Source organism: Methyloversatilis discipulorum (assembly GCF_000385375.1).
Lineage (GTDB): Bacteria > Pseudomonadota > Gammaproteobacteria > Burkholderiales > Rhodocyclaceae > Methyloversatilis > Methyloversatilis discipulorum_A.
Genome location: NZ_ARVV01000001.1, coordinates 2693278 through 2749869 on the forward strand (window position 1 = coordinate 2693278; position 56592 = coordinate 2749869).

52 protein-coding genes (2 of these 52 cut by a window edge) are annotated in these 56592 nt (G+C 64.8%); 19 read left to right on the forward strand and 33 right to left on the reverse strand.

What is annotated here, in order from left to right; all coding sequences use genetic code 11:
• Positions 1 to 445, reverse strand: the start of a protein-coding gene (locus tag METRZ18153_RS0112690) for an RluA family pseudouridine synthase (protein WP_043363889.1). It extends 554 nt beyond the left edge of the window; only the first 445 of its 999 coding nucleotides appear in the window; its start codon is at positions 443 to 445; its stop codon lies beyond the left edge, outside the window.
• 378 nt (positions 446 to 823) lie between these two features.
• Here METRZ18153_RS0112690 and METRZ18153_RS0112695 point away from each other — a divergent pair, with 378 nt between their 5' ends.
• Positions 824 to 3745 carry an Rne/Rng family ribonuclease gene (locus METRZ18153_RS0112695; protein WP_029143745.1) on the forward strand — a complete coding sequence of 974 codons (2922 nt, stop codon included), beginning with the start codon at positions 824 to 826 and terminating at the stop codon, positions 3743 to 3745.
• Positions 3746 to 3906: 161 nt separating this feature from the next.
• A complete protein-coding gene (locus tag METRZ18153_RS0112700) occupies positions 3907 to 4422 on the forward strand; it encodes an SRPBCC family protein (protein WP_020165079.1) in 516 nt (171 codons plus the stop codon).
• 43 nt (positions 4423 to 4465) lie between these two features.
• Here the strand turns inward: METRZ18153_RS0112700 and METRZ18153_RS0112705 are convergent, their stop codons facing one another.
• Both METRZ18153_RS0112705 and ttcA read right to left on the reverse strand, forming a co-directional pair.
• Positions 4466 to 4972 carry a low molecular weight protein-tyrosine-phosphatase gene (locus METRZ18153_RS0112705; protein WP_051091719.1) on the reverse strand — a complete coding sequence of 169 codons (507 nt, stop codon included), beginning with the start codon at positions 4970 to 4972 and terminating at the stop codon, positions 4466 to 4468.
• Positions 4973 to 4979: 7 nt separating this feature from the next.
• Positions 4980 to 5921 carry a tRNA 2-thiocytidine(32) synthetase TtcA gene (gene ttcA / locus METRZ18153_RS0112710; RefSeq protein WP_020165081.1) on the reverse strand — a complete coding sequence of 314 codons (942 nt, stop codon included), beginning with the start codon at positions 5919 to 5921 and terminating at the stop codon, positions 4980 to 4982.
• A 159-nt stretch (positions 5922 to 6080) separates the two neighbouring features.
• On the opposite strand from ttcA, the gene METRZ18153_RS0112715 reads away from it, so the two are divergent.
• From METRZ18153_RS0112715 to METRZ18153_RS20685, 4 genes are all read left to right on the forward strand, one after another.
• The gene (locus METRZ18153_RS0112715; RefSeq protein WP_020165082.1) at positions 6081 to 6761 is read left to right on the forward strand and encodes a hypothetical protein; all 681 of its coding nucleotides are present in this window, start codon (positions 6081 to 6083) and stop codon (positions 6759 to 6761) included.
• Between the two features lie 143 nt (positions 6762 to 6904).
• A complete protein-coding gene (locus METRZ18153_RS0112720; protein WP_020165083.1) occupies positions 6905 to 7924 on the forward strand; it encodes a M48 family metallopeptidase in 1020 nt (339 codons plus the stop codon).
• On the forward strand, positions 7921 to 8508 hold the full coding sequence (locus METRZ18153_RS0112725; protein WP_020165084.1) for a hypothetical protein: 588 nt from the start codon (positions 7921 to 7923) through the stop codon (positions 8506 to 8508). The genes METRZ18153_RS0112720 and METRZ18153_RS0112725 overlap by 4 nt, the downstream gene beginning before the upstream one ends.
• Before the next feature lie 864 nt (positions 8509 to 9372).
• Entirely contained in the window at positions 9373 to 14193 is a 4821-nt protein-coding gene (locus METRZ18153_RS20685; RefSeq protein WP_081629103.1) for an RCC1 domain-containing protein, read from the forward strand.
• Between the two features lie 184 nt (positions 14194 to 14377).
• Here the strand turns inward: METRZ18153_RS20685 and METRZ18153_RS0112745 are convergent, their stop codons facing one another.
• The 12 genes from METRZ18153_RS0112745 to METRZ18153_RS0112800 form a co-directional block, all read right to left on the reverse strand.
• Positions 14378 to 15262 (reverse strand): urease accessory protein UreD, encoded by an 885-nt coding sequence (locus METRZ18153_RS0112745; RefSeq protein ID WP_020165088.1) that lies wholly within the window; start codon positions 15260 to 15262, stop codon positions 14378 to 14380.
• Positions 15252 to 15893 (reverse strand): urease accessory protein UreG, encoded by a 642-nt coding sequence (ureG, locus tag METRZ18153_RS0112750; RefSeq protein WP_020165089.1) that lies wholly within the window; start codon positions 15891 to 15893, stop codon positions 15252 to 15254. Before ureG ends, METRZ18153_RS0112745 begins: the two co-directional genes overlap by 11 nt.
• Before the next feature lie 4 nt (positions 15894 to 15897).
• Positions 15898 to 17610, reverse strand: coding sequence for an urease subunit alpha (ureC, locus tag METRZ18153_RS0112755; protein WP_020165090.1), 1713 nt, complete (start codon positions 17608 to 17610; stop codon positions 15898 to 15900).
• 31 nt (positions 17611 to 17641) lie between these two features.
• Positions 17642 to 18346, reverse strand: coding sequence for an urease subunit beta (locus METRZ18153_RS0112760; protein ID WP_020165091.1), 705 nt, complete (start codon positions 18344 to 18346; stop codon positions 17642 to 17644).
• 35 nt (positions 18347 to 18381) lie between these two features.
• A complete protein-coding gene (locus METRZ18153_RS0112765) occupies positions 18382 to 19125 on the reverse strand; it encodes an urease accessory protein UreF (RefSeq protein ID WP_232416044.1) in 744 nt (247 codons plus the stop codon).
• 1 nt (position 19126) lies between these two features.
• On the reverse strand, positions 19127 to 19618 hold the full coding sequence (ureE, locus tag METRZ18153_RS0112770) for an urease accessory protein UreE (protein ID WP_020165093.1): 492 nt from the start codon (positions 19616 to 19618) through the stop codon (positions 19127 to 19129).
• A gap of 94 nt (positions 19619 to 19712) precedes the next feature.
• A complete protein-coding gene (gene urtA / locus METRZ18153_RS0112775; protein WP_019917770.1) occupies positions 19713 to 20888 on the reverse strand; it encodes an urea ABC transporter substrate-binding protein in 1176 nt (391 codons plus the stop codon).
• Positions 20889 to 21426: 538 nt separating this feature from the next.
• Positions 21427 to 21747 (reverse strand): hypothetical protein, encoded by a 321-nt coding sequence (locus METRZ18153_RS0112780; protein WP_043363895.1) that lies wholly within the window; start codon positions 21745 to 21747, stop codon positions 21427 to 21429.
• 4 nt (positions 21748 to 21751) lie between these two features.
• Positions 21752 to 22441: a tetratricopeptide repeat protein gene (locus tag METRZ18153_RS0112785; RefSeq protein ID WP_020165095.1), complete on the reverse strand. Its 690-nt coding sequence runs from the start codon at positions 22439 to 22441 to the stop codon at positions 21752 to 21754.
• Between the two features lie 31 nt (positions 22442 to 22472).
• Positions 22473 to 23453, reverse strand: a complete 981-nt coding sequence (locus tag METRZ18153_RS0112790; protein ID WP_020165096.1) for a Rieske (2Fe-2S) protein — start codon at positions 23451 to 23453, stop codon at positions 22473 to 22475.
• A gap of 75 nt (positions 23454 to 23528) precedes the next feature.
• Positions 23529 to 25925, reverse strand: a complete 2397-nt coding sequence (locus METRZ18153_RS0112795) for a N,N-dimethylformamidase large subunit (protein WP_029143749.1) — start codon at positions 25923 to 25925, stop codon at positions 23529 to 23531.
• A 107-nt stretch (positions 25926 to 26032) separates the two neighbouring features.
• Entirely contained in the window at positions 26033 to 26473 is a 441-nt protein-coding gene (locus METRZ18153_RS0112800) for a hypothetical protein (protein WP_019917764.1), read from the reverse strand.
• A gap of 276 nt (positions 26474 to 26749) precedes the next feature.
• Between METRZ18153_RS0112800 and METRZ18153_RS0112805 the strand changes: the two genes are divergently transcribed.
• The 4 genes from METRZ18153_RS0112805 to METRZ18153_RS20230 all read left to right on the forward strand — a co-directional run bounded on the left by METRZ18153_RS0112805 (position 26750) and on the right by METRZ18153_RS20230 (position 30420).
• Positions 26750 to 27919: a transporter substrate-binding domain-containing protein gene (locus tag METRZ18153_RS0112805; protein WP_020165098.1), complete on the forward strand. Its 1170-nt coding sequence runs from the start codon at positions 26750 to 26752 to the stop codon at positions 27917 to 27919.
• Positions 27916 to 28542, forward strand: coding sequence for an ANTAR domain-containing response regulator (locus METRZ18153_RS0112810; protein WP_020165099.1), 627 nt, complete (start codon positions 27916 to 27918; stop codon positions 28540 to 28542). The genes METRZ18153_RS0112805 and METRZ18153_RS0112810 overlap by 4 nt, the downstream gene beginning before the upstream one ends.
• Before the next feature lie 178 nt (positions 28543 to 28720).
• A complete protein-coding gene (locus METRZ18153_RS0112815) occupies positions 28721 to 29470 on the forward strand; it encodes a hypothetical protein (protein WP_232416045.1) in 750 nt (249 codons plus the stop codon).
• A complete protein-coding gene (locus METRZ18153_RS20230) occupies positions 29467 to 30420 on the forward strand; it encodes a hypothetical protein (protein WP_020165101.1) in 954 nt (317 codons plus the stop codon). The genes METRZ18153_RS0112815 and METRZ18153_RS20230 overlap by 4 nt, the downstream gene beginning before the upstream one ends.
• 83 nt (positions 30421 to 30503) lie before the next feature.
• Here METRZ18153_RS20230 and METRZ18153_RS0112825 read toward each other — a convergent pair whose 3' ends face one another.
• The 5 genes from METRZ18153_RS0112825 to METRZ18153_RS0112845 all read right to left on the reverse strand — a co-directional run bounded on the left by METRZ18153_RS0112825 (position 30504) and on the right by METRZ18153_RS0112845 (position 38362).
• Positions 30504 to 32177, reverse strand: a complete 1674-nt coding sequence (locus METRZ18153_RS0112825; RefSeq protein ID WP_020165102.1) for a formate--tetrahydrofolate ligase — start codon at positions 32175 to 32177, stop codon at positions 30504 to 30506.
• A 136-nt stretch (positions 32178 to 32313) separates the two neighbouring features.
• Positions 32314 to 33291: an HpcH/HpaI aldolase/citrate lyase family protein gene (locus METRZ18153_RS0112830; RefSeq protein ID WP_020165103.1), complete on the reverse strand. Its 978-nt coding sequence runs from the start codon at positions 33289 to 33291 to the stop codon at positions 32314 to 32316.
• 54 nt (positions 33292 to 33345) lie between these two features.
• Positions 33346 to 36090 carry a phosphoenolpyruvate carboxylase gene (locus tag METRZ18153_RS0112835; protein ID WP_020165104.1) on the reverse strand — a complete coding sequence of 915 codons (2745 nt, stop codon included), beginning with the start codon at positions 36088 to 36090 and terminating at the stop codon, positions 33346 to 33348.
• A 92-nt stretch (positions 36091 to 36182) separates the two neighbouring features.
• Complete coding sequence (gene sucD, locus METRZ18153_RS0112840) at positions 36183 to 37070, reverse strand: succinate--CoA ligase subunit alpha (RefSeq protein WP_020165105.1); 888 nt, start codon at positions 37068 to 37070, stop codon at positions 36183 to 36185.
• 116 nt (positions 37071 to 37186) lie between these two features.
• Positions 37187 to 38362 carry a malate--CoA ligase subunit beta gene (locus METRZ18153_RS0112845; RefSeq protein ID WP_019917756.1) on the reverse strand — a complete coding sequence of 392 codons (1176 nt, stop codon included), beginning with the start codon at positions 38360 to 38362 and terminating at the stop codon, positions 37187 to 37189.
• Between the two features lie 259 nt (positions 38363 to 38621).
• Here METRZ18153_RS0112845 and glyA point away from each other — a divergent pair, with 259 nt between their 5' ends.
• The 5 genes from glyA to fchA all read left to right on the forward strand — a co-directional run bounded on the left by glyA (position 38622) and on the right by fchA (position 43734).
• Positions 38622 to 39878 carry a serine hydroxymethyltransferase gene (glyA, locus tag METRZ18153_RS0112850; RefSeq protein ID WP_019917755.1) on the forward strand — a complete coding sequence of 419 codons (1257 nt, stop codon included), beginning with the start codon at positions 38622 to 38624 and terminating at the stop codon, positions 39876 to 39878.
• 53 nt (positions 39879 to 39931) lie between these two features.
• Positions 39932 to 41122, forward strand: a complete 1191-nt coding sequence (locus METRZ18153_RS0112855; RefSeq protein WP_043363897.1) for an aminotransferase class V-fold PLP-dependent enzyme — start codon at positions 39932 to 39934, stop codon at positions 41120 to 41122.
• Between the two features lie 91 nt (positions 41123 to 41213).
• Entirely contained in the window at positions 41214 to 42164 is a 951-nt protein-coding gene (locus tag METRZ18153_RS0112860; RefSeq protein ID WP_020165107.1) for a D-2-hydroxyacid dehydrogenase, read from the forward strand.
• 76 nt (positions 42165 to 42240) lie between these two features.
• Positions 42241 to 43101: an NADP-dependent methylenetetrahydromethanopterin/methylenetetrahydrofolate dehydrogenase gene (locus tag METRZ18153_RS0112865; protein WP_020165108.1), complete on the forward strand. Its 861-nt coding sequence runs from the start codon at positions 42241 to 42243 to the stop codon at positions 43099 to 43101.
• Between the two features lie 3 nt (positions 43102 to 43104).
• Positions 43105 to 43734 (forward strand): methenyltetrahydrofolate cyclohydrolase, encoded by a 630-nt coding sequence (gene fchA, locus METRZ18153_RS0112870; protein ID WP_019917751.1) that lies wholly within the window; start codon positions 43105 to 43107, stop codon positions 43732 to 43734.
• Positions 43735 to 43800: 66 nt separating this feature from the next.
• On the opposite strand, the gene METRZ18153_RS0112875 is transcribed toward fchA, so the two are convergent.
• Positions 43801 to 44067 carry a hypothetical protein gene (locus METRZ18153_RS0112875; RefSeq protein WP_020165109.1) on the reverse strand — a complete coding sequence of 89 codons (267 nt, stop codon included), beginning with the start codon at positions 44065 to 44067 and terminating at the stop codon, positions 43801 to 43803.
• Between the two features lie 141 nt (positions 44068 to 44208).
• Between METRZ18153_RS0112875 and METRZ18153_RS0112880 the strand changes: the two genes are divergently transcribed.
• From METRZ18153_RS0112880 to METRZ18153_RS0112895, 4 genes are all read left to right on the forward strand, one after another.
• Positions 44209 to 44739, forward strand: a complete 531-nt coding sequence (locus tag METRZ18153_RS0112880) for a gamma carbonic anhydrase family protein (protein ID WP_020165110.1) — start codon at positions 44209 to 44211, stop codon at positions 44737 to 44739.
• A gap of 66 nt (positions 44740 to 44805) precedes the next feature.
• Positions 44806 to 45015: a hypothetical protein gene (locus METRZ18153_RS0112885; RefSeq protein WP_020165111.1), complete on the forward strand. Its 210-nt coding sequence runs from the start codon at positions 44806 to 44808 to the stop codon at positions 45013 to 45015.
• A 49-nt stretch (positions 45016 to 45064) separates the two neighbouring features.
• The gene (locus tag METRZ18153_RS0112890) at positions 45065 to 45766 is read left to right on the forward strand and encodes an SIMPL domain-containing protein (protein WP_020165112.1); all 702 of its coding nucleotides are present in this window, start codon (positions 45065 to 45067) and stop codon (positions 45764 to 45766) included.
• On the forward strand, positions 45753 to 46301 hold the full coding sequence (locus METRZ18153_RS0112895) for a C40 family peptidase (RefSeq protein ID WP_020165113.1): 549 nt from the start codon (positions 45753 to 45755) through the stop codon (positions 46299 to 46301). Before METRZ18153_RS0112890 ends, METRZ18153_RS0112895 begins: the two co-directional genes overlap by 14 nt.
• Before the next feature lie 31 nt (positions 46302 to 46332).
• Here the strand turns inward: METRZ18153_RS0112895 and ftsB are convergent, their stop codons facing one another.
• From ftsB to METRZ18153_RS0112955, 12 genes are all read right to left on the reverse strand, one after another.
• Entirely contained in the window at positions 46333 to 46620 is a 288-nt protein-coding gene (ftsB, locus tag METRZ18153_RS0112900; RefSeq protein ID WP_020165114.1) for a cell division protein FtsB, read from the reverse strand.
• 18 nt (positions 46621 to 46638) lie between these two features.
• Positions 46639 to 47925, reverse strand: coding sequence for a phosphopyruvate hydratase (gene eno / locus METRZ18153_RS0112905; protein ID WP_019917735.1), 1287 nt, complete (start codon positions 47923 to 47925; stop codon positions 46639 to 46641).
• Between the two features lie 59 nt (positions 47926 to 47984).
• Entirely contained in the window at positions 47985 to 48827 is an 843-nt protein-coding gene (gene kdsA, locus METRZ18153_RS0112910) for a 3-deoxy-8-phosphooctulonate synthase (protein ID WP_020165115.1), read from the reverse strand.
• 10 nt (positions 48828 to 48837) lie between these two features.
• Positions 48838 to 50517 carry a CTP synthase gene (locus tag METRZ18153_RS0112915; protein ID WP_020165116.1) on the reverse strand — a complete coding sequence of 560 codons (1680 nt, stop codon included), beginning with the start codon at positions 50515 to 50517 and terminating at the stop codon, positions 48838 to 48840.
• Between the two features lie 144 nt (positions 50518 to 50661).
• The gene (gene iscX, locus METRZ18153_RS0112920; protein WP_020165117.1) at positions 50662 to 50856 is read right to left on the reverse strand and encodes a Fe-S cluster assembly protein IscX; all 195 of its coding nucleotides are present in this window, start codon (positions 50854 to 50856) and stop codon (positions 50662 to 50664) included.
• 5 nt (positions 50857 to 50861) lie between these two features.
• On the reverse strand, positions 50862 to 51203 hold the full coding sequence (fdx, locus tag METRZ18153_RS0112925) for an ISC system 2Fe-2S type ferredoxin (RefSeq protein WP_020165118.1): 342 nt from the start codon (positions 51201 to 51203) through the stop codon (positions 50862 to 50864).
• Positions 51204 to 51225: 22 nt separating this feature from the next.
• Positions 51226 to 53088: a Fe-S protein assembly chaperone HscA gene (gene hscA / locus METRZ18153_RS0112930; RefSeq protein ID WP_020165119.1), complete on the reverse strand. Its 1863-nt coding sequence runs from the start codon at positions 53086 to 53088 to the stop codon at positions 51226 to 51228.
• Positions 53088 to 53648, reverse strand: a complete 561-nt coding sequence (gene hscB, locus METRZ18153_RS0112935) for a Fe-S protein assembly co-chaperone HscB (RefSeq protein ID WP_020165120.1) — start codon at positions 53646 to 53648, stop codon at positions 53088 to 53090. Before hscB ends, hscA begins: the two co-directional genes overlap by 1 nt.
• The gene (gene iscA, locus METRZ18153_RS0112940) at positions 53641 to 53964 is read right to left on the reverse strand and encodes an iron-sulfur cluster assembly protein IscA (RefSeq protein ID WP_020165121.1); all 324 of its coding nucleotides are present in this window, start codon (positions 53962 to 53964) and stop codon (positions 53641 to 53643) included. The genes hscB and iscA overlap by 8 nt, the downstream gene beginning before the upstream one ends.
• 98 nt (positions 53965 to 54062) lie before the next feature.
• Entirely contained in the window at positions 54063 to 54470 is a 408-nt protein-coding gene (gene iscU / locus METRZ18153_RS0112945) for a Fe-S cluster assembly scaffold IscU (protein ID WP_019917723.1), read from the reverse strand.
• Between the two features lie 65 nt (positions 54471 to 54535).
• Complete coding sequence (locus tag METRZ18153_RS0112950; protein WP_020165122.1) at positions 54536 to 55747, reverse strand: IscS subfamily cysteine desulfurase; 1212 nt, start codon at positions 55745 to 55747, stop codon at positions 54536 to 54538.
• A 33-nt stretch (positions 55748 to 55780) separates the two neighbouring features.
• A protein-coding gene (locus METRZ18153_RS0112955) for a cysteine desulfurase family protein (protein WP_020165123.1) crosses the window boundary here: on the reverse strand, positions 55781 to 56592 show its 3' portion. It continues 328 nt past the right edge of the window; the window shows 812 of its 1140 coding nt (coding positions 329–1140); its start codon lies off the right edge, out of view; its stop codon occupies positions 55781 to 55783.

Here is a 56592-nt window from a genome sequence, read left to right on the forward strand (position 1 = left end):
CCAGCAGAATGCCCGAGGTTTCACGGTCCAGCCGGTGCGCCAGTTCGAGCAGTTTCGCCTGCGGACGCGCCCGGCGCAGGCTTTCGATGACGCCAAAGCTCACGCCGGAGCCGCCATGAACGGCAATACCGGCCGGCTTGTTGATGGCGAGAAAGGCGTCGTCCTCGTACAGGATGTCGAATTCCATTGCCGGAATGGCTGCCGGCGTACCCGGATCCGCCATGCGGATCGGCGGAATGCGCACCTCGTCGCGCTCGGCAAGCCGGTAGGTCTGATCGACCCGCTTGCTGTTAACACGCACTTCGCCGGAGCGCAGGATGCGATAGACGTGACTCTTCGGCACGCCCTTGCACACCCGCAGCAGGAAGTTGTCGATGCGCTGCCCGGCCTCTTCGACATCCACGACATGCCGCACAACTTTCGGAGCTTTACCCAACTCCTTCATTTCAAATATACTGCGACGGGTTTTCGGTCTGATTTCGAAGCAGACGCAGTGCGGAGCACATCCAGCTCGAAGTGGCGGACGCCGGGTGACAGATTGACGGTGAAGTGCTTCCTCATGCAGTCCTTCTTGGCAGACGAAAACCGGATCACGGGTTAATCCCGCTCACCCAAAGTAGCGAGTGTACTGAGTAGCGCGAGTACCGTACAGGCAGAATCCCCCAGGCAGTCGCGAAAGCGCGGCTGCATTGAGAGTTGGCAGACCCCTCCACGTCCCCCAGTCCGTTCCCATCGAAAAAACCCGATTGCAGCCGACACGATAGACGTTATTTACTGACGAGCGGTTTGTCCTGCCCGTGTGCGGTGCGCGCGGGAGAAGTTGATGAAACGAATGCTCTTCAACGCGACGCAGGCCGAAGAGCTGCGCGTCGCGATTGTCGATGGTCAGAAGCTTGTTGACCTCGACATTGAGTCATCCAGCAAGGAACAGCGCAAAAGCAACATCTACAAGGCAGTCATCACCCGCATCGAGCCCAGCCTCGAAGCATGCTTTGTCGATTACGGCGCAGATCGCCACGGCTTCCTGCCGTTCAAGGAAGTTTCCAAGTCCTATTTCAAGCCCGATCTCGAACCCGGCCGCGCCCGCATCCAGGATGCGCTGTCGGTGGGTCAGGAACTGATCGTCCAGATCGACAAGGACGAACGCGGCAACAAGGGCGCCGCACTCACCACCTTCATTTCGCTGGCCGGCCGCTACCTGGTGCTGATGCCGAACAACCCGCGCGGCGGCGGTGTTTCGCGCCGCGTCGAAGGTGACGACCGCGCCGAACTGCGCGAAACCATGGATCAGCTCGAAGTGCCGTCCGGCATGAGCCTGATCGCCCGCACTGCCGGCATCGGCCGCAACGCCGAAGAACTGCAGTGGGACCTGAACTACCTGCTGCAGCTGTGGACCGCCATCGAAGGCGCCGCCCAGTCGCAGTCCGGCGCCTTCCTGATCTACCAGGAAGGCAGTCTGGTGATCCGCGCGATCCGCGACTACTTCCAGCCCGACATCGGCGAAATCCTGATCGACACCGACGAGGTGTACGACCAGGCCTACACCTTCATGGAACACGTGATGCCCGGTAACGTGGCGCGCGTGAAGCGCTACCGCGACGACGTGCCGCTGTTCTCGCGCTTCCAGATCGAACACCAGATCGAGTCCGCCTACTCCCGTCAGGTGAACCTGCCCTCGGGCGGCGCCATCGTGATCGACCACACCGAAGCACTGGTAGCGGTGGACGTGAACTCCGGCCGCTCGACCAAGGGCAGCGACATCGAGGAAACCGCGCTGCGCACCAACTGCGAAGCGGCCGACGAAATTGCCCGCCAGTTGCGTCTGCGCGACCTCGGCGGCCTCATCGTCATCGACTTCATCGACATGGAAAACCCGCGCGCCCAGCGCGAGGTGGAAACCCGCCTGCGCGATGCGCTGCATCACGACCGCGCGCGCGTGCAGATGGGCAAGATCAGCCGCTTCGGCCTGCTCGAACTGTCGCGCCAGCGCCTGCGCCCGGCGCTGGCCGAAACCAGCTACATCCCCTGCCCGCGCTGCAGCGGCACCGGCCACATCCGCTCGACCGAATCGGCCGCGCTGCACATCCTGCGCATCCTCGAAGAGGAAGCGATGAAGGAAAACACGGGTGCCGTGCACACCCAGGTGCCGGTCGACGTCGCCACCTTCCTGCTGAACGAGAAGCGGGCCGACATCAACGCGATCGAACTGCGTCACAAGGTCAACATCGTCCTGATCCCGAACAAGTATCTGGAAACGCCGGCGCACGAAATCACCCGTCTGCGCCACGACCAGCTGAACCTCGAAGGCGTGGCCCAGCCGTCCTACCAGATGGCAGTGAATCCGTCGGCCGAGAGCTATCAGCCGCCGTCCGCCATTCCGGCCGACGAGCGTCCGAAGCGTCAGGAAGCGGCGATCAAGCACATCACGCCGGACCAGCCGGCACCGGTCGTGGCCGAGACCGCACCGGCCGCGCCGGTCGCTGCAGCGCCGGCGGCTGCACCCGCGGCCAAGGGTGGCTTCTTCGGCTGGATCGCCGGGCTGTTCGGCGGCGGCGCAGCCGCGCCAGCCCCGGCGCCCGCTCCGGCCCCGGAAGCGAAGCCCGCACAGACGCGCGAACGCGGTCCGCGTGGCGAGGGCGAACGCGGTCGCAACCGCAACCGTCGCGACAACCGCGAAGGTCGCGAGGGCCGCGAAGGTCGTGAACAACGCGAGCCGCGTGAACCGCGCGAAGCGCAGAACAAGAGCGAAGGCCGCGACGGTCAGCGCAAGCAGCGCGAACCCCGTGAGCCGCGCGAGCCGCGCGAGCCGCGCAACGAGCAGGAAGCCGCCGCGCCGCGCGAACCGCGTCCGCCGCGCGAGCCGCGCCCGCCGCGTGAGCCGCGCGAGCGTGCCGCCAATGACGCACGCGAACAGCAGCAGGCACAGACCGATCTGCCGCTGGCCGCCGCCACCGGCACTCAGCCGGAGAATGTCGCGCCGGCGGAGGGTGGCGAAGGTGCTGCACCGCGCAGCCGTCGCCGCCGTGGTGGCCGCCGCGAACGTGGCGAGCGCCGTCCGGACGGCGTGGAAGGCGCAGTTGCCGATGTCGCCGCAGTCGAGGGCGATCTGACGGTGACCGATTCCGCCGCCAATGAAGTGCCCGCTGCCGCCGTGGAAGCCCAGGCCGCGCTGCCGCTGGACGTCCCCGTCGCAGCACCGATCGCCGCCGAGCCGGCCCCGTTGGCCGACGCTGCACCGGTGACCGAAGTCGCCGCGGTGGTCGAAGCACCGGTGGCGCCTGTCGTGTCGGCACCGATGGTGTCTGCACCTGCTGCCCCGGAGCCGGCAGTGGTCGAACCTGTCGCGGTCGACGCACCGGTGACCGAGCCCGTCGTGGCTGAAGTGGCTGCACTGCCGGTGGTCGAAGTGGCTACCGAACCGGTGGCCGCGCCGGCACCCGTCGTCGATCAACCGGCACAGATCGCAGCCTCGTTGAACGATGCTGGCGAATCGACGCTGGTGCGCGCGATGGAAAGCTTCGGCTCGGCGGCGCAGCCGTCCGCGCCGGCGCCGACAGTCGCACCGGCAGCCGATCTGCAGAGCACGCTGGCCGAGAGCGGCCTGGTCATGGTGGAAACCTCGGCCGAGCGCGCTGCCGGCATCGAACCCGTCATCGTCGAGCAGCCGCAACTGGGCCGTCGCCGTCGTGCGGCACCGGTGATCGCCAACGAACCGATGCAGCAGGTGGAAACACGCAACGAGTGAGGCGCTGACACCGCCAGAGGGGCCCGGCATTGTCCGGGCCCTTTTTGCATGTCCGTCAGCAAGCCCGCCCGGCACCGGGTGATTTTCCCGTGCTGGCACCGCCCGTTTTCACCGACACTGCGCACGCTTTTTTCAATCACAACAAACGAGGAGAACACCCCATGCGTCTTTTTGCAGCCCTGCTCGCCATCGTCGCCAGCACCACGGTTTTTGCGCACGGCCCGTCGCGCCTGAAGGCGAACGAAACGATCACGCTGAAAGCCAGCCCGGACGCCGTGTGGGCCAAGGTGAAGGACTTCACGCAGCTGCAGTCCTGGCACCCGGCGGTCGAGAGCAGCACCGCCACCGCCGGCAGCGATGTCGGCTCGGTACGTACGCTGAAGATCAAGGGTGGCGGCGAAGTGGTCGAGAAGCTGGAAGCAATCTCGGACGCTGATCGCAGCTTGACCTACACCGCCCAGGACGGCGGCGCGCTGCCGGTCAGCAAGTACAAGTCGACGATTACCGTGAAGCCGGCCGACGGTGGCGGTTCGACGGTTGAGTGGAAAGGCGTGTTCTTCCGCGCCGACGCCAGCGAGCACCCGGCCGCGGGCAAGGATGACGAGGCGGCCACCGGCACCATCAAGGCGGTCTATACCGACGGCCTGAACAACCTGAAAGCGCTGCTGGACAAGTAATCGTCACAGCAACGACAAGACGGGCGGCCTTGGCCGCCCGTTTTCATTTGAGTCGTTGCTGCAGCTCGCGGACCAGACCGTCGGCTGCGTCCTCGATCAGGTCGAGCACCCGTTCGAAGCCAGCCGGGCCACCGTAGTAGGGATCCGGCACCTCGTCCTCGTCGAAGCGTTCGGCGTGCTGGAGGAAGAGCGCCAGCTTGTGGCGCAGCGGCTCCGGGCAGTTGCGTTCGAGATTGCGCAGGTTGTCGCGGTCCATCGCGTAGATCAGGTCGAACTGCGCGAAATCGGCGCCATCGACGCGACGCGCCCGGATGCGCGTCAGATCGACCCCACGCGACGCAGCCGCCGCAGCCGCACGCGGGTCAGGTTTGCTGCCGACGTGATGGGCGTGCGTGCCGGCCGATGCGACCTCGACGCGTTCGTGCAGCCCCGCGGCCTCCAGCCGCGCGCGCACCACGCCCTCGGCAGTCGGCGAACGACAGATGTTGCCCATGCAGCAGAACAGTATCTTCATGTCGGGATCCCGTGCAGCGCGCAGCGGCCGGCGCATCCAGCGCTCAAGCACAGCCACCGCCCGCAGCGACATCCAGGCGGACCGGGATGCCACCCATTGCGTCCTCGTCGCCCCATGAACGGACAGGCAGCTCGGGCGGATCGAAGGCGGTATCGCCCTCCTCCACTACGCTGCCCGGCTTCAGACCGGCGAAATCGAACAGCTTCTGATCGGCCAGGTGCGACGGCACGACATTGCGCATCGCCGTAGCCATCGATTCGATCCGCCCCGGATACAGCCGCGCCCACTCCTGCAGCATGGCCTTCACCTGCTTGCGCTGCGCGTTCTCCTGCGAGCCGCACAGATTGCACGGAATGATGGGGTAGTCCATTACCCGGGCGAAGCGCTCGATGTCGCGCTCGGTGCAGTAGGCCAGCGGCCGGATCACGATGTGGCGGCCGTCGTCGCTGACCAGCTTGGGCGGCATGGACTTGATCTTGCCGCCGAAGAACATGTTCAGGAACAGCGTTTCCAGCAGGTCGTCGCGGTGGTGGCCCAGCGCGATCTTGGTCGCACCCAGTTCGGACGCCACGCGGTAGATGATGCCGCGCCGCAGCCTTGAGCAAAGGCCACAGGTGGTCTTGCCCTCGGGAATCTTGTCCTTGACGATGGAGTAGGTGTCTTCGGTCTCGATCCGGTACTCGACGCCGATGCGCTTGAAGTAGTCCGGCAGGATGTGGTCGGGGAAACCGGGCTGCTTCTGGTCGAGGTTGAAAGCGATCAGCCGGAAGCGCACCGGTGCCCGCTCCTGCAGGCCGCGCAGCAGTTCCAGCATCGTGTACGAATCCTTGCCGCCGGACATGCACACCATGATCACATCGCCGTCCTCGATCATCGAGTAGTCGCCGATGGCCTGCCCGACCGCACGTTCGAGGCGCTTGCGGAACTTGAGGAAGGTGTTGGACAGCGTCACCGATTCCGGTGACACCGATGAAAGGTCGGACATGAACACTCCACGCGTCCGCACTGAAGTTTCGGACTTAAACGCCGATTATATCCACGAGCGTCACGGCCGGCGGGCATGCCACCCGGCGGCACACGGCCTCTCCTGCGCACCGTCTCACAGATGCCTACAATCGAATTGCCACATTCATGACGCCGCGTGATGAACCCGTTGTTCCGCATCGCCTGCACCGGCCTGTTTCTGATATCGCCCGCACTGGCTGCGCCCGTCAGCGCGCCCGCGTTCAGCGGGTTGCCGCAGGATGCCCGCGTTGCATTGATGCCGCTCAACGTCGAACTGTTCATGATCAGCGCGGGCGGTCTGCCTGAACCTGTGGCCGAGTGGAGTGCGCAGGCACGCGAGAACATGTCTGTCTCCATTCGCAACCGCGAGGCGGCGGTCGGTCGCACGCTCGTTACCGACATCGATGCCGACGATCCGCAGGTGGTCGACCTGATCCGCCTTCATGGCACCGTCGCCAGCGCAATTGCGCTGCATCACTACATGGACCGGTATGAGTTGCCGACCAAGGGCAAACAACTGGACTGGCGTCTGACCGGAGACACCGCCCGTCTGGCTGAGCGGACCGGCGCCGATTACGGTCTGTTCATCTTCCTGCGCGACAGCTATGCAACGATGGAGCGCAAGGCAACGATGGTCGTCGCGGCGCTGTTCAAGGTGAATCTCGGTGGCGGCGCCCAGGTCGGCTATGCCTCGCTGGTCGACCTGCGCAGCGGCCGTGTTGTGTGGTTCAACCGCCTGTCGCGGCAATGGGGCGACCTGCGAGACCGCGCGTCCGCTGAAGGGACGATGGACGTACTGCTGGAGGATTTCCCGCAATGAAAGCGGTGCGAAACGTATGGCGTAGCGCACTCTGTGCGCTGGCTCTGGGCGCCATCAGCAGCTGCGTCCGCGCCGACTTTGCCGTGCCTGCCCCGTTTGAACGTCCAGACGCCATCGCCGATGAGGGTAGTCTCTGGGCACTTATGGACAGGGAAGAAAGCCGCCTGCGCCACTCCCCGTTCGTACTGCAGGACCCTGCGCTCAATGAGTACCTGCGCGGCATCGTGTGCCGGCTGGCCGGCGACCGGTGCGGCGAAATCCGCGTCTATCTGGTCCGCACCCCATATTTCAATGCGAGCATGGCGCCCAACGGCACGCTGCAGATCTGGACCGGCCTGCTGCTGCGCGCGGCCAACGAGGCTCAGCTCGCGGCGGTGATCGGCCACGAGATCGGTCACTACATGCGGCATCACACGGTCGAACGTCTGGCCGATGCGCGCTCGAAATCGGCCATGGCGCAGTTCGTCGACATTGCGCTCGGTGCCATCGGCGTCGGCAAGCTCGGCCACATCACGCAGCTCGGCGTACTGGCCAGTCAGTTCGCCTTTTCCCGCGACAATGAGTCGGAAGCGGACGCCATCGGCCTGGAGTTGATGCATGCGGCCGGCTATGACCCCATGGAAGCGTCAAAAGTGTGGGAACAGCTGATCGAGGAAGGCGAGGACGACTATGGCGGCGGTCTCGCGCTGTTCGCTACCCATCCCACGCCGCGCACTCGCCATGACCGTCTCGCCGCCCAGGCACAGAAGCTGGGCGCCGGCGCGCAGGGCGGAGATGTCGATGCACAACGCTACCATGCAGCCATCGCCTCGATCCGGCCGCAGATAGTGCAGGATGAACTGCGCCGCCGCGTACCTGACAGCTCGTTGCGCCTGTTCGATCGCCTCATCCGCTACCAGGGCGAAGACGGCCTGCTGCTCTATGCGCGAGCCGCAGCGCTGTCGGCCCGCGACCGCGACGGCGATGCAGACCGTGCCCTGACCAACCTCGAAGCGTCGGCCGGCCGCGCCGACCAGCCCGCTGAAGCAGAACGTCTGCGGGCACATCTGCTGCGGCGCAAGGGCGACAACGCTCAGGCACGCGAAGCCTTCACCCGCTATCTCGAGCGTGCGCCGGACGCGCCGGAAGCTCCGATGATCAGGCACTACGTCGATACGCTGTGATCCGGCTGCTCGCCGTCCTTTTCCTGTCCGCACAGCTTGCCGCCTGCGGCACGGTATTCAAACGCACATCGGACACGGTCACTGTCGGTAACGTGCTGCAGGTAAACACGGCCGGCAGCGAGCCGTGGAACCGGTTCACCCCTGATGGCAGCAAGCACCGCGAAATCTGGACTCGACACGGCCTGCCGCTGGACACGCTTACCTTCTTCTACGCGGTGAAGGACGGCGAACCGCTCGACGATCTGGGCGAAGCCGGTCGCAAACCGCCGCGGTTCCGCGCACACATGGCTGCGGAGGATGTGGTGGCGCTGACCGAAACAATGTTGGTCGGACACGGCGGTCACTTTGAACTGGGCAGCCTCGAACCCGCGCGCTTCGCCGGGCACACCGGCTTCCGCTTTACCTTCGACTACGTCACGCGCGCGGAAGAGGTACCGCGTCGCGGTCTGGGCAGTGGCGCAGTCATTAACCGCAAGCTCTATCTCATCCTGTTTCTGGCGCCGTCCGGTTTCTTCTTCGACGAAGGGGTGCGCAACGCGCGCACGCTGATCGACGGTGTGCAGCTCGTCGCAATACAACGCTAGCAGTTGGTCAGAAAACGCTCCCTGCCCGGTGTTCGAGAACCGAGACGGGTTCCGGGCTCGGATCGTCTTTAAGCACTTTCGGATTTCCCATGCCCGGCCATGAGAAACCCCAAGCCGCGAAGTTCAGCGACATGAGCCCGGAACATCGATTGCCTTAAGGCCACCTGCGCACACCGCTCGTACCGCTCCAGTAACCATTCGCAGCGAGCGTCCGCTAGTCGATCAGCTCGACTAAAACCTGCTCTTCGCCAGCTCGTCGCCCGAGGCATGGCTGGCTCGGCAGGGGCTCGGATCGCGCTCAGCGCCAACAGCCGCCCGCTAGGTACGAATACTGCGTGCGGATACTCCAGCAGCGCACTGCCATGTGGCCAAACGGCTGAGCTTCGTGGCAAACGACCACTTCAGCATGGATGGCGTGATGATCAAAGCGTGGGCCAGTCGCGAGAGCCTTGCGCCAGGGACGGAGGCCGACCAGAGGAGCCTGCTGGCGTAATCCGGAAGGATTCATGGTTTCTCACCAGCGTGTTGACGCCCTCTTGAGGAAAGAACGCGCATTTCCGGATGACACGCTGATGACTCGCCAATTGAGGCAGTACATATCATTCATGCCTCTTGAATTATCTGCACAGCCGGGCTGTAAGGACTTCGTCGAGCGCCGACAACATTCAATCCAGTTAGCGCAGAGCACGAGTCGGACTGAAATTCTCCATATCGCTTTGCACCGATCTGTGTCGGGTACCACAGAACGCTCATTCGATGGGTGGTCTGCGTATCCAGAATCGTCACTGTCAAAAAATGACAAATGATCAATTTAGACGAGGATGAGCGTCGCCCAAGGCGTGTACATTACGCCGGACTGAATGAATGACCGTGCTTCGTAAAACCATGAAAATTCGACGAACCACCCTCCGATTGTTCACTTTCGCCTGCCTCTCTGTCGCAACAGCATTTGCTCACGCAGAGGACAGCATCGAAATAACCGCTCCGCTCCTGCTGACCGTCGGCCAGCCCCCGGTAACCATCGCCGCGCAATCAGCGTCCGGCCGCCCGGTTTCGCTCCGGACGCTCGATCCGGAAGTGTGTTTCATTGATGCCGATGGATTCCTGCACGCGCTTGTCAGCGCAGCGTGCCGGATCGAGGGCACCACAATCGACGATGAAGGCATACCCGCAGCGACGGCGGTTCGGCACGTCAGAGTTTCAGAGCGCATGGAGCTGGCACCTGTTTCGTACGGTCTGCCGCGCGGCTACGGTTTGCTTCCCGATGGATCACCCTATGTGCTGGTCCCGCGTAATTCAAGCAGCCAGCGTGAGCGCATGGAAGGCGATATCGCCTTCGTTCAGTTCTCTGCGTCCGGAGTCCATCAGCTCGCAATCGACAATGAAGGGCGTGTCCATGCATGGGGCAAGAATGTCTATGGCGCGGTAGGGGATGGCACAACGACTCTGAGAACAGAGCCAGTTCTGGTCACGCTACCCGATGACGAGCTGGCAATCCGGGTCGTTGCCGGTGCGATCAACGTCTCGCCGCAATACGAATTCAGCTTCGCGATCGGGCAAAGCGGGCAGCTTTATACATGGGGCTTGAGTTCAGCCACGCGAGAGGGTTCGGGCTGGACTGCGGTCACTCGTCCCCGGGCTTTCCCTCTTCCAGGCAATCCACGCGTGGTCGACCTCGTCGCAAATCAGGCATATGCGCTCGCTCTCGACACGAACGGGACCATCTACTGGTGGGCAACATCGTTGAGATATGCAGGCCCGGGAAGTACGCCCGCAGCGGTCACGGCGCCCGGCGGCGTACGGTTCAAACAGATGGCAGTGAGCGCCCAGTACCAATATGCGCTCAGCACCGATGGCTCAGTCTATCTGATCAATGGTTCTGGCTTTCAGGCCAAACACCAACCATTACCCGCGGTGGTTCAAGGTCGGGTGATTTCCATACACGCAGGCAAGGGCAGCGAAGTCTGCCTGATCGATGAAACCTACACGCTCCATTGCTTCGCATCGTTCTGGGACGGCGCACTTTCGACGCCCCTATCCCTGCCCGGGGTCAGCGGTGTGGATATGGACACCAACGACGTTGTTGTTGCCATGATGCTCGATGGCGGTTTAAGCACGCCGAGCGGGAGTAGCCCGCCCATAGCGCCTCTGAACGATCAGTTCGTATTCCGGGCACCGCTTGTCGGCCCGAATGGAACAACCGGCGGCGATAACGCGTATGCAAGCTACGAAGAAGCCGAGGACATTCAGGTTCGTTCCAATCTGGGGCGTACCGTTTGGTGGAGCTGGGTTGCCCCGGCCGACGGCCTGCTCGATCTGAATCTGGACGGCAGCGATTTCGACACCCTGCTGACCGTATTCCAGGGCACGGATCTGGCCACATTGCGACCTGTCGCCGCCAACGGCGACGCAGGAGCCCGGAAAACAAGTCAGGTCACTTTTCCGGTGAGCGCCGGGATCGAGTATCAGATCCGCGTTGACGGGCAATCGCCTCAGCCGGCAAGCCGATACTTTCCTGATCCGCCGAACACCAGGGGTCGGATCCGTCTCGCATGGTCCCTGGATACGCGCTATCTGCAAAGGCTGATCGACGATCCGCCACCGCGGGTGATCGCTTCATTCTCACCGGGCGCCAGCATACCTCTGACCCTCAATCTGGATTCCGGCCTCATTCCGGTCGTCGTGAATGAATCACCCACCTTCTGCAACTGGTCAGCCGGCAGACTGTACTTCCTTCATGCCGGACGCTGCCGGCTATCGATTTCGCACCCTGGGGACACACACCACGCTCCACTTGTTCAGCAGATTGACGTCACCACTGGTGTGCCTTTCGGAGGAGGCTGGCTACACAGCATAAAGGCATCGCTCGACAGACGATTGATGAGCTGGGGATTCGGTGAGACGGGCTCACTGGCTGACGGAACGCTGGCAAACCGGCGGCGCCCTGGTCCGGCGCGATCATTCAAAGGCGAGGCCGTACAGCTTTCAATCGGCATGCAACACACTCTCGTAGTGGACAGCGATGGAAAAGTTCATGCGTATGGCGTGAATTTTTCCAACGAATTAGGCGCGCCGCCAGACCCCGACCATGAAGTGATTGCCGGAGAACCAGCCTTCCCTGAGGGAGTCCGCATCCTTCAGACCGCCGCGGCGGGCGCCGTCAGCGCAGCACTTGGCGATGACGGAAACGTGTACGCATGGGGCCGACCGTGGGGACAATCGCTGGGTACCGCGAGTACGCAAGGTTCGTGGATTCCCTCCCGGGTACTCCTTCCACCCGACGCGAACCCGGTTGCAGTGGCAGTGAGCGAGTCCTACACGCTTCTTCTCACTGCTGACGGCCGGGTCTTCGGCGTTGGCAATCTGGCCGGCAGGTATCCGACCATGGAAGAGACGCGGCCGCGGCAACTGTCCTTCCCTGAGGAAGTGCTCATTGAATCCATATCGGTCAGCGCGACTCACGCTTTGGCCGTAACGCGCACTGGCGAGCTGTTTGGCTGGGGAGCCACACGCTATGGTGCCCTGGGGATCGCGGATGATGCTTTTCAGGAGACTCCAGTCAGAATCTCTCTGGCAGGAACCCCTCGGGTGGTCGCCGCCAGCGCCCACGGTGGATTTTCGGCGATCTTGACCGCCGACGACAGACTTCTGGTTTCGGGCCCGGTCGGGCAGGTCGGTCGCACTATTGCATCATTCACTCCAGATGTGGGCTTTCGCGAGATTGCGCTGCCCTCAGGCGTCCAACCCGTTCAGTTGCCCCTGCACGGTTATAGCCATCTGCTCGTGATGGCCTCTGATGGGCAGTTGTATGGCTGGGGCGACAACGACTACGGTCAGTTGGGCCTTGGGGATCTGTCGAGGCGAGCAACGCCGGTACGTATTCCGGTCCCCCCGCATAACGACAAGCTGGTCGACGCCATCAGCATTGCCGGTCCCGTCGGAATGGTGCCCAGTTCAAGTATGGATTCAAGCCGGGAAGAGGGAGAAAGTGACCACAATGTTCCGCTGCAGCGTGGCAGCAACTGGTGGTCCTACCGAACGAATGTTTCCAGAGACATGCTGTTCCAGGTTCTCGGCAGCAAAGGCACCCATGCGCTCGCCTTGTATGAGAAGGGAGCCTCCGGTCGCTTGACCCGGCGTGCGGTCAGTCAGATCGTCGACGGCGCTCTTCAACTCCATTGGTCGATGAGCGCCGATACGACCTACTTCATCGCACTCACCGGCGAGGTCGCCGACAAGACTCAGGTCTGGTTGCAATGGCGTCCTTCCACGGCGGCATCGATGGTTGTCGGTGAAAGCGCCTCCCTCCTGCTTTCGCGCCCCAACCTGCCCCTCGGAACTGCCCTTGAACTCAATGTGCTGGCAGTGAACAGTCCGGCCATTGAAGCGGTAACGCTCTCTCCTGACATCTGCGCGGTCAGCAGCAGTCAGGTCATCGCCATACGCTCGGGTTTGTGCTCCATCGAAATCCTTGTGCAGGGTGATGCAAACGGGCCCCTGACCCTGCACCTGCCTGTCAGACCCATGCTGGCCCAGGGCCGTACTCATCAGATGCAAAGCGGGCAGGATGGATCCTTGCTGGGCTGGGGTTCGAACAACTTCGGTCAGATTGGCACCGGCACAGTCGACGAGATCGTTTCGCCGGCGCAAGAGATTCGGTTCCCAGGAAATGCGCAGATCGTAGCGATTGCCGCATTTGGTGAACGCAGCGCAGCGATCGGTAACGACGGTCGGCTGTACACGTGGGGAGTCGCCTGGCCCATGACGCCTCTCCGCAGCATACGACCACCCACGCCCTCGCCGGAGTATTCCAGCCGCGTTGCAAGGTTCACTCAAGCGTTCGTAAGCGCTTTCAGCGCTGCGCGGCCGATTTCCATACGAAGCAGAGCAACTTTGCTGAACACGCCTTCCGGTATGGCGCTGTCCGACGTAAAACTGGGTGGAAGTTTTGGTCTGGTCATGTCGTCTGACGGCGCGGTGCTGGTGTGGGGCGACAACAATCTGGGGCAGTTGGGAAATGGCTCGTTCGGCGGCGTGGCAGTAACCCCCCGAGCGCTTGAGCTTCCCCTCGATGATCGCGCCATCATGATCGCGCCAGGCCTAGATCATGGTCTGGCTGTCATGGCGTCGGGCAACGTTTACGCTTGGGGAGACAACCGCAACGGCCAGAGCGGAGGTTCCCCGACGTACGTAACAACGCCGTCCGCTATCTCCCTGCCCGGAGAAAAATCGGCAGTTCTCGCTGCGGCGGGCGATCAGCACAGTCTCGCCTTGCTCACCGACGGCCAGGTCCTTGCGTGGGGAAGCAACCGTCACCAGCAACTGGGATACACGGACATCGAAAAGAGCAGCGAACCCCTGACCGTCTCATTCCCTGACGCCGCTCGGATCATCGACCTCGTCGCGGCAGCCAATTACTCAGCGGCCTTGGATGCCGATGGCAAGGTGTACGTATGGGGCCAGCTTGCACTCGCCGACCGCCGCACAATCTTTGCTGATCATCGTCCGCGGCAGCTCGTGCTGCCAGCGGGAGCACGAGCGCTTGGAATGGTCGCAGGGCCGTATCGGCTCAACGTACTTGCGGATGACGGAAATCACTACGTGCTGGGTGGAGATTCCGAATCCGACCCGCTCGTTCAGGCCATCAAGCTTCTGTCCGAGCAGGACCTGGCCGAGATTCACTGACAAGGCCATTTTGTCTGACGGACGGGAAACCGTCCGAACGGAAACCGACTTCATCACCAAAATGAGAAGCCCGTTCAGAACCATCCGCGAGCCCTGAAACCCGGGTCCCGACGACGAGACGCGGCGGCTTGCCCCTTCCGCCATCCGCCGCGTCCCGCCATCGGGATCGGTGTGCCGCGACGCGCTAGCGTCGTCGCAGCGCCGGCGCTGAGCCGGTGTGATGCGAGCGCGCCGCAGCCCAAGCGGCGTGCATGATTCTTTCAAGCCGGACGGCGTCGACCGCCAGTGCGCGGAACACGATGCCGGCGGCGTTCGGCAGATGACTGGCGCCGGCCAGCGCTCCATCCACCTCGGGCAACGCCCGCAGCACCTCCAGCAATTCGGCATCGGCTGACCCACCCAGCAGCCACAGCGACCCGTGCATGCGCAGCCCGGCATTCGCGCCAGCGTTGCCGGACAGCCAGTTCTCGCCGTCTATGCACATGCGTTCCCGCGCCAGCAGCTGTCCGTTTCCGTCGCGCACCGTCACCGCCGCTTCGATACGCGCGAACGATCGTTGCCCGCCGTCGGGGTCGTGCGGCAGGAAGCTGTCGGCGACCACGACCACTGCGCCGTCCGCCAGTGTCACCTCGACGTCGCTCACCATGTGACTGCCCGGAAACAGGATGAGCGGCGCCGGCATGTATTCGAGCAATGCACCCGGCTGAGCGACCAGCTGCATGCGCTGCGTCGCCGATCCGCCCTGCATCGCATGCACGATGGTCGACGCCGGCGTCGCAACGTGAGCGCGTGCGCCCTGCCCCACCTCAATACGGCCGGCCAACCGCTCGTGCTCGAACAGGCCGCCGGACACCGACTGCAGATACACCACGCACAGATCCGGCGCCGAGCCGTCGACATGCAGCGCGCGGCCGACGTGCACCGGGTAGCCGACGTACTGGCGTCCGAGATAGCTGCGTCCGGTCGCGTCGCACGCAAAGGCGAGATCGACACAGGGCCGCACCTCGACCGGTGGCACGTGCTCTGCCACTGGGCTCAGCGCATCGACAAGTGCCGGCTCAGCGATCAAACAACACCTCCTGCGCGATGCGTTCGACCACTGCGTCGACGCCGTCGCCGCGCGCGCAGTTGGTCAGCAGCGTCGCCCGGCCGGCGCGCACCTCTTCTGCCTCGCCCACCATGCGCGGCAGATTCACATTCACGTGCGGTGCGAGGTCGACCTTGTTGATCACCAGCAGGTCGCACTGCAGGACGCCCAGTCCGCGCTTGCGCGGAATGTCGTCGCCGCCGGCCACGTCGATCACGAACAGCCAGTAGTCGACCAGATCGAGCGAGAAGGACGATGCGAGGTTGTCACCGCCACTCTCGATCAGGATCAGTTCCAGGCCGGGGTAGGCGCGGTCCAGCTCGTCGGCCGCGGCGAGATTCAGCGTCGGGTCTTCGCGAATGGCGGTGTGCGGGCAGGCGCCGGTTTCCACCGCCAGCACGCGCTCGGGCGCGATCAGGCCGCTGCGGCGCACGCGCTCGGCGTCCTCGGCGGTGACCAGATCGTTGGTGATGACCGCGATGTCGGTGCCGCGCGCGATGAAGCGTGGAATGAGCTGTTCCAGCAGCGCGGTCTTGCCGGAGCCGACCGGGCCGCCGATGCCGACGCGGGCGGCGCCGCGCGGTCGTGCGTGGGAATTCAGTTGTGCGGACATGGCATCACCTCAGCATGTAAAGACGGTTCAATGGCACGCGGTCGACCGGCGGGCAGCTGATGACGCGGCCGTCGACACTCACTTCGAAGGTCTGCGGATTGACCGTGATGTTCGGGCAGGCGGCATTGCGCACCATGTCGGACTTCTGCAGCGTGCGCGTGCCCTTGCAGGGCAGCAGCGCCTTGCGTATGTCGAGCCGGCCGTTGAGGTCGCTGTCGAGCGAGGCGGCGCAGACGAAGTTGGCCGACAGGCCCTGCGGTGCGCGACCGAAGGCGCCCCATTGCGGGCGCATGATGAGCGGCTCGCAGGTCATCAGCGACGCCGCCGAATCGCCCATCGCGCCGTAGGCGATGAAGCCGCCCTTGACCACGATTTCCGGCTTGATGCCGAAGAAGGCGGGCCGCCACAGCACGATGTCGGCGAGCTTGCCCGGCTCCAGCGAACCGACGTGGTGATCGACGCCAAACGATCGCGCGGCATTGATCGTGTACTTGGCGATGTAGCGCAGGATGCGTTCGTTGTCGGCGCTGCGCGTGGTTTCTTCGGGCAGGCGGCCGAACTGGTCCTTCATCTTGCTGGCCAGTTGCCAGGTGCGGCAGATCACTTCGTTGATGCGCCCCATGCCCTGGCTGTCCGAGCCCAGCATCGAGATCGCGCCCATGTCATGCAGCACGTCCTCGGCGGCGATGGTCTGCGCGCGGATGCGGCTTTCGGCGAAGGCCACGTCCTCCGGCACCGCCGGATTCAGGTGGTGGCACACCATGATCATGTCCAGGTGCTCGTCGAAGGTGTTCACCGTGTAGGGGTTGGTCGGATTGGTCGACGACGGCAGGCAGTGCTGCAGCCCGGCCACGCAGATCACGTCCGGCGCGTGTCCACCGCCCGCACCTTCGGTGTGATACATGTGGATGGTGCGGCCCTTGGTCGCCGCCAGCGTGTCTTCGAGGAAGCCGGATTCGTTCAGCGTGTCGGTGTGCAGCTGCACCTGGAAATCCAGGTCGTCGGCCACCGACAGGCAGGTGTCTATGGTTGCCGGCGTGGCGCCCCAGTCCTCGTGGATCTTCAGTCCGATGCAGCCGGCCTTCATCTGTTCGACCAGCGATTCAGGGCGCGACGAGTTGCCGCGACCGAGGAAGCCGAAGTTCATCGGCCACTGTTCGGACGCCTGCAGCATGCGACCGACATTCCAGGCGCCGCCGCAGTCGATGCCCACGGTGATCGGGCCGAGCGAGCCGCCGAACATCGTCGTGATGCCCGAGGCCAGCGCGTGCTCGACCAGTTGCGCCGAATCGAAATGCACATGCACGTCGAGGCCGCCGGCGGTGGCGATCAGGCCCTCGCCGTCGCGCACCGTGGTTGCGTTGCCGACCAGAAGTTTCGGATGCACGCCATCCATCACGTGCGGATTGCCGGCCTTGCCGATGGCGACGATGCGGCCGTCCTTGATGCCGATGTCGCCCTTGACGATGCCGGCCACCGCGTCGATGACGACGACGTTGCTGATCAGCATGTCGAGCGCGCCCCGGTCGGACGTGAGTCCGCCCATCATGCCGAGACCGTCGCGCAGCGTCTTGCCGCCGCCGTGCAGGCACTCGTCACCGGGCGTCGAGAAGTCGTGCTCGATCTCGGCCAGCAGCGAGGTGTCGCCCAGGCGCACCATGTCGCCTTTGGTCGGTCCGTACATCGCCGCGTAGTCGCGGCGGGTGAGCCATGTCATGTCATGTTCTCCCTGTTGTCGATGACAGCGCTCAGGCGCCGCGGAAGCCGGCCTGACGCGCCCGCACCAGCGCGTCCGGCAGGCCGGCGGCATCACCGGTCGGGCCTTCGGCCAGGCGGTTCAGGCCGAACACCTCGCCGCTGCCGCCGAAAGCCACCAGCGTCACTTCCTTGTCCTCGCCCGGCTCGAAGCGCACTGCGGTGCCGGCAGCGATGTCCAGGTGCATGCCCCAGGCCTGGGCGCGATCGAATTCGAGCGCGCGGTTCACCTCGAAGAAGTGGAAATGGCTGCCCACCTGTATCGGCCGGTCGCCGGTGTTCAGCGCGCGCAGCGTGGCGCGGCGACGACCGGCGTTCAATTCCATCTTCCCGTCGGCCGGGATGATTTCGCCCGGCGTGCGCGCCGGCGGTGATTCGGCCGGCGCGTTCGCGCCCGGACGTATCGGGTCATGCACGGTTACCAGCTTGGTGCCGTCGGGAAAGCTGGCTTCGACCTGGATCATCGGCATCAGCGCCGCGACGCCGGGCAGCACGTCGTCGCTGGTGAGGATCTGCGAGCCAAAGCCGATCAGTTCCGCCACCGTGCGACCGTCGCGCGCGCCTTCGAGAATGTCGTCGACGATGATCGCGATCGCCTCCGGGCAGTTCAGTTTCAGGCCGCGCGCGCGGCGCCGGCGCGCCAGTTCGGCGGCGTTGAATAGGGTCAGTCTTTCAAGTTCGGTCGGTGTCAGCAGCATGGGGTGCCTCCTCTGTTCTGCATGTCAGTCAGCACTCAGTTCGCGAACAGCCGGGCATTGCGCGGCTCGTGGCGCATGGCGGCGATGTCGAGCGCCGGTGCGCCGTTCCACAGTTCGTCGGTCGAGGGCGGCGTCGTGTCGATGACGCGCGCGATCAGCGGCCGCGTGCGCGCCAACAGGCGCTGACCTTCGGTGTGACCGATCAGACCCATGCGCAGCGCGGCGCCGACCACCGTGGTGCACAGGCCGCTGGCCGCCATCGCGTCGCAGCCGGAGGCCGACAGCCCGTAGGCGCCCCACACCAGGCCCTGCACCACCGGCAGATGCCCGGGCAGACCTGCGGCGCGCACCTGGTCGAGATAGACCTGGGCGATGCCGAGACCGAGATCGGCGTGCACGCGAAGCTGCGTGAAGCCGAGCCGACGGCTCGCGTCGCGCCAGCCGCGCACAAGGTTCATCGCCTCGCACAGGCGGTCCAGTTCGGTCGCCTCGGCCAGTGCGGCCGCGCCACGCTGCGACCAGGCGGAGCGCGCCGCCTGCATCAGCGGCCGGTCGAATCCGGCCCAGCGCTGTTCGATGTGGCTGCACAGCAGCTCGAACACCTGTTCGGCGCCGCCAACCTTGCCGTCGAGCTTCAGCGACTCCAGGCCCCACGAGAACGAGGTGGCGCCGCTGGGAAAGAAGCTGTCGGCGAACTGCAGCATGCCGAGCATGCCGATCGCGTCGCCGCCGCCATCGTCGGGCGACGGAATGTGAAAAGGCGCGTGCGGTGCGTTCATGTCAGTGCGCATGGGGAACGGCGAGATAGCGTGTTCCGCCCTGCGCCGGCGCATCGAGCACGATCGCGTCGCCGCGCGTCAGCAGATGCGTCATGCGCTTCAGATAGCCCTCGCGCGGGCCTTCGAGCGCGATCCACAGGCAGTCTGCTTCGAAGCGCACCTTCCAGTGCATATTGCCGGCGAAGTAGCCGATCTCCAGCGCGCCGGCCGTGTGGGCGGCGCGCAGCACCAGCCACTGCGGCTCGTCGAGCATCACCAGCACGGCGCGCCCCGGTTCGAGCAGCAGCACGGAGCCGTTCTCGAGCTGTGCGCCGCGGTCCAGCATCAGCGCCAGTTCGGTGCCACGGTCGGTCACCAGGCGCTGACGGCGGCGGGCCAGGTCGTTGCGCGACAGGCGCACGCGCTCGACGCCGCCGTCGTGTTCGATGTGATGCAGCCGGTCGGCAATGTCCGGGTCGGACGCATTGCCGACGATGTCTGTCAGTCTGAGCATTGTTCGGTCTCTTCCTTGCGGTCGGGTCCGGGCTGTCCCGCAGATGTCACGGGACAGCCACCAGCAGCGCAGCCGCCCGCGGGCGGCATGCGGCTTACAGCGTCGGGTAGGGATTGGGTTCGATCAGCGGCGATTCGTAGATCAGCTTGACCTGACCGTCGGCGGTGAAGGAACCGATGCGCGCCTGTTTCCACAGGTGGTGGTTGGTCGCGTGGAACTTCACCTTGCCTTCCGGTCCTTCGAACTCGAGGTTGGCCGAGGCGGCGACCACCTTGTCGACGTCGAAGCTCTTGGCCTTCTCGACGGCCATCTTCCACAGGTAGACCGCCGTGTAGGCGCTGGCCAGCGTGTCGCCGGTGACGCGCTTGTCGCCGTACTTGGCCTTGAAGGCTGCGACGAATTTCTTGTTGGCCGGGTTGTCCAGGCTCTGCAGATAACTCATGCAAGTCAGCACGTCCTGCACGTTCTCCTTGCCGATGCCCGACACTTCCTCTTCCGACACGGCCAACGCCATCACCGTGGTCTTGTTGAAGTTCACGCCGGCCGCCTTGAGCTGCTTGTAGAAGGCGACGTTGGAGCCCCCGACGACGGTGCTCAGAATGATGTCGGGCTTGGTAGCCTTGATCTTGTTGATGGTCGAACCGAAGTTGGTGCTGCCCAGCGGCAGGTATTCCTCGCCCAGCACCTTGCCGCCGCCCTTGACGATGGTCGGGCGCGCGATCTTGTTGGTGACGCGCGGCCAGATGTAGTCGGAACCGATCAGATAGACCGTTTTGCCGCGATTGGCCAGCAGCCAGTTGCAGGCCTGGATGCACTGCTGGGTCGCTTCGTGTGCGGTGTAGAGGATGTTCGGCGACTGTTCCTGGCCTTCGTAGTAGGTCGGGTAGTACAGCAGGCCCTTCATCTGTTCAAACACCGGCAGCACGGCCTTGCGCGACGCCGAGGTGTAGCAGCCGAACACCGCCGCGACCTTGTCGCGATCGAGCAGCTTGCGCGCCTTCTCGGCGAAGGTGGGCCAGTCGCTGGCGCCGTCCTCGACCACAGGTACGATCTTCTTGCCCAGTACGCCGCCGGCGGCGTTGATCTCGTCGATGGCCAGCTTCTCGGCGTCAACCACCGACGCTTCGGCCAGCGCGATGGTGCCGGTCAGCGAGTGCAGGATGCCGACCTTGACCGTATCGTCGGCCATGGCGTTGCGCACCATCCACGGACCGGCGACGGATGCGAGCGCAAGGCCTTTGATGATGTCGCGCCTGATTTGATTCTTCATGATGGACCTCGATGGAAGTGATGAAAGAAAGTGGCTTGCGATCGCACCGTCGTCGTTGCCGGTGCGGACTTACGTGTCGAGAAGGCGAAAAAAAAGGGCCTGCCCGGATCCGGAGATCCAGGGCAGGCCCTTTTGCCTTGTTCCGCGCCGGCAATGCTGGCGGAGCGGAAAGTTGAATCGATGATAGGAAGGCTGTTGCGGTGCGTCAAGCGTCGGCAACGGCTTTTTTTCAAATTCTTTTCGATGGTCCGAGAGCGTGGATGCACACGCTTTCAGATCACAAATACATTGGCATTCTCGTACGCGCACCGACGTTTCGCATGAGCGCGCGCTTCCCTTTGGGAGCTGCCTTCGCAGCGACGCAGCTTCGACGGGCCGCAAGCTCCGATCAAGGCTGCAATCGCGAGCAAGCTCGCTCCCACAAGAGCTCGGCTCCCGCTACGGGTCACGCGCCCTATGGGAGCGGCCTTGGCCGCGACGCGGGGGCTTCGTGCCGCGGCCTTCGATGCGGGCTGCCGTCGCGGTCAGAAGACCGCGCCTACAAGATCGTGTCGTCTTCATCCGCAGTCGTCGATCTTCGGTACATGAACACACAACGGCCTGCGCCCGGTGCGCTCGACGCACGCGCCGGATGCAGCCGGTAGCGGCCTGTCATGAAGTCGACCACGGTGCGCGCGGCGTTCACCGACAACGCCGGCTTCCACAGCCAGATGTCGCGCTCGGGATCGACGCCGCACAGGCCGAACAGCGCGTGTTCCGGGTCGTCGGCCATGCCTATGGACCACTCGTCCATGCGCGCGCCGAACTCCTTGATGTAGGTGAGGCACTCGAACTTGATCTGCTGCACGCTATAGCTCATCGCATCACCCCGGAACCGGAATCAGCCGTGCCGGCGACGACACCGCTGCGGTGCGGCTGCGCCACTGATCGAACAGCGCGGCCCCCTTCTGTTTCTCTTCGGCCGACATCTGGCCGATCATGCCTTCGAGCGCGTTGAGCGCGCTGCCCACGCCGTGCTGTGCAGCCAGCGACAGCCAGGCGAAGGCCTGCGCCCTGTCCTTGTCCACGCCCAGGCCGTTGGCGTACATGAAGCCCAGCCGCGCCTGCGAGGGAAAGTGCCCCTGCCCGGCCGCCTGCCGGTACCAGTGCGCCGCCTGCGCCTCGTCCTGCGCGGTGCCCTGCCCCTTGAAGTAAAGCGTCGCCAGATTGCTCTGCGCCATCGCGTCCCCGGCTTCGGCCGCCGTGCGCAACCAGCGCAACCCGCGTTCCGGATCGGCCGGCGTGCCGTTGCCCATCATCAGCATGGCGCCGACATTGGTCTGCGCCGGCACATGGCCACCTTCCGCGGCGCGCAGATACCAGCGGAAAGCCGCCGCCAGATCGGCCGGCACGCCTTCGCCATTCGCGTGCAGCGCACCGATCCAGGCCTGCGCCTCGACACAGCCCGCTTCCGCCAGCGCCTCGAACAGCCGCGCCGCAGTCACCAGATCGCCGTCGTGGTAAGCGGCCACCGCATCGTCGAGCTGCAGCGTTGTTTCCATCAGTGCATGCATATGGATATCTCCCGGTGTGCGTGATCTGCTTTCAGCGCGCAGCGATGCACGCCATCACTTGTGTCTCGATCCATCGTCCGCCGGCATCCAGCCGGGTGGCGGGGTCGCAGCCGCGCCCGCCGATGCCGCCGCCTTCGATCGCCGACTGCGCCTCCGCGGCGGCGGCGAGACGGGCGTTCAGCAGCGTCTCCCACGAAAGCGTCGCGTCGTCGCCCCCGAAGATGGCGACGCGGCACAGCGTGCGGGTCAGCGATACCGGCTGCAACACGACGGCACAGCAGCCTGCAGCGGATGACAGCAGCACCAGATTCGGAAACAGCAGTGCCGCCCGACCTTCGGCGTCGGCACGGCACAGCGCGACGTCGCCCGACACAAGCGTGGCGGAGGCCGCCAGCAGATGCTGGGCGACCAGCTTCCAGTTGGCGTCGCAGGCGATCCAGCGGCTGCGATGGCTGTCCGCCTGCACATCGGACCAGGCCGGCAGCACCGCAGTCAGCGCGCGAGCGGTCCGCTGAAAGGACGACCCGTGCGGATCGAGGCTGACGAACAGCAACGGCCCCCAGCTCGCGGTGCGCACCGGCAGCAGACGCTCAGGCCGCAGGCCCAGATACTGGTACATCTCGGGCGTGCCCTCGCCCAGTTCGCCGGCGGCAATCGCCGGACGATCGAGACTGTGGCCGCAGGACGTGAACGAGCACGGCGTCTTCGCGCCCTGCTGGCACTGCAGCGGCACCACGCGACAGCCACCGTGCTGCGCCTTGTTGAAGCGGCCGGCCAGGCCGCCGTCCGGCAGGCGCTGAACATGGATGGCATGGTCGCCGACGGTGAAGGGCAGCAGGTCGCCGGCGGCCGGAATATCGAGCGCGCTGCCCACGCATACCCACTCGCGCGTCCAGATCGCATCGTCCTCGGCGCGGGAAAAATCCAGCCCGCGGAAGGCGGCGACGTCGAATGCGCCGCTCCCCAATGGCCGGCGGTGCAGATGCACCGGATGTTCGGTCATGCATTCCATCTGACGAATCCTCGATGTGATGCCTTCTGCGTAGGGTTCGCCCGCAGTGCGGGTGAACCCTGCCCGTGCGTCAGATCAGCTCTTCGACGCCAGCGCCGGCGACTCGTAATCCGCGCGACCGCGGTGCTTGATCGCTTCCTTCGGAGCGGCCGGCAGTGGGCCATCCTGCATGAAGCGGTCGAGAACATTCTTGGTCAGACGCGAAATGTTGTTGTCGCAGTTGTTCCACGGCAGCGAACCGCAGTAGGCGATGGAGCTGAAGGCAAAGCAGCCGCCGCCATTGGGTGTTTCGTGGAAGGTGATGTCCGCGCGCACGCGCGGGTGCACGGTGCCGTCCAGACCTTGCTGGTTGAAGCCGAAATCCTCCATCACCAGCAGGTAGGCCTCGGTGTGACGGCCGGCCGAGGTGGCGACGGTGAGGATGTGCGGCGGCGACCCCAGCATGGTGTCGACGATGTCCAGCTCCAGACCGGCCGCGCCGCCGCCGACCAGACCGAAGTTGCCCAGATTCTCCTCGTAGCTGATGCCGTCGAAGGCCCAGCTGACGCGCGGGTCCAGACTTTCCGGCGTACGCGAGAAGTAGGACGAGATGTCGAAGCCCTCGGACGACATGCCGGTACCGGCCACCGAGTGCAGGTAGCGGCCGCGGTAGCGCCACATGCCGCCCAGTTCACCGGTGCCCTGGTGGTAGTACTCGCCCGGATCGGCGCGCCAGGTGCGGATGCCGGATTCGCAGCGGCGCATTTCGGTGACGATGCCGCGGCCCAGTCCGTCGTAGGCCGGATGGAAGGAATGCACCCAGTACCAGGCATCGGCACCCATATACATCAGGCGGCCGCCGCGCTGCGTGTAGTTGTGCAGCGCGTCGAGCTGGGTACCGGAGTTGTGCTCGGGGTGCGAGCCGGTGATGATGACGTTGTAGTTCTCCAGCCGGGCCAGACCGTCGTAGGTCACGTCCTCGTCGGTGAACACGTCGTACTCGTAGCCCATCTGTTCCAGCCAGCAGATCAGGTGCAGGTCGGCCGGGTACTGCCAGGGCGCCTGGGCCAGGAAGTGGTCGTACTTCGGGCGGATGCTCAGGATGGGACGCAGCCGCGACGAAAGGCAGATGCCGCTGCCGTCGGTGTGGGTGTCGTAGATCGAGCCGCCGTACTCACGGTGCTCGGCGAGGAACATGTTCTGCTGCTGCATGATGGGCACGCGATAGACGAACAGTTCGGCGCCACCCGCGTTGCACGCGACGTGCTCGTTCGCGTAGGCCATGTAGCTGATAGTGGGCACCATGACCGCGATCTTCGACTGTTCCTGGCCGATCTTGGGCACGATCCAGAACGGGATGTAGTCCTCGTCACCCTCCGGCGTCGTCAGCTTGGCCGCGTAGAAGCGGCTCTTGATGTCGGCGGGCACGGTCCACTCGAAGCTCACTTCCCAGCGCGCGTTGTCGAGGTCGTCGTCGTGGAAGTGAATGGCGCCATATTCCTTCGGTGCGACCTTCCAGTCGAAGGTCTGGCCGGCCCAGTTGTAGCCGGTCAGCGCGCGCGTCGGGCAGTTAACAAGCGTGGCGTCGAAGCGGTAGGGGCCGGCGTCCTTCGCCACCAGCGTGTCGATGCCGTCGGAAAAGTCCCAGGCGGCGACGATGGCTTCCGACAGCGCGCCGGTCGGGCCGGCGTTGCGGCGCTCGGTCAGCCCCGGCTGCGCCCCACCCTTCATCATTTCGATCTCGAAGCGCGACAGCGCACGGCTGCACAGGCGCGGGCTGTCGATCTTGCCGTTGTAGTGACCGCCGACGATGACGCCCTGCGGCAGCGAGGACAGACCCAGCGGCCCAGGCTCGACATGATCAACGTAAGCGGCGATCACCAGCGGCAGGTCGGTGTGCTCGACCTTGCCCTTGAACGTCGCCTTGACCGGCGGGATTTCGGGGTCGAGCGCATACACCACCTGCGGCTCGTGATACAGCACCACTTCGCCGGTCATCGCATCGAAGCTGGCGGCGATGAAGTGCCAGGCGTGGTCGCGCAGCGGCGCACCGGTCGTGTAGGTTTCACCGTTGATGCGCAGTTCGACACAGCCGTCTGTATTGATGAACAGGCCGTAACCCTTGCCGCCCGACCACTTGGTCACCAGGCCCTGGGCGCCGTGCTTCCAGTAGCGCTTGTCGGTCTTCGGCGTGGTCGGCCAGATCCAGCATTGCAGCGTGAAACTGTCCGGCTTGAGCTGCGGCGCGTCGGCCACGAAGCCGTAGGAGCCGCCGTAGACGACCTGCTTGATACCGTCGTAGACGCCTTCACAGTCGGCCTTCACCGCCTTCTCGATGAAGCCGGGACCGCGCGGATTGGTGTCGCCGTTGATCATCTGGACGATGGACGCGCTGTACTTCTTCGGTCCGTCGCAATTGACGTAGAACTTGATCTTGTCGCCCGGATGGACACTGAACTTGTCGGCGTATCCGGTCAGTCGCATTGCACACATGGTCGTTTCTCCAGGCCGAGCGCCGCCCTCCGGGGGCTCGGATGCTTTTGCAGTAGGTAGGGTGAAGACGGGTGCGGCCGCAGCCGCCCGTCAGCGCGAGGCGGTGATCAGGTCACTGGCCAGTTATCGTCGCGCCGCTTGTAGCCTTCGTGGTAGTGCTCGGGCATGCCGTCGGTCTCTTCCATCTCGTCGAGACGCATCAGGAAGATGGCGTGCTGGATGTCCTGCTCGCTGGTATAGACGGTGTCGTCGACGAATACTGGCGGCACGCCGCGTATGCCGGACAGACGCCCGATGCGCCATTCCGCGTCGATCTTGGTGCAGATGACGATGAGCTTGCCCTTAGGCGAAGCGCCGCGCATGCGCAGCAGCACGCGCTTGAGCAAGGGGTCTTCGTGCACGCCGCCGCTGATATGGGTGGTGTCACCGGGCGTCGCGCACTTGAGCACCGAGAAGCCGGCCACGCCGGCCATGGACTTCACGCACTCGAGGTGCTCCTGGATCAGCCGGTCGCGTTCCGGCGTGCCTTTCCTGGGTATCGGAATCACTGCACTCTCCTTCAAGGGTTGAACATCTGGAAGCTCCTGTCGCGACCGGCCGGCACTGGCCAATGCGAAAAATCGCGAAAAATTGCGAAAACACGAAAGCGAAAAACCAAAACAAAAAGGCCTGCCGGATCCGGAGATCCGTGCAGGCCTTTTTGCCCGTCTTCGCGCCCGGCAGTGTTGGCGGGGCGAAGCGTTGAGTGAATCTTAGTGAGCCTCTTTCGCGCGGTCAAGCTCTGTTAGTATCGATCACGTTTTTTGTCACCCGGCCGCAAACCCGTGTCCACAAACGATCCCATCAAGGTCGGTGTTCTGTTCTCGCGTGAGGGCGTGACATCGCGCATCGAAAACACGATGCTCGCCGGCACGCTTTTCGCAATCCGCGAGATCAACGATGCCGGCGGCATTCACGGCCGGGAGCTGGTTCCGGTCTACTACGATCCGCAGTCGAACCCGCAGCAGTTCCGCTCGCTCGCGACCCGCCTGGTGCAGGACGACAAAGTCAATGTCATCTTCGGCTGCTACATGTCGAGCACGCGCAAGGCGGTGCTGCCGGTGGTCGAAAGGTGGAACCGCCTGCTGTTCTGCCCGACCATGTACGAGGGCTTCGAATTCTCGAACAACATCATCTACACCGGCGGTGCGCCGAACCAGAACAGCGCCCTGCTCGCCGACTACATGTCGACCCGCTTCGGCGCACGGGTGTACCTGATCGGCAGCGACTACATCTTCCCCTACGAGTCGAACCGCATCATGAGCGACTTCGTGCACCACCGTCAGGGTGGCGCCAAGGTGGGCGAGCGCTATGTGCATCTCGACGCGAAGGAAAGCGCCTTCACGCCGATCATGAAGGACATCAAGGCAAAGCAGCCTGACTTCATCTTCTCGACCATGGTCGGCAAGACCACCCGCATGCTCTACCAGGCCTACGCGGACGCCGGCTTCGATCCGAAGAAGATGCCCATAGCAAGCCTCTGCACCAGCGAGGAAGAGGTATCCGAAATGGGTATCCGGCTGGCCGAAGGTCACTACACGGCAGGCACCTATTTCCAGTCCATCGACACCCCGCGCAACCGCGACTGCGTGGCGCTGTTCCGCAAGCTGTTCGGCAACGAGGTGCAGCCCAACATGAGCTGGGAGTCGTCCTACTACCAGGTGCATGTGTTCGCCGACGCCTTCCGCGAAGCGGGCAGCGACGAACATGACATCCTGCTGCCGCACATCCTCGGGCGCGAGTTCGACGCGCCGCAGGGACGCATCCGCATCCTGCCGCACAACCACCATGCCCGCCTCTATCCGCGCATCGGCCGGGTGAACAGGGAAGGCCAGTTCACGATACTGGCCGAGACGCCGGGCGGCGTCGATGCCGACCCCTATCTGGTCAGCCATTCCTTCGACGACTGGAGCACGCGGTTGCGCGTCAATGCGAGCGAAGAGGAATCGACGTGAGCAGTCCGCCGCGCACAGGCGTACGCAGCAAGCGGATCACGCCGGAGTTCCTGACCCAGCTGCGCAATCTGCGCATCGTCGTGCTGCATCCGCGCGACGCCGACGGCGAGGTGCTGATCCAGCAACTGAAGCGCATAGGCTGCCAGGTGCAGACCTTCTGGCCGCCGGTGCAGGACATCCCGGACAACGTCGATGTCGTGTACTACGCGATCCAGTCCAACGAGATGCACGCGCCGCTGAACTTCAGCAATTTCGAACAGCCGCCGGCGGTGATCGCCGTCGTCGGCTACGAGAACCCGACCATCTTCGAGGTCATGCTGCGCCTCGGTGCGACCGGCGTGCTCAGCGCCCCGCTGCGCTCGACCGGCGTGCTCGCCTCACTGGTGCTGACAGTCGGCCTGACGCAGGAAATGCGCGGCTACCGGAAGCGGGTACAGCGGCTGGAGCAGAAGCTGCTCAGCGTGAACCAGATCAACGACGCCAAGGCCATCCTGATGCGCACCCGCGGCGTCAGCGACGCCGAGGCCTACAAGATCATCCGCGAACAGGCCATGAGCAAGCGGGTAGCGACCGAGGAGATCGCGCGGGCGATCATTCATGCGGACGAGATACTTTCCGGATAGCCGCTTGGCGGGGGAGCCCTGCGCAGTCCTTTTCACCACATTGATGAGCGCCTCGATGACACGCGCGCCATCACGTCTGCTCCCTTAAGCCGCTGAGGTTATCGCGTCTGCAAATTTCACATTTTCTGACGTCATATTCCGGTCCATCTCCTGCTAATCTCGCGCGCTCGACTGCCGAATGACTAAGCACGGCAGTTTGCCGATCGAATATGGAGATGAGGGAACTCTGATGTCCGGATCACGAATCACATCGCTTCTCGCGGGCCTCGCATCAATTCTGTTGCTGGCCGGTTGCGCCGTCACCCGCCAGGAACCCCTGGCTTTCAAGACGACAGCACTTCAGTCGCCCGCCCGCATTGGCGTGGCGATGACCCCGTTGCCCGCGGTCGACACCTGGTTCCCGGGTGCGAGTTGCCTCCTCTGCCTCGCTGCCGCGTCAGCGAGCAACTCCAGTTTGACCGATCACGCGCGGACGCTGCCGCGCGACGACCTCAGCGGATTGAAAGTCGAACTGGCCCAACGGCTGGCCGCAAAGGGAATCAATGCGCAGGTCATCGAAACCGATCTCGACGTGAAGGCGCTGCCGGATGCCTCCACCAAGGGGCCGAATCTGGCGGACAAGGATTTCAAGGCCTTGCAGGACAAGTATGGGGTCGACAAGATCGTCGTGATCTCGCTCAGCAATATCGGCTTCGAGCGGACCTATTCAGCCTATTTCCCGACAGCTGAACCCAAGGGTGCAATACAGGGAGTGGCTTACATGGTTGACCTGGGCAGTAATGCCTACGACTGGTATCAGCCGCTGAGTGTACGGAAGGCGGCCGAGGGTCAGTGGGATGAAGCGCCGAAGTTCCCGGGCCTGACCAATGCTTACTTCCAGGCGATTGAGCTCAGCAAGGACGAAGTACTGCGGCCGTTCTCGCAATGAAGCCGTTCCTCCGTCCGGGACTGGCGACCTGCATCCTGTGCCTCGCCGCAGTCTGCGCACCGGCAGCGGCCGGTGACGACACAGCCGCGAAGATTCCGTCCTTCGGTAGCGATAACTGGGCGCTGCGTGTTCCCGAGGCGGATGGCGTCAGCTTCCAGGGGCAGCCCAATCGGGATGGCGCGGGCGGCGGCACCCCGCAGATCATGTATCCCGCGCCCAACATGGCTGGCTTCATCGCGGCCCTGGTCACGCACGGACTGATCAATGAGAGCAGCAAGAACGCCGAGCGGCAGCGCATCCAGGAACAGGCCAACCGCGTTCTCGAGCCTTACGCGGACATTCTTTCTGCGCTGTCTTATCGAGCGCTGATCGAACATGCCTCCGGAAAGATCGATAAGGCTTCCGCGCCTGAGCTGATCGGTCCCGCTGACTCCTCGTCGCGAACGTGGGTCATGGAAGTCACGCCGCTTTACGTGATGACGCCGGATCAGCGCGCCATCATTCTCGACAACACGGTGCGGGTCTTCGCCAATGGCGACAGCAACCCGAGCTACGCGCGGGTCATTCGCGTCGTTTCTCCGCCACTCGTGGAAACGGATGGAGAGGCGATCCTCAAGGCTTGGAAGAACGATGACGGCGCCCTCATCCGAAGCACCAGCAGCGATCTGCTTGCCGAGTCGTTGAAAGTCGCCCTGGAAGACGTGCGCGCGGTCCAGACCGCAGAAGAGCGACATCGCACCTTCCGTTACCGGGAGGGCGGGTTCGAGCGCATCGAACGCGCGCAACTGGTAAGCGAGGAATGTCATCGGCAAGTCCTTCGAACCTTGCGCGGATGGCTGCTGTCCATTCCTGCGTCGCGCTCGACGACGTGCAGCGCACCGGCCCCCAAGATCGAGGTCGCCGTCAGCGACGAAGCGGGAAGCACCTTGAATTCCGGCGGCAAGGAGTGAGGCGCCGCTGACTGGGTCGGAGCACCCACTTACAAAAAAAAGGCCGCCCGAAGGCGGCCTTTTTCATTGCTGCAAGACGACGCTCAGAACAGCCCCGACACCTTGCCGTGCTCGTCGATGTCGATCTTTTCCGACGCCGGCACCTTGGGCAGGCCCGGCATGGTCATCATGTCGCCGCAGATGGCAACGACGAAACCGGCGCCGTTGGCCAGGCGCACTTCGCGCACGTTAAGCGTGTGGCCGCTCGGTGCGCCCTTTGCGTTCGGGTCGGCGGAGAAGGACATCTGGGTCTTCGCCATGCAGACCGGGAAACGGCCGTAGTCGGCGTTCCAGCTTTCGAGTTGCTTGCGGGCCGCGTCGGAGAAGGTGACCGCACCGGCGCCGTAGATCTTGGTGGCGATGGTGGTGATCTTGTCCTGCAGCGTGGCGTTCTCGTCGTAGACGAAGCTGTGCTTGCCCGGTGCGTTGTCGCAGATGTCGGCAACCATGCGCGCCAGTTCCTCGGCGCCGGCACCGCCGCTCGCCCAGTGGCGGGCGATGACGAACTTGCCGCCGAGCGCTTCGATGCGGCTTTTCAGCAGCGCGATTTCGGCGTCGGTGTCGAAGGTGAAGTGGTTCACCGACACGACGCACGGCAGGCCGTAGTGCTCGGTGATGTTCTTCAGGTGGCGCTCGATGTTGACGATGCCCTTTTCCAGCGCGGCCAGATTTTCCTGGTTCAGGTCTTCCTTCTTCACGCCGCCGTGGAATTTCAGCGCGCGGATGGTGGCGACCAGCACGACGGCCGACGGGTTGAGCCCGGCCATGCGGCACTTGATGTCGATGAACTTCTCGGCGCCGAGGTCGGCACCGAAGCCCGCTTCGGTCACGACGTAGTCAGCCATCTTCAGGCCGGCCTTGGTCGCGGTGACCGAGTTGCAGCCGTGCGCGATGTTGGCGAAGGGGCCGCCGTGAATGATGGCCGGGTTGTTCTCCAGCGTCTGCACGATGTTCGGCTTGATCGCGTCCTTCAGCAGCGTGGCCATGGCGCCCTGCGCCTTCAGGTCGCTCGCGTACACCGGCTTCTTGTCGCCCAGCGTGTAGCCGATGATGATGCGGCCGAGACGTTCCTTCAGGTCCATCAGCGAATTGGCCAGGCACAGGATGGCCATGACTTCGGACGCGACCACGATGTCGTAGCCGTCCTCCCGCACGAAGCCGTTGGCGGTGCCGCCCAGGCCGATGGTGATCTTGCGCAGCGCGCGGTCGTTCATGTCGACCACCCGCTTCCACTGGATCAGGCGCGGGTCGATGCGCAGTTCGTTGCCGTGGTTGATGTGGTTGTCGATCAACGCCGACAGCAGGTTGTGCGCGGCACCGATCGCGTGGAAGTCACCGGTGAAGTGCAGGTTGATGTCTTCCATCGGCACGATCTGCGCGTAGCCGCCACCTGCCGCACCGCCCTTGACGCCAAACACCGGCCCCAGCGACGGTTCGCGCAGGCAGATCATGGTCTTCTTGCCGATACGGTTCAGCGCATCGCCCAGACCGACGGTGGTCGTGGTCTTGCCCTCGCCGGCCGGCGTCGGGCTGATCGCAGTGACCAGGATGAGCTTGCCGTCAGGACGGTCCTTCAGGCTGTTCAGGTAGTCGAGCGACACCTTGGCCTTGTAGTGGCCGTAGGGCTCGATCGCGTCTTCCGGGATGCCCAGCTTGGACACCACCTGGCTGATGCGCTGCATTTTCGCCTGCTGGGCGATTTCGATATCGGATGCCATATTGGTTTTTTCCGTGTAGTCGTCAATCGGATTGGAAAGCGGCGGGCCTCACTACCCGCCGTTACTGCGTCTGCTGTTCACTGCTTATATATATGGATCGTGCGGCCGGGCCCTCCCCGGCCGCAGCGCCGGACACTCAGCGTGCCGCGGCAATCGTGTCGGCCTTGGCGATCAGCGCCTCGGCCATGCGGATGCTGGCGATGTCGATCAGGCGACCGTCGAGCGACACGGCACCGCGGCCTTCCTTCGCTGCCTGCGCCATCGCTTCGAGGATGCGGCGTGCCTTGGTCACTTCGGCCTCCGACGGCGTGTAGACCTTGTTCGCCAGTTCGATCTGCGACGGGTGAATCGCCCACTTGCCTTCGTAACCGAGCACGGCAGCGCGGTTCGCCGCGGAAATATAGCCGTCCGGATCGTTGAAGTCACCAAACGGGCCGTCGATCGGACGCAGGCCGTAGGCGCGGCAGGCAACCATCATGCGGGTCTGCGCGGCGTGCCACGGATCGGTCCAGAAGGACTGGCGGTTGCCCTGCTCGTCCTTGTCCGTCAGCACCACGCTGTCCTTGTTCACACCACCGATCACGGTGGTGCGGGCGCGGGTCGAAGCGGCGTAGTCGGCGACGCCGAAGCTCATCGCTTCGAGGCGCTTCGACGACTGCGCGATCGCCTCGACGTTGGCCATGCCGAGCGCGGTCTCGATCAGCACTTCGAAGCCGATGCGCTTGGTGCGCTTCTTGGCCGCTTCGATCTGCGTGACCATCATGTCGACCGCGTACACGTCGGCGGCGGTGCCGGCCTTCGGGATCAGGATCATGTCCAGGCGCGGGCAGGCTTCGACGATGTCCACCACGTCGCGGTACATGTAGTGGGTGTCCAGACCATTGATGCGCACCATCATGGTCTTGTTGCCCCAGTCGACGTCGTTCAGGCCTTCGATGATGTTCTTGCGCGCCTGCTCCTTGTCGTCCGGCGCGACCGCGTCCTCGCAGTCGAGGAAGATGATGTCGGCGGCCGACTTGGCGGCCTTCTCGAACATGCCCGGGTTGGAACCCGGAACGGCCAGTTCGGAACGGTGCAGGCGGGGCGTCGCTTGTTCGATGATCGTGAAGCTCATGGATGTCTCCTCCGGTGGATGGTGCGAAGTCTGTTCAGAAGTCGGGGCGGACGATCAGCCGGTGGCGCCGAAACCGGCGGACACGCAGTTGATCGACAGCAGCAGGGCCTTGCGGAATTCCTCTTTCCGCGCGGCGTCGTCGGTCATGCGGAAGGCGCGCAGCAGCGAAATCTGCTGGCGGCTCACCTGGTTGACCACCGGCAGCCGGTGGTCGAGTTTCTGGCGGTAGTCGGGGAAGCGCTCGGCCAGGCCACGGGTGCCCGACAGGCGCAGGATCTGCGTGCGCGTGATGTCGTACTCGCGGGCGATCATGCCGAACACCTCCTCGCGCACACCGGCGTCGGCGACCAGCTGGCTGTATTCGCGGGCGATGTCGAGATCGACCACGGCCAGCGTTTTTTCCACTTCATCGACGATGAGGCGGAACAGCGGCGACTCGTTGAACATGCGCGCCAGCAGCGCTTCGCCGCTGGCACCGCGCACGCCGATGAAATTGGCGAGGCTGGAGCCGACGCCGTACCAGCCGGTGACGATGTGGCGGTTCTGCGACCAGGCGAACACCCACGGAATCGCGCGCAGCTCGGCCAGCGACTTGGCACCGAAACGGCGCGCCGGGCGCGAGCCGATGTTGAGCAGCGAAATCTCTTCCAGCGGGCTGGCTTCCTGGAAGTAGCCAACCAGCGCCGGATTCGAGATCAGGTTCTGGTAGGCCGCGTGCGCCGCGCCCGACAGCGCTTCGAGCGCGTCGTCGAATTCGGGTACCGCGTGCGGACCGTCGGCGCGGCCGGACTTCAGCGCATGGTCGAACACGCTGGCGGCCAGCAGCTCGAGGTTGAAGGCGGCCGTACCCTTGTTGGCGTACTTGCTCGAAATCACCTCGCCCTGCTCGGTCAGCCGGAACAGGCCCTGGATGGAGCCGGCCGGCTGTGCGGCGATCGCGCGCCCGGCGGGCACGCCGCCGCGGCTGACCGAACCGCCGCGACCGTGGAAGAAGGCGATCTTGACGCCCGCTTCACCGCCGACCGCGGTCAGCTTCTGCTGCGCCTTGAACAGCTCCCAGTTCGACGACAGGAAGCCGCCGTCCTTGTTCGAGTCGGAGTAGCCGATCATCACTTCCTGCACGCCGCCCAGCGCGCGCACCGAGCGCTTGATCAGCGGCATCGCCAGCAGCTCGCGCATGATGGCCGGCGCGCGGCGCAGGTCGTCGATGGTTTCGAACAGCGGCATGATGGGCAGCGAACAGCGCTCGACTCCGGCCGGATCGGCGTACAGGCCGGCTTCCTTCGCCAGCAGATAGACGCCGAGCACGTCCGACACATTGCGCGTCATGCTGAGGATGAAGCTGCCGAAAGCTTCGCGGCCGACGCGCGGGCGCATTTCAGCGATCAGGCGGAACAGGCCCAGAGTCTCGGCGGCAACCGCCGGCAGACCGCTGGTGTCGCGCACACCGGCGCGCGGCGCGGCCAGTTCGGCCAGCAGCCAGTCGCGCCACTCGGCGCTGTCCTGCGCCGGTGCCGGCACGTCCTCCGGTTCGCCGCGGCTGGCGCGCCACAGCGCTTCCAGCGTCTGCGTGACGCGGGTCGAGTTCTCGCGCACGTCGAGACGCACCGTGCTGAAGCGGAACATTTCGATCTGGCGGCGCAGCGGCACCACTTCGGTGTCGGCGATGCGGCTGAGCTTCGCGTCGCGCAGGCCGGCTTCGAGCGTGCGCAGGTCGGCGACCAGGCGGTCGGCCGATTCGTAGCCACGACGACAGGCCGCCCCCTCTTCCGCCTGGGTGCAGGTAATGGTGTCGTCCAGCTTGCCCAGCACGCACACCAGGAACTGGCGGAACGGTTCCCCCGGATTGCGCGCGGCAATCGCGTTGCCCTCGCCGCTCTCCTCCAGCGCCAGCATCAGCGCGTCGCGGAAGTCACCGGACAGCGTGAGCGACGCTTCGGTTACCGACAGGCCACGCAGCAGTTCGAGCACCGACTGGCGGTGGCGGCGCAGGCTGGCCAGCCGGCATTCGACCAGCGCACCGCGCGTGATTGCATTGGTGACGAAGGGATTGCCGTCCCGGTCGCCGCCTATCCAGGAACCGAATTCGAGGAAGCCCGGCAGATCCGCTTCGCCGAAATGCTGCGCCATCGCCTCGTCGGCGCGCGCCAGCACGTCGGGGCCGACCTCGAACAGCGTTTCGTTGAAGAAGTGCAGGCCCCAGGCGATTTCCTGCGACACGTTCGGCTTTTCCAGCCGCAGTTCGCCGGTCAGCCACAGCAGTTCGATCTCGTTGCGCAGCGCGTCTTCGAGATCGTGGCGTTCGCGCGGCGTCCAGCGCGGCGATTCGAGCTCGATCAGCATGCGGTAGATGCGGCGATGCCGTTCCAGCACGGTCACGCGCTTGGCTTCGGTCGGGTGCGCGGTCAGCACCGGGCGCACCTTGAGGCCGGCGAAGGCTTCGCGCACGCGCTCCGGCGACAGGCCGGCCTTCTTCGCCGACGCCAGCACGCTGGCAAAGGTGCCAGGCAGGCTTTCGCGGCCCTGGTGGCGCTCGACCTCGCGCCGCTTGCGCATGGCGCCGTTCTGTTCGGCGATCGACAGCAGCTGGAACAGGATGCCCTGGGCCTGGATGGCACGGCCCAGCATCTGCGGGGAAAGACTGTTGCCCGACTCGCCGGCAAGCACCGGCAGCAGTTCGGGATGGTGGCGTTCGACCACTTCGCGCAGCAGCGAAAACAGCAGGTCGATCGCCTTTTCCGAGAAAGCCGCCCCGGAGGCGTCGGCAGACGCGGGAACGGAAATGGGATCACTCACCACGGTGGGAGTCTCGCAGGCTGGTGGCGGGCGTCCGCCCCACCGGGGCGGACGGAAAGCAGGGCGCGCTCCGCACGCCCCGTGCTGCTCTGCTCTTACAGCTTGGCCAGGACGGAGGCCACGGTGCTGCCCAGCTCGCCGGCGCTCGGCGCGACGGTCAGGCCGAAGGAACGCATGATTTCCGACTTCTCGGCAGCCGAATCGCCGGCGGCCGAGATGATGGCGCCCGCGTGGCCCATGCGGCGGCCCTTCGGTGCGGTCAGGCCGGCGACGTAGCCGACCACCGGCTTCTTCATGTTTTCCTTCACCCAGGCCGAGGCTTCGGCTTCCTGCGGGCCGCCGATCTCACCGATCATCACCACGGCGTGGGTGTCCGGGTCTTCCTGGAACTTCATCAGGTGGTCGAGGAAGGACGAGCCGTTGATCGGGTCGCCGCCGATGCCGACCGAGGTCGACACGCCGATGCCCAGCTGCTTCATCTGCGCGGCCGCTTCGTAGCCCAGCGTGCCCGAACGCGACACGATGCCGATGTTGCCCTGCTTGTAGATGTGGCCCGGCATGATGCCCAGCATGGCCTTGCCCGGGCTGATGATGCCGGCGCAGTTCGGGCCGACCATCAGCGTACGGCGCTCCTTCGGGTAGCGCATGAAGTAGCGCTTGACGCGCATCATGTCCTGCGCCGGGATGCCGTCGGTGATCGAGCAGACCAGCTGGATGCCGGCGTCGGCCGCTTCCATGATGGCGTCGGCGCAGAAGGCCGGCGCGACGAAGGTGATCGACGCTTCGGCGCCGGTCGCGGCCACCGCGTCGGCCACCGTGTTGAACACCGGCTTGCCGAGGTGAGTGGTGCCGCCCTTGCCCGGGGTCACGCCGCCGACGACGTTGGTGCCGTACTCGATCATCTCCTTGGCGTGGAAGGTACCTTTGTCGCCGGTAAAGCCCTGGACGATGATCTTGGTCTTTTCGTTGATCAGAATGCTCATAACTAAATCCTCGTGTGCATCGGTTATCCGCCGCGCGCCGCCCGCCGGGCCGCCCCAAGGGCGAGCGCAGCCCCCTCGGGGGGCAGCGAACGGAGTGAGCGTGGGGGTCTATTCGCTCAGCTGGCGGCGTGGGCGCGGGCGGCGTCTACCGCCTTCTGGGCTGCTTCGGTCAGCGAATCGGCGCTGATGATGGGCAGACCGCTCTCGCGGATGATGCGGCGGCCTTCTTCCTCGTTCGTACCGGCCAGGCGGACGATCAGCGGCACCGTGATATCGATGTCGTTGCAGGCCTGCACCACGCCCTGAGCCACCCAGTCGCAGCGGTTGATACCGGCGAAGATGTTGACCAGGATGGCCTTCACGTTCTTGTCCGACAGCACCAGGCGGAAGGAATTGGCCACGCGCTCGGGCGAGGCGCCACCGCCGACGTCGAGGAAGTTGGCGGGCGCGCCACCGGCGTACTTGATGGTGTCCATCGTCGCCATGGCCAGACCGGCACCATTGATGATGCAGCCGATGTCGCCGTCGAGGCCGACGTAGTTCAGGTTGTGCTCCGCGGCCTGCACTTCGCGCGGATCCTCCTGCGACGGGTCGCGCATATCGGCCACGGCACGCTGGCGGAACATCGCGTTGTCGTCGAAGGACATCTTGGCGTCCAGCGCCAGCACGCGGTCGTCCTTGGTGACGACCAGCGGGTTGATTTCGACCATGGTGGCGTCGAGATCGCGGAAGGCGCGGTAGGCACCCATGATCGCGGTCACTGCACGCGACACCTGCTTGATCGACAGGCCCAGACCGAAAGCGATCTGGCGGGCCTGGAAAGCCTGCAGGCCGACGGCCGGCTCGACCACGACCTGCATGATCTTTTCCGGAGCACTGTGTGCCAATTCTTCAATTTCCATCCCACCTTCGGCAGAGGCGATGACGCGAACGCGCTCGGCTTTGCGGTCCAGCACGATGCCCAGATAGAGTTCGCGCTCGAACGGCTCGGCCACTTCCACGTAGACGCGCTGAACGGGCTTGCCCTCGGGGCCGGTCTGAATGGTCACCAGGCGCTTGCCCAGCAGTTCGCGGGCGGCGGCATCGACCTCATGGTAGGTCTTGCACAGCTTGATGCCGCCGGCCTTGCCGCGGGCTCCGGAGTGCACCTGGGCCTTCACCGCCCAGTGCCAGCCGCCCAGTTCAGTCGCCGTGTACACGGCCTGGTCGGGGCTGTAGGCCACGCTGCCGCGCGGCACCGGCACGCCGAAGCCCGCCAAAAGCTCTTTCGCTTGGTACTCGTGAATGTCCATGCTTCACCTTCTGTCGTGTGGAAGAGAGTGGTGGTTCATCGCTGAACCGCGAGGTGCCCGCACAGGGTCGAACACCGGATTCGTTGTAAAGAATTATGGATGAGGTCTTTTCAATTAAGCTTCACTTATACTTATCACGGCAATAAGAAAGTCCGATACGAGGCCCTTGATCCATCAGATATAGTCTGCTTGCCTTGTATTACTTCATAAGGCCTGCAGAGGACGCGGGCCGAAAGCTCACATCAGAAAGGTAATCCGAATGTTTGACCCGAAACAGACCATCGCCCATTCCGACCCCGAACTGTGGGCCGCCATGGAAGCGGAGTACGCCCGTCAGGAACACCACATCGAGCTGATCGCGTCGGAAAACTACGCCAGCCCGGCGGTCATGGAAGCCCAGGGCTCCGTACTGACGAACAAGTACGCCGAAGGTTATCCGGGCAAGCGTTACTACGGTGGCTGTGAGCATGTTGACGTCGCGGAACAGCTGGCGATCGATCGCCTCAAGGCACTGTTCGGCGCCGAATACGCCAACGTGCAGCCGCATTCGGGTTCGCAGGCCAACGCCGGTGTCTACATGGCGATGCTGCAGCCGGGCGACACCATCCTCGGCATGTCGCTGGCGCACGGCGGTCACCTGACCCACGGTTCGTCGGTGAACTTCTCCGGCAAGATCTACAAGGGCGTGGCCTACGGCCTCGATCCGGAAACCGAAGCGATCGACTACGCACAGGTCGAAGCGCTGGCCAAGGAACACAAGCCGAAGATGATCGTGGCCGGTGCTTCCGCCTACGCCCTGCACATCGATTTCAAGCGCTTCCGCGAGATCGCTGATTCGGTCGGCGCCTACCTGCTGGTCGACATGGCCCACTACTCGGGCCTGGTCGCTGCCGGCCTGTACCCGAGCCCGATCGGCATCGCCGACTTCGTCACCTCGACCACGCACAAGACGCTGCGCGGCCCGCGCGGTGGCGTGATCATGGCCAAGGCCGAGTTCGAGAAGCCGCTGAACTCGATGATTTTCCCGGGCATCCAGGGCGGTCCGCTGATGCATGTCATCGCCGCGAAGGCCGTCGCCTTCAAGGAAGCCGCGACCCCGGAATTCAAGACTTACCAGCAACAGGTGCTGAAGAACGCCCAGGTGATGGCCGAAACGCTCGTCGAGCGTGGCGTGCGCATCGTTTCGGGCCGCACCCAGTCCCACCTGTTCCTCGTCGATCTGCGTGCCAAAAACATCACTGGCAAGGACGCAGAAGCAGCGCTGGGCCGTGCACACATCACGGTCAATAAGAACGCCATCCCGAACGACCCGCAAAAGCCGTTCGTGACCAGTGGCATTCGAATCGGCAGCCCTGCCATGACGACCCGCGGCTTTAAGGAAGCCGAGGCGAAGCAAGTTGCAAACCTGATCGTGGACGTGCTGGACGCACCGAACGACGACGCCGTGATCGCACGCGTGGTCGCCGACGTCACCAAGCTGTGCGACGCGTTCCCGGTCTACGGCCGCAACAAATAAAACAAGCGGTCAGCCACCCCGACACCATTCAAAGCAATTACAGGAGTTTCGCCATGTCTCGAATCGCCGGTCGTAACCATCTTTACGTGCCTGGTCCCACCAACACGCCGGAGCGCATCCTGCGCGCCATGGTCGTGCCGCAGGAAGACCACCGCTCGCCCAAGTTCCCGGAACTGGCGCTGTCGGTGCTGGCCGACCTGAAGAAGGTGTTCAAGACCACCGAAGGCACCATTTTCACCTTCCCGGCATCCGGTACCGGCATGTGGGAAGCCGCGCTGACCAACACGCTGTCGCCGGGCGACAAGGTGCTGTGCTCGCGCTTCGGCCAGTTCAGCCACCTGTGGGCCGACATGGCGCAGCGCCTGGGCTTCGAAGTCCAGGTGCTCGACGTCGAATGGGGCACCGGCGTGCCCTACGACCAGTACGAAGAGATCCTGCGCGCCGACAAGGAGCACAAGATCAAGGCCGTGCTGGCCTGCCAGAACGAGACCGCCACCGGCGTGTCGAGCGACATCGCCAAGGTGCGCAAGGCGATGAACAACGCCAACCACCCGGCGCTGCTGATGGTCGATACCGTGTCGTCGCTGGTGTCGATCGACTTCCGCATGGACGAGTGGGGCGTCGACTGCACGGTGTCCGGTTCGCAGAAGGGCTTCATGCTGCCGGCCGGCATGGGCATCCTGGGCATGAGCCCGAAGGCGCTGAAGGCGATGGAAACCGCGACCTCGCGTCGCTGCTACTTCGACATCGGCGACATGATGCGCAACAACGCCACCGGCTACTTCCCCTACACGCCGTCGATCCCGATGCTGTACGGCATGCGTGAAGCGCTGAACACCATTTTCGAGGAAGGCCTGGAGAACATCTTCGCCCGCCACGAATACCTGGCCAACGGTGTCCGCGCCGCCGTCCAGGAAGGCTGGAAGCTGAACCTGTGCGCCAAGGCACCGGAGTGGTACTCGAACACCGTCAGCGCCATCCTGGTGCCGGAAGGTTTCGACGCCGCCAAGGTGATCAGCAACGCCTACAACAAGTACAACCTGTCGCTGGGCGCCGGCCTGTCGAAGGTTGCCGGCAAGGTGTTCCGCATCGGTCACCTCGGCGACCTGAACGCGCTGTCGCTGATGAGCGCGATCGCCGGTGCCGAAATGTCGATGCTGGACAACGGCATCAACGTCACCCCGGGTTCGGGCGTGGCGGCAGCCTCGACCTACTGGCGCACGAACGCTCCGCAAGCGAAGTAATATTGCGGCGGCCCGCTCCGGCGGGCCTGCGTGTCTGCTGCTCGGCCGGGTTCGCCCGGCCTTTTACATCCATAGAACAGAAGGAAGAGACATGTCGCACCACGTTGTGTTTCTCGACCGCTCCACGCTGAAGGCCAATGTCCGTCGTCCGTCCTTCGACCATACCTGGGCTGAGTACGACACCACCGCCCCGGACCAGATCGTCGAACGTCTGAAGGACGCCACCGTCGCCATCACCAACAAGGTGCCGCTGCGCGGCGACGTGCTGGCCCAGCTGCCGAACCTGAAGATGATCGGCGTGGCCGCCACCGGCTACGACGTGATCGACGTGCCGGCCTGCCGCGAACGCCGCATCGTCGTGTCCAACATCCGCAACTACGCGGTGCACACCGTGCCGGAACACGCGTTCGCGCTGATCCTGGCCCTGCGCCGCAGCATCATCGCCTACCGCCAGGACGTCGAGCGCGGCCGCTGGCAGGAAGTGGACCAGTTCTGCTTCTTCGACCACCCGATCTACGACCTCTTCGACAGCACCATCGGCATTTTCGGTGAAGGCGTGCTCGGTCAGGGCACGGCTAAGATCGCCCGCGGCTTCGGCATGAAGGTGCTGTTCGCCGACCACCCGGGTCCGAAGGCGCCGGGCGTCGAATTCACGCCGGCGGAGGAAGTGCTGGCCCAGTCCGACATCATTTCGCTGCACTGCCCGCTGACGCCGGAAAGCCGCAACATGTTCAGCATGGAGCAGTTCAAGAAGATGAAGCGCAGCGCCATCCTGATCAACACCGCCCGCGGCGGCCTGGTGCACGAGGAAGACCTGGTGACCGCGCTGAAGGAAGGCATCATCGGCGGCGCCGGTTTCGACGTGCTGACCAAGGAACCGCCGAAGGAAGGCAACCCGCTGCTCGACCTGCGCCTGCCCAACTTCATCCTGACCCCGCACGTGGCCTGGGCCTCGGACGGCGCGATGCAGTTCCTGGCCGACCAGCTGATCGACAACGTCGAAGCCTACGTCAAGGGCAGCCCGGTCAATACGGTGACCTGATAGCCGCGACACGCATCAAGGTCCGTCGGCTGTGCGGCCGGCGGATTTCTCTCTTCCAGACATCCGAGACATCACAATGAAAAAGCTGCTTTACCAATTCGATACCGATGAACACCCGTCGGTGTTCGACAGCGTCGTGTGCCACGACGGTGGCGCGGACCACGTGATCGGCTACGGCGGCGTGCATCCGCACAACGTCGGCGCCATGGTCGACGGTGCGATCTTCACCCGCGCACCGAAGGACAAGAAGAACACCGCCATCTTCATCGGCGGCAGCAACATGGCCGAAGGCGAGACGCTGTTCAAGGCGGTCAAGAAGAAGTTCTTCTCGAACTTCCGCGTGTCGGTGATGCTCGACTCCAACGGCTCGAACACCACGGCCGCCGCCTGCGTCGCCTGGCTGGCGCACAGCGGTTCGCTGAAGGGCAAGAAGGCGGTCATCCTCGGCGGCACCGGCCCGGTCGGCACGCGCGCCGCCGTGATGCTGGCCAGCGAGGGCGCCACGGTAACGCTGGTGTCGCGCAAGATCGCCACCGCCGAAGAAGCGGCCAAGCAGCTCAAGGCCAACTTCAACCTCGACGTCGCGGTCGCCGAAGCGGCTGACAACGATGCGCGCGGTCGTGCCATCGAAGGCGCGAACGTGGTCATCGCCACCGGCGCCGGCGGCATCCAGCTGCTGGAAGAGCGTCACTGGAAGGACAACCCGACGCTGGAAATGATTGCCGACGCCAACGCGACGCCGCCGCTGGGCATCGAAGGCATCGACATGATGGACAAGGGCGTCGTCAAGCACGGCAAGATCGTGTTCGGCGCCATCGGCTTCGGCGCACTGAAGATCGCGCTGCAGCGCGCCTGCGTCGGCAAGCTGTTCGAAAGCAACGACATTTCGCTCGACGCGTCGGAAATCTACGCGATGGCGAAAACCATGGTGGGCTGAGCCATGACGATGATCAAGGACAAGCCGGTCACCACCTTCCTCGACGAGCTCGCCTCCAGCGCGCCGACACCGGGCGGCGGCAGTGCCGCTGCCATCATGGGCGGCATGGGCGCGGCGCTGGTCAGCATGGTGTGCAACCTGACCATCGGCAAGAAGGCCTACGTCGAAGTCGAAGGCGAAATGAAGGATCTGCTGGCCAAGGCGGAAGCGCTGCGCGCCCAGCTGACCGACTTCATCCGCGCCGACGTCGAAGCCTTCGACGGCCTGATGGCCGCCTACGGTCTGCCGAAAGACACCGACGAGCAGAAGGCCGCCCGTTCGGCCGCGATCCAGGACGGTCTGAAGAAGGCCACCGACGCACCGCTGGCCTGCGCCCGCGCCTGCGCCGACGTGATCGCGCTGTCGCTGGTCGCTGCCGAGAAGGGCAACAAGAACGTCGTATCGGACGCCGGTGTCGCCGCTCTGGCCGCCGTCGCCGCGCTGCGTTCGGCTGCGCTGAACGTCGACATCAACGTGCCCAGCATCAAGGACGCCGATTTCGCCGCTTCGCGCCGCGCAGAAACAGACGCCCTGCTGGCCAAGTGGGTGGCCGAGGCTGACCGAGTCGTCGAAGTTGTGAAGAGCAAGCTCTGACCCGCCTGCTCGGCATCTTCAGGGGCGCCTGCGGGCGCCCTTTTTTCGTTCAGCACACGCGTGCGCCTACTGCTGCGCCTGGATCTGCGCCTGCACCCGGTTCAGCCATTCGCGCATCGTCGCCAGCAGTTCGCCCTGACTGAACGAACAGCTTTCGCCGGAAAACAGCCGCGCCGATTCGAGCCGCATCAGCAGGCCGTCGAGCACCTCGCGCCATTTGGCGGGAAGCGCCGCATCATCCACACCATGGCGACGCCAGATGGCGATCAGCGCATCCATGTCGATACGCCCTGCTTCGAAATCGGCCAGCGAACGGCCCAGTGCTTCGTTCATCGCTATCCTTTCCCATGTCGGAACAAGCGTTCCCGCGGCCTGCCGCTTGCGCCGGTACCAAGGCATGCGCGTACAATCGCGACCCTGGTTGCATTGCACAATAATTCGCCCGACCGACGGTCGCGGCAGCCGGGAGTCCGCATGAGTCTGTACGCCCTCGACGGCAAGACACCTGTCGTCCATTCCAGCACCTGGATCGCGCCCAGCGCGAGCATCATCGGCGACGCCGAACTGAAGGCGGACACCAGCGTGTGGTTCGGTGCGGTCATCCGCGCCGACAACGACCACATCTCGATCGGCGAGCGCTCGAATGTACAGGATGGCGCGGTGCTGCACATCGACGACGGTGTGCCGCTGACCATAGGCACCGACGTGACCATAGGCCATCACGCGATGCTGCACGGCTGCACGGTGGGCGACGGCTCGCTGGTCGGCATCCACGCCGTCATCCTCAACCGCGTCGTGATCGGTCGCAACTGCCTGATCGGCGCCAATGCGCTGATTCCGGAGGGCCGCGTCATTCCCGACCGCTCCCTGGTGCTCGGCTCGCCCGGCCGCGTGGTGCGCCAGCTCACCGACGAAGAGGTCGAGGGACTGATGCGCAGCGCCGCCGGCTATGTCGACAAGTCGCGCCTGTACCGCGACAGTCTGCAGGCCGTCCCCAGAGACTGACGTACCCTTCAGCACGGCGCGCGGGCGGTCGTTATCCCGGTGAACCACCGACATCGGGAGACCGCAATGACCCAGCGCACCCACTTCTTCTTCACCGGCGCCCACGTACTGCCGGCCGTCATGCTGGCCGCCAGCGGCGAAACCACCGTGATGGCGGTGCTGACCTATCTGGCGCTGCTCGGCGTCGCACTGCTGTCGGCGATGGGCGAAGAGCACGCCCGCGTGCCGGTGCGCATCGAGGCCGACGAAGAGCGGGACATCCACCGTCGCCGCTGAAATCCCCGGCCGCTATACTCCCGTCGTCATGACGATTGCGGGAGCACAAATGAAATACCCCCTCTGGCTGCTGCTTGCAGCCTGCGTGTCCGGCGCGAATGCGGCCGAACCGTCTGCCGCGCGGCGCGAAGGCATCGTGGTGGACCTGAACGCCGAAGCGTCCCGTCTCGCACCGAACGACCTCGCGCGCGCCCAGGCCTACATCGAACTGGGCGATACCACGCCCGGACCGCTGGCGAAGAAGGTGAATGCGGCGATGCAGTCCGCCCTCGCCACCACCAAGCCCTACACCAGCGTGAAGGTGCGCAGCGGCAACACCTCGACCTATCCGGTCTACAGCAAGAACGGCCGCACCATCGAAAGCTGGCGCATGCGCTCGGAACTGCTGCTGGAATCGAAGGACCAAGCCGCGCTGTCCGAACTGCTGGGCAAGCTGCAGACGCAGCTTGCGGTCGGCCAGCTGACGCTGGAGCCGAGCGAGGACACCGCGCGCGAAGCAGAGAATGCCGCGATCGGCGACGCCATCGCCGCCTTCAACGCACGCGCGAAGATCGTCGCCGCGTCGCTCGGCGGCAACTGGCGCGTGCTGCACATGAATGTGAACAACACCTCCGGCATGCCGCCGCCGCGCCCGCTGATGCGCAGCAAGGTGGCGATGGCCGAAGCAGCGATGGCCGACATGCCGGTGGAGGCCGGCGAATCGCGCGTCAGCGTAAACATCAGCGGACAGATCGAGATTGACCGCAAGTAAGCAGGCACTCACGCTCACCGCCGCGCTGCTGCTGGCAGGCTGCGGCACGCTGCCGGCGCCGGCGCCCGATGTGCCGGCCTCGCCGCAGCCGCCTGTCGTACAGACACCGGCACCCGCACCGACGACGGCCCTGCAACTGGCCGACGACACCCACGCGCAGGACGCGGTGATCTATGCGCTCGGGCTGATCGGCAACCAGTACCGATTCGGCGGTCGCAACCCGGACAGCGGGGTGGACTGCAGTGGCATGGTGAGCTGGATCTTCGAACAGGTGGCCGGCATACGCCTGCCGCACAACGCGGCACAGATCGCCCGCCTGGCGCGACCGGTCGATCGCGCGTCGCTGCAGCCGGGCGATCTGGTGTTCTTCAACACCAGCGGCAAGCCGCATTCACATATGGGCATTTACGCTGGCGAGGGGCGCTTCATCCACGCACCGAGCACGCGCGGCAAGTATGTGCGCACCGATGCGCTGGACAGCGGCTGGTTCGCCGCGCGTATCAGCGGACTGCGCACGCTGCGTCGCGACGTCTGAAGGAAATCCTGAGGGGCTCGCCTGACGGCAGTCAGGGCTTGTTGCTGCGCGGCACCTGCACGAACACCTCGCCCGGCTTGACCAGGCCCAGTTCGACGCGGGCACGCTCCTCGACCGCGTCGAAACCGGTCTTGAGGTCTTTCACATCCGCCTCCAGCGCGACGTTGCGCGCTTCGAGCCGGGTGTTGAGCGCGCGCTGCGCTTCCAGCGCACGCTCGGCTTCCCATGCCTGCAGCCACCCGCCCTTGCCGAGCCAGAGCGGGTACTGCAGCGCGGCGATCAGCGCCACCAGCAACAAGGACGGCCAGTGGCGGACCATGATCGCCGACCTGCCCGCTTACTTGCGCAGGTTGTAGAACGCCGAAGCGCCCGGGTACCACGCGGTATCGCCGAGGTCTTCCTCGATGCGCAGCAGCTGGTTGTACTTGGCGATGCGGTCCGAACGGCTGAGCGAACCGGTCTTGATCTGCATCGCGTTGAGGCCGACGGCGATGTCGGCGATGGTGCTGTCCTCGGTTTCGCCCGAGCGGTGCGAAATGACGGCGGTGTAGCTCGCGCGCTTGGCCATTTCGACGGCGGCGAAGGTTTCGGTCAGCGTGCCGATCTGGTTGATCTTGATCAGGATGGAGTTGGCGATGCCGCGGGCAATGCCTTCCTTCAGGATCTTGGTATTGGTCACGAACAGGTCGTCACCGACGATCTGCACGCGGCTGCCCAGACGCTCGGTCAGCAGCTTCCAGCCGTCCCAGTCGTTTTCCGCCATGCCGTCCTCGATGCTGACGATGGGGAACTTGTCGGCCAGCGTGGCAAGGTAATCGACCAGCTGGGCCGATTCCATCGTCAGGCCCGCGCCTTCGAGGTGGTACTTGCCGTCCTTGTAGAACTCGGAGGCGGCGCAGTCCAGCGCCAGTACCAGGTCGCGGCCCGGCTCGTAGCCGGCGGCCGAGGCGGCGTCCAGAATCATGTTCAGCGCTTCTTCAGCGCTGCCGACGTTCGGCGCGAAACCGCCTTCGTCACCGACCGTGGTCGGGTAGCCCTTCTTGTCGGTGAGCTTCTTCAGCGCGTGGAACACTTCGGCGCCCATGCGCAGCGCTTCGCGGAAGCTGGTCACGCCGACCGGCATGATCATGCATTCCTGGAAATCCAGGCTGTTGTTGGCGTGCGCGCCACCGTTGATCACGTTCATCATCGGCACCGGCATCGCCATGCCGCCCGAGCCTCCGAAGTAGCGGTACAGCGGCAGGCCGGCTTCTTCGGCAGCCGCCTTGGCCACCGCCATCGACACCGCCAGCGTGGCGTTGGCGCCGAGGCGCGACTTGTTCTCGGTGCCGTCGAGTTCGATCAGGGTCTTGTCGATGAAGGCCTGCTCTTCGGCGTCGAGGCCGATGATGGCTTCGGAAATTTCGGTATTGACGTTCTCGACCGCGGCCAGAACACCCTTGCCGAGATAGCGGTCCTTGTCGCCATCGCGCAGCTCGATGGCTTCGCGCGAGCCGGTCGACGCACCGGACGGCACGGCGGCACGGCCCATGATGCCCGACTCGAGCAGCACGTCCGCTTCAACGGTGGGATTGCCGCGCGAATCCAGTATCTCGCGCGCGACGACATCGACGATTGCACTCATGGTCGCTCCAGGTCCTCAGTAAATTTATTGAATTCGAATTTTGATCGTGTCCCGCGCCATCAGGCGAAAGCGGATTCGAGGAATCCGTGCTTCTTCGTGACGGCGTCGAGGTCGCGCAGCTGGGTCAGCAGCGCTTCCATCATAGGCAGCGGCCAGGCATTGGGGCCGTCCGACATCGCCTTCTCGGGATTCGGATGGGTTTCCATGAACAGGCCGGCGATGCCCACGGCTACCGCGGCACGCGCCAGCACCGGCACGAACTCGCGCTGACCGCCGGAGCTGCTGCCCTGCCCGCCCGGCAGCTGCACCGAATGCGTCGCGTCGAACACGACCGGGCAGTCGGTGTTGCGCATGATGGCCAGCGAGCGCATGTCGGACACGAGGTTGTTGTAGCCGAAGGAGGCGCCGCGCTCGCACACCATGATGGTGTCCGCGCCGCCGTTCGCTTCCTTCGCCTTGTCGACCACGTTCTTCATGTCGCCCGGCGCCATGAACTGGCCCTTCTTGATGTTCACCGGCTTGCCGGTGGCGGCGCAGGCGTGGATGAAGTCGGTCTGGCGGCACAGGAAGGCCGGCGTCTGCAGCACATCGACGTACTGCGCGACGATGGGCGCCTCTTCGGCGGTGTGCACGTCGGTCAGCACTGGCACGTTCAGCTCGCGCTTCACGTCGGCCAGGATTTCCAGGCCCTTTTCCATGCCCGGGCCGCGATAGCTCTTGCCCGAACTGCGGTTGGCCTTGTCGAAGGACGACTTGTAGATGAAGGGGATGCCCAGGCGGGCGGTGATTTCCTTCAGCTTGCCAGCCGTATCGAAGGCCATTTCGCGCGATTCGATCACGCAGGGGCCGGCGATCAGGAAGAAGGGCTGGTCGAGGCCGACGTCGAATCCGCACAGTTTCATGGCGATCTCCTTAGCCCGTCACCTTGCGCACGGACCGCTTGACCGCCCCGCGAGCGTCCTGGCGGGCGATGGCCGCGCGGGCGAAGGCGGAGAACAGCGGATGGCCGGCGCGCGGCGTCGAGGTGAATTCGGGGTGGAACTGGCAGGCGACGAACCACGGGTGGTCCGGCAGTTCGATCATTTCGCACAGCGGGTCGGTCGCGTCCTGCGAACGGCCGGACACGCGCAGACCCACCTTTTCGAGCTGGGCGAGGTACTGGTTATTCACCTCGTAGCGGTGACGATGACGCTCGACGATGGTCGCGGCGCCGTAGATGTCGCGCGCCAGGCTGCCTTCGGCGAGGTTGCAGTTCTGGCCGCCCAGACGCATCGTGCCGCCGATGTCCGACGACTCGTCGCGACGCTCGAGCTTGCCCTCTGCACTCATCCACTCGGTAATCAGGCCGATCACCGGGTGCGGCGCGTTGCGCTCGAATTCGGTACTGTGCGCACCGGTCAGGCCGGCCACGTTGCGGGCATATTCGACCACTGCCAGCTGCATGCCGAGGCAGATGCCCAGATAGGGAACGCCGTTCTCGCGTGCGTAGCGGATGGCGGCGATCTTGCCCTCGACGCCGCGGCGACCGAAGCCGCCGGGCACCAGGATGGCGTCCATCGGGTCGAGCAGCGCGCGGCCGCCGTCGCTGGCGCGCTCGATCGCTTCCGAATCGATGTAGTGGATGTTGATGCGCGAGCGGGTGTGGATGCCGGCATGCACCAGCGCTTCCGACAGCGACTTGTAGGACTCGGTCAGGTCGACGTATTTGCCGACGAAGGCGATGTCCACGTCGCGCTCCGGATGCTCCAGCGCATCGATCAGGCGTGTCCAGGCACTGAGGTCAGCCGCGCGGGCGAGGATGTTCAGCTTGTGACAGACGATCTCGTCCAGCATCTGGTTGTGCAGCATGGCCGGGATCTTGTAGATGCTGTCGGCGTCGGTGACCGAAATGACCGCTTCCGGCAGCACATTGGTGAACAGCGCGATCTTGCGCCGTTCGTCGTCCGGTACGACGCGGTCGGAGCGGCACAGCAGGATGTCCGGCTGGATACCGATCTCGCGCAATTCCTTGACCGAGTGCTGGGTCGGCTTGGTCTTCAGTTCGCCGGCGGTGGCGATGTAGGGCACCAGCGTCAGGTGCATGAAGCAGGTGTTGCCACGACCCTCTTCGATGCCCATCTGGCGGATCGCTTCGAGGAAGGGCAGCGACTCGATGTCGCCCACCGTACCGCCGACCTCGACGATGGCCACATCGGCGCCTTCGGCGCCACGCTTCACATAGGCCTTGATCTCGTCGGTGATGTGCGGGATCACCTGCACCGTCTTGCCCAGATACTCGCCACGGCGCTCCTTCTTGATCACCGACTCGTAGATCTGGCCAGTGGTGAAGTTGTTGCGCTTGCCCATCTTGGCGCTGGTGAAGCGCTCGTAATGGCCGAGGTCGAGATCGGTTTCCGCCCCGTCTTCGGTGACGAAGACCTCACCGTGCTGAAACGGGCTCATCGTGCCCGGATCGACGTTGATGTAGGGGTCGAGCTTGAGGTGGGTGACACGGATGGAGCGCGATTCGAGAATCGCGCCCAGCGAGGCGGCTGCAATGCCCTTGCCGAGCGAGGACACCACGCCACCGGTGACGAATACGTACTTGGTCATGTATTGCGCTGCAGCGGGAAATGCGCAGTTTACCGGAAAAGCGGCGGCCCTTGAACACCGCGGCGCGCTGACCAGGGCAGTTGCCGGCGACACTGCGCCTTCATCTCTGCCCTTCCCGCCCCCCTTGCAACGCTCAGCGCAGCATCAATCCGCTTCGTCTATCCAGGCCAGCTGGATGGCTTCCAGAATCTTTTCGCCGCAGCGGCTCTGATGGTCGTCGAAACCGGGCAGCGCCATTACCCACTCCATCAGGTCGGTGAAGCGCACGTACTGCGGATCGACGTCGGGCCGCGCCTCGGTCAGCGCAATCGCGATCTCGCGTGAATCAGTCCATTTCATCGCTGTTACCTCTTTCCTTCACTGACCATGTTGATGGTGTATTTCGGAATCTCGACCACCAGCGGAGTGTCCGCCACCTCAGCCTGACAGGACAGGCGCGAGTTCGGCTCCAGGCCCCAGGCCTTGTCGAGCAGATCCTCTTCCAGTTCCTCGGCTGCCGCCAGGCTGTTGAAGCCCTCGCGCACGACGACGTGGCAGGTGGTGCAGGCGCAGGACTTCTCGCAGGCGTGCTCGATCTCGACGCCGTTGGCGAGCAGCGCGTCGCAGATGGTGGTGCCGGGGGCGGCTTCGATCACTGCGCCCTCGGGGCACAGTTCGACATGGGGCAGTACGACGATCTGGGTCATGCGGGTCTCGGAATTCGGTTTCTTACAGTGATTCGACGCTGCGACCGGCCAGCGCACGCTGGATGCTGCGGTTCATGCGGCGGGCGGCGAACTCGTCGGTGCTGCGGCCTAGCGCGTCGATCGCCTTCTTGATTGCGGGGGTGTCCTCGCCAGCGGCGGCGTTCGCCAGGTCGACCAGCACTGCGTCGATCGCGGCGCGTTCGGCCGGATCCAGCAGATCGCCGTCGGCGGCCAGCGCCGCGTGCGTCGCCTCGCCCAGACGCTGCGCCTCGACACGCTGTTCGGCCAGGGCGCGCGCGCTCATGTCTTCCTGCGCGTGCTCGAAGCCCTCGCGCAGCATGCGCGTGACTTCATCGTCGCCCAGGCCGTAGCTCGGCTTGACCTCGATGCGCGCCTCGATGCCGGTGCCCATCTCGCGCGCCGAAACACTGAGCAATCCGTCGGCGTCGACCTGGAAACTGACACGGATGCGCGCCGCGCCGGCCACCATGGCCGGAATGCCGCGCAGTTCGAAGCGGGCCAGCGAACGGCAGTCGGACACGCGCTCGCGTTCGCCCTGCACGACGTGGATGGCCATCGCCGTCTGGCCGTCCTTGAACGTGGTGAATTCCTGCGCGCGCGCAGTCGGAATCGTCGAATTGCGCGGAATGATCTTCTCGACCAGCCCGCCCATCGTTTCCAGTCCAAGCGACAGCGGAATCACGTCGAGCAGCAGCCAGTCCTCGTCGGCGCTGCGGTTGCCCGCGAGCACATTGGCCTGGATGGCGGCGCCGATGGCGACCACCTTGTCCGGGTCGAGATTGGTCAGCGGCTCCTGGCCGAAGAACTCACCCACCGCACGCTGCACGTGCGGCATGCGGGTGGCGCCGCCGACCATCACGACGCCCTTGACGTCTTCCGGCGACAGACCGGCGTCGCGCAATGCCTTGCGGGTCGGCGCCAGCGTCTTTTCCACCAGCTTCTTCGTCATGTCGGCGAAAGCATCGCGCGTCAGTGTGACGTCGATCTCCTCGCCACCGCTCAACTTGAGGCCGATGTGCACCGCATCCTGTGCGGAGAGCACTTCCTTGGCGCGACGCGCTTCCATGTACAGCGTGCGCATGTCCTCCAGCCCCGGCGGGCCGATGCGCGACGCTTCGATCAGCCAGCAATAGACGCGATGGTCGAAGTCGTCGCCGCCGAGCGCGGCGTCACCGCTGGTCGCCAGCACTTCGAACACGCCACGCGACAGCTTCAGGATCGATATGTCGAAGGTGCCACCGCCGAGGTCATAGACCGCGTAGATGCCCTCCGAGGCATTGTCGAGGCCGTAGGCGATGGCGGCGGCGGTCGGCTCGTTCAGCAGGCGCAGCACTTCGAGGCCAGCCACACGCGCCGCGTCCTTGGTCGCCTGACGCTGGGCGTCATCAAAATAGGCGGGCACCGTAATGACGGCGCCAGTCAGCGTACCGCCCAGGCTGGCTTCGGCGCGCTCACGCAGTGTGCGCAGGATGTCGGCCGACACTTCGACCGGGCTTTTCGCACCCTGCGCCGTACGCAGGCGAACCATGCCCGGCGCGTCCTCGAACACATAGGGCATCGACTCGACGTGCGCGACGTCGGCCAGACCGCGCCCCATGAAACGCTTGACCGAGGCAATGGTGTTGCGCGGATCCTGCGCCTGCGCCGCCTGTGCGGCGTGGCCGACGACAGTGCGACCGTCGGCGAAATAGCGCACGACCGAGGGCAGCAGCGCGCGACCGTTCTCGTCGTTCAGCACCACCGGCACGCTGTTGCGTACGGTGGCGACCAGTGAATTCGTGGTGCCCAGATCTATGCCCACAGCCAGCCGGTGCTGGTGCGGCGCGGTGGATTCGCCGGGTTCGGCGATCTGCAGCAGGGCCATCAGTTTTCCAGTGTTTCGTGTGCCTCGGCGATGTCCTCGCCGAGCTTCGCGATGAACATCATGCGACGCACGGTGGCGGCAGCCGCAGCCCTGTCGTGGTCGACATCAAGCTGGCGGGCCAGCAGCGTTTCGGCATCGCGGCGAGCCTGGCGCAGATTGCGCGCCAGTGCGTCCAGCGCATCGACGTCACGCGCGTCGCGCGCCTCGTCCAGCGCCTCGCGCCATTCCATCTGCTGCATCAGGAAGTCAGCTGGCATCGCCGTGTTGTTCTCGGCGCCGACATCGATGCCTTCCAGTTCCAGCAGATAGCGCGCGCGCGACAGCGACGAGCGCAGCAGCCGGTAACCTTCGTTGATGCGCGTGGCCCACTGCATCGACAGCCGGCGCTCCTGTTCCGCACGGTGCGCGTGGCGGTCAGGGTGCGCCGCCGACTGCAGCTCGTGGTAACGCGATTCGAGCGCGCGTTCGTCGATCTCGAAGCGGCGCGGCAGACCGAACAGCGCGAAGTGATCGCGGCTGAACAGATCGGCTTCGGGCAGCAGGCCGGTGGACTCAGACATTGAAGCTTTCGCCGCAGCCGCACTCGTCCTTCACGTTGGGGTTGTTGAACTTGAACCCCTCGTTCAGGCCTTCGCGCACGAAGTCCAGTTCGGTTCCTTCGAGGTAGGGCAGGCTTTTCGGGTCGATCAGTACCTTGACGCCATGGCTCTCGAAAATGAGATCGTCCGCCGCGAAGTCGTCGGCAAACTCAAGCTTGTAGGCCATGCCCGAACAGCCGCTGGTACGCACGCCAAGGCGCAGGCCGACACCGCGACCGCGCTTGGCGATGTAGTTGGCGACGTGCTTCGCCGCTTTCTCGCTCAGTGTGACACCCATTTGCGTTTCCTCAGTTATCCGTAACGCCACGTTCCTTCCGCCGGTCCGCCCCGAGGCGGCATAGCCTCGCGGACGAAGTGAGCGTCGGAGCTTTCGTTTCAGGCTGCGTCGGACTCCGGCGCAACGGCGCCGTGCTTCTTGCGGTAATCCTCGACCGCCGCCTTGATCGCATCTTCGGCGAGGATGGAGCAGTGGATCTTCACCGGCGGCAGTGCCAGTTCCTCGGCGATGGCGGTGTTCTTGATCTCCATCGCCTGGTCGAGCGTCTTGCCCTTGACCCATTCGGTCACCAGCGAACTCGACGCGATGGCCGAGCCGCAGCCGTAGGTCTTGAACTTGGCGTCCTCGATGATGCCGTCCGCGCCGACCTTGATCTGCAGCTTCATCACGTCGCCGCAGGCCGGCGCACCGACCATGCCGGTGCCGACGTCGTCGTCTTCCTTGCCGAAGGAGCCGACGTTGCGGGGGTTTTCGTAGTGGTCGAGCAGTTTGTCGCTATAGGCCATGTCTTTCTCCTTGTCTTCCTGTCTGTCCCGGACGCGCCCGAAGGCGCCCCCTCAGTGGTCTGCGCTCAGTGATGAGCCCACTGCACGGTATTCAGATCCACACCTTCCTGCACCATTTCCCACAGCGGCGACAGTTCGCGCAGCTTGCCGATCTTGCGGTGGAGCAGATCGATGGTGAAGTCGACTTCCTCTTCGGTGGTGAAGCGGCCGATCGAGAAGCGGATCGAGCTGTGCGCCAGCTCGTCCTCGCGCCCGAGGGCACGCAGCACGTACGACGGTTCCAGGCTGGCAGAAGTACAGGCCGAGCCGGAAGACACCGCCACTTCCTTGATCGCCATGATCAGCGACTCACCTTCGACGTAGGCGAAGCTGATGTTCAGGTTGTGCGGCACGCGCGCTTCCAGGTCGCCGTTCACATAGGTCGCCTCGATGTCCTGCAGACCCTTGAGCAGACGGTCGCGCAGCATGCGCACGCGCTCGTTCTCGGCGCCCATTTCCTCGCGTGCGATGCGGAAGGCCTCGCCCATGCCGACGATCTGGTGCGTCGCCAGCGTGCCCGAACGCAGGCCACGCTCGTGACCACCGCCGTGCATCTGCGCTTCCAGACGGATGCGCGGCTTGCGCCGCACGTACAGCGCGCCGATGCCCTTCGGGCCGTAGGTCTTGTGCGCCGAGAAGCTCATCAGGTCGACCTTCAGCTTGTCGAGGTCGATCGCCACCTTGCCGGTCGCCTGAGCGGCGTCGACGTGGAAGATGATGCCCTTCTCGCGGCAGATCTCACCGATCTCGGCGATCGGCTGAATGACGCCGATCTCGTTATTCACGAACATGATGGATACCAGCACGGTGTCCGGGCGAAGTGCGGCGCGGAACACGTCCAGATCGATCAGACCGTCGTCCTTCGGATCGAGATAGGTGGCCTCGAAGCCTTCGCGTTCGAGTTCGCGGAAGGTATCGAGCACCGCCTTGTGTTCGGTGCGCATCGTGATGATGTGCTTGCCCTTGCCCGAGTAGAAATGCGCCGCGCCCTTGATGGCGAGGTTGTTCGACTCGGTCGCCCCCGAGGTCCAGACGATCTCCTTCGGGTCGGCATTGACCAGCTTGGCCACCTGTTCGCGCGCCTCCTCGACCGCGGCTTCCGCTTCCCAGCCGTAGGCATGGCTGCGCGACGCCGGGTTGCCGAAGTGCTCGGTCAGCCAGGGAATCATCTTGGCCGCCACGCGCGGATCGACCGGCGTGGTCGCCGAGTAGTCGAGGTAGATCGGGAATTTCAGCATGTCATCGACTCCATCAGGTCCTTGTTCACTTCATCACGCCGCAGCCATCGCCCGCAGCCCGCGGAGTTCGTCCGCGACCCGCACCAGCGCGCTGCAAAAATCATCCACGTCCTGCATCGTCGTCGCCGCGCCGACGCTCACCCGCACCGCGCCGCGCGCCAGTTCCGCCTCGACGCCCATCGCCGTCAGCGTGCGCGACGGTTCGGGCGAAGCGCTGGAACAGGCAGCCCCGCTGGCCACCGCGAAACCGGCTCGATCGAGCTTGCCGACCAGGGTTTCGCCATCGATGCCCGTCAGCGCGAAATAGCAGGTGTTGGGCAAGCGATCGGCCTGCGCACCGAACACGACGCCACCGAGCGCCGCCACGCAGCCCTCGATGCGCGCACGCTGCGCCTGCATCGCGTCGCGCCGGGCGCCGAGCGCGGCAACCGCCTGTTCGCAGGCCACGCCGAAACCGACGATGGCCGCGATGTTCTCGGTGCCGGAGCGCAGGCCGCGCTCGTGGCCGCCTCCGGCGATCAGCGGCTCGATATCGACCCGCTTGTCCAGCACCAGTGCACCCGCACCCTGAGGACCGCCAATCTTGTGCGCCGACAGCGTCATCGCTGCCACGCCCAGCGCGCGGAAATCCAGTTCAATCTTGCCCAGCGCCTGTACGGCATCGCTGTGCAGCCAGGCGCCACTGCACTTGGCCGCGGCCGCGAAGGCAGGAATGTCCTGCAGCACGCCGGTTTCGTTGTTCGCCGCCATCACCGACACCAGCGCCGCGCGCGGGTCCAGCGTATCGACCAGCACCCTGCCCTGCGTGTCGGCCGCGATGCCGGCCAGTTCCCAGCCGCTGCGCA

What these genes read in the sequence shown, in the direction of transcription:
- urtA (WP_019917770.1), bottom strand. Translation starts at nt 20,888, where the DNA reads ATGAAGAATCAAATCAGGCGCGACATCATCAAAGGCCTTGCGCTCGCA.
- METRZ18153_RS0112695 (WP_029143745.1), top strand. Translation starts at nt 824, where the DNA reads ATGAAACGAATGCTCTTCAACGCGACGCAGGCCGAAGAGCTGCGCGTC.
- METRZ18153_RS0112765 (WP_232416044.1), bottom strand. Translation starts at nt 19,125, where the DNA reads ATGAACGCACCGCACGCGCCTTTTCACATTCCGTCGCCCGACGATGGC.
- METRZ18153_RS0112880 (WP_020165110.1), top strand. Translation starts at nt 44,209, where the DNA reads ATGAGTCTGTACGCCCTCGACGGCAAGACACCTGTCGTCCATTCCAGC.
- METRZ18153_RS0112875 (WP_020165109.1), bottom strand. Translation starts at nt 44,067, where the DNA reads ATGAACGAAGCACTGGGCCGTTCGCTGGCCGATTTCGAAGCAGGGCGT.
- ttcA (WP_020165081.1), bottom strand. Translation starts at nt 5,921, where the DNA reads ATGTCCGACCTTTCATCGGTGTCACCGGAATCGGTGACGCTGTCCAAC.
- METRZ18153_RS0112790 (WP_020165096.1), bottom strand. Translation starts at nt 23,453, where the DNA reads ATGGAATGCATGACCGAACATCCGGTGCATCTGCACCGCCGGCCATTG.
- METRZ18153_RS0112950 (WP_020165122.1), bottom strand. Translation starts at nt 55,747, where the DNA reads ATGCTGAAATTCCCGATCTACCTCGACTACTCGGCGACCACGCCGGTC.
- hscB (WP_020165120.1), bottom strand. Translation starts at nt 53,648, where the DNA reads ATGTCTGAGTCCACCGGCCTGCTGCCCGAAGCCGATCTGTTCAGCCGC.
- METRZ18153_RS0112890 (WP_020165112.1), top strand. Translation starts at nt 45,065, where the DNA reads ATGAAATACCCCCTCTGGCTGCTGCTTGCAGCCTGCGTGTCCGGCGCG.
- METRZ18153_RS0112855 (WP_043363897.1), top strand. Translation starts at nt 39,932, where the DNA reads ATGTCTCGAATCGCCGGTCGTAACCATCTTTACGTGCCTGGTCCCACC.
- sucD (WP_020165105.1), bottom strand. Translation starts at nt 37,070, where the DNA reads ATGAGCATTCTGATCAACGAAAAGACCAAGATCATCGTCCAGGGCTTT.
- METRZ18153_RS0112915 (WP_020165116.1), bottom strand. Translation starts at nt 50,517, where the DNA reads ATGACCAAGTACGTATTCGTCACCGGTGGCGTGGTGTCCTCGCTCGGC.
- METRZ18153_RS0112830 (WP_020165103.1), bottom strand. Translation starts at nt 33,291, where the DNA reads ATGAGCTTCACGATCATCGAACAAGCGACGCCCCGCCTGCACCGTTCC.
- METRZ18153_RS0112700 (WP_020165079.1), top strand. Translation starts at nt 3,907, where the DNA reads ATGCGTCTTTTTGCAGCCCTGCTCGCCATCGTCGCCAGCACCACGGTT.
- ureE (WP_020165093.1), bottom strand. Translation starts at nt 19,618, where the DNA reads ATGCTCAGACTGACAGACATCGTCGGCAATGCGTCCGACCCGGACATT.
- METRZ18153_RS0112760 (WP_020165091.1), bottom strand. Translation starts at nt 18,346, where the DNA reads ATGCTGCTGACACCGACCGAACTTGAAAGACTGACCCTATTCAACGCC.
- METRZ18153_RS0112860 (WP_020165107.1), top strand. Translation starts at nt 41,214, where the DNA reads ATGTCGCACCACGTTGTGTTTCTCGACCGCTCCACGCTGAAGGCCAAT.
- eno (WP_019917735.1), bottom strand. Translation starts at nt 47,925, where the DNA reads ATGAGTGCAATCGTCGATGTCGTCGCGCGCGAGATACTGGATTCGCGC.
- METRZ18153_RS0112785 (WP_020165095.1), bottom strand. Translation starts at nt 22,441, where the DNA reads ATGCATGCACTGATGGAAACAACGCTGCAGCTCGACGATGCGGTGGCC.
- METRZ18153_RS20685 (WP_081629103.1), top strand. Translation starts at nt 9,373, where the DNA reads ATGACCGTGCTTCGTAAAACCATGAAAATTCGACGAACCACCCTCCGA.
- METRZ18153_RS0112720 (WP_020165083.1), top strand. Translation starts at nt 6,905, where the DNA reads ATGGACAGGGAAGAAAGCCGCCTGCGCCACTCCCCGTTCGTACTGCAG.
- ureG (WP_020165089.1), bottom strand. Translation starts at nt 15,893, where the DNA reads ATGTCCGCACAACTGAATTCCCACGCACGACCGCGCGGCGCCGCCCGC.
- ureC (WP_020165090.1), bottom strand. Translation starts at nt 17,610, where the DNA reads ATGACATGGCTCACCCGCCGCGACTACGCGGCGATGTACGGACCGACC.
- METRZ18153_RS0112825 (WP_020165102.1), bottom strand. Translation starts at nt 32,177, where the DNA reads ATGGCATCCGATATCGAAATCGCCCAGCAGGCGAAAATGCAGCGCATC.
- METRZ18153_RS0112865 (WP_020165108.1), top strand. Translation starts at nt 42,241, where the DNA reads ATGAAAAAGCTGCTTTACCAATTCGATACCGATGAACACCCGTCGGTG.
- glyA (WP_019917755.1), top strand. Translation starts at nt 38,622, where the DNA reads ATGTTTGACCCGAAACAGACCATCGCCCATTCCGACCCCGAACTGTGG.
- iscU (WP_019917723.1), bottom strand. Translation starts at nt 54,470, where the DNA reads ATGGCCTATAGCGACAAACTGCTCGACCACTACGAAAACCCCCGCAAC.
- METRZ18153_RS20230 (WP_020165101.1), top strand. Translation starts at nt 29,467, where the DNA reads ATGAAGCCGTTCCTCCGTCCGGGACTGGCGACCTGCATCCTGTGCCTC.
- METRZ18153_RS0112885 (WP_020165111.1), top strand. Translation starts at nt 44,806, where the DNA reads ATGACCCAGCGCACCCACTTCTTCTTCACCGGCGCCCACGTACTGCCG.
- METRZ18153_RS0112780 (WP_043363895.1), bottom strand. Translation starts at nt 21,747, where the DNA reads ATGAGCTATAGCGTGCAGCAGATCAAGTTCGAGTGCCTCACCTACATC.
- kdsA (WP_020165115.1), bottom strand. Translation starts at nt 48,827, where the DNA reads ATGAAACTGTGCGGATTCGACGTCGGCCTCGACCAGCCCTTCTTCCTG.
- fdx (WP_020165118.1), bottom strand. Translation starts at nt 51,203, where the DNA reads ATGACCCAGATCGTCGTACTGCCCCATGTCGAACTGTGCCCCGAGGGC.
- iscX (WP_020165117.1), bottom strand. Translation starts at nt 50,856, where the DNA reads ATGAAATGGACTGATTCACGCGAGATCGCGATTGCGCTGACCGAGGCG.
- METRZ18153_RS0112815 (WP_232416045.1), top strand. Translation starts at nt 28,721, where the DNA reads ATGACTAAGCACGGCAGTTTGCCGATCGAATATGGAGATGAGGGAACT.
- ftsB (WP_020165114.1), bottom strand. Translation starts at nt 46,620, where the DNA reads ATGGTCCGCCACTGGCCGTCCTTGTTGCTGGTGGCGCTGATCGCCGCG.
- METRZ18153_RS0112795 (WP_029143749.1), bottom strand. Translation starts at nt 25,925, where the DNA reads ATGTGTGCAATGCGACTGACCGGATACGCCGACAAGTTCAGTGTCCAT.
- hscA (WP_020165119.1), bottom strand. Translation starts at nt 53,088, where the DNA reads ATGGCCCTGCTGCAGATCGCCGAACCCGGCGAATCCACCGCGCCGCAC.
- fchA (WP_019917751.1), top strand. Translation starts at nt 43,105, where the DNA reads ATGACGATGATCAAGGACAAGCCGGTCACCACCTTCCTCGACGAGCTC.
- METRZ18153_RS0112705 (WP_051091719.1), bottom strand. Translation starts at nt 4,972, where the DNA reads ATGCGCCGGCCGCTGCGCGCTGCACGGGATCCCGACATGAAGATACTG.
- METRZ18153_RS0112715 (WP_020165082.1), top strand. Translation starts at nt 6,081, where the DNA reads ATGAACCCGTTGTTCCGCATCGCCTGCACCGGCCTGTTTCTGATATCG.
- METRZ18153_RS0112845 (WP_019917756.1), bottom strand. Translation starts at nt 38,362, where the DNA reads ATGGACATTCACGAGTACCAAGCGAAAGAGCTTTTGGCGGGCTTCGGC.
- iscA (WP_020165121.1), bottom strand. Translation starts at nt 53,964, where the DNA reads ATGGGTGTCACACTGAGCGAGAAAGCGGCGAAGCACGTCGCCAACTAC.